Genomic DNA, 54,464 nt, shown 5'->3' on the forward strand with positions numbered 1-54,464 from the left:
CGGATAGCGCAGCAGCCACATCAGCGCCTGCCGCGCGAGCTCATGGTGCCAGCGGCCCGAAAAGAGCCAGGGCGCCCGCTCGTGTATCAGCGGATCAAGACGGTTCTTCATGTCCTCGCGGGCATCCATGAGTCCGTAATGCCGTGCCCGCAAGGCCGCCGCAAGGGCGGTTCTTGCGGGCCTAGCCGGCACCGGCAAGGATGCGCGTAACCATCTCGGATGTGTTGCGCGAAAGCCCCGGCAGGGCAGCCAGCCGTTCCAGCGCGGCGCGCGCCCGGGCGCGGCGGTCCGCGTCATAGCGCGAGATCGTCTCGAAGGCCGAACACATCCGGGCCGCGGTCTGCGGGTTGACCGGGTCGAGGCGCATCAGCCACTCGGCCACGAAGTCGTAGCCCGAACCGTCGGCCGCGTGGAAGCCCGCATGGTTCGCGGTCAGCCCGCCGATCAGGGCGCGGAACCGGTTGGGGTTCTTCCAGTCGAAATCGGGGCGGGCCGCCAGGGCGCGGGCGCGGGCCACCGCCTGACGGGGCGGGCTGCGCAGCGGCTGGACCATGAACCACTTGTCCATGACCAGCCGGTTGTCCGAGAAGTCGCGGGCGAAATCGGCCAGCGCCTCGGCGTCGCGGCCCAGCGTCACCAACTGTTCCAGCGCCCCCTGGCGTTCGGTCATGTTGGTGGCATCGGCAAACAGCGCCTTGGCCCGGGCGCCCCCATCCAGCCGCGACAGCGGCCCCAGGCAGGCCAGCCACAGGCTGCGCCGGCCCGCGCCCTCGGCATCGGGGCGATAGGGGCCAAAGGATGCCATGGCGTCGTAAAGCCGGGCCAGGGCGCGCTGATGCGCCTGGGCAAGCGCCGCCGCCAAGGCCTCGCGCGCGGCGTGGATCGCGTCGGGGTCGGGGGTCGCACCGCGCGCGGCCAGTGTTGTCGCGACCTCCTCCTCGCCGGGCAGGGACAGGCACAGCGCGGCGAAGGCGGGATCGGCCTCGGCCTGGTCCAGAACGCCGCCGAGCGCCTGGACGAACTCGGCCCCGCCTGCGGTCCCGGTGGCTCCGGCCAGCAGCGCGTCCAGCGCCAGATCGTGGCCCGCCTGCCAGCGCGCATAGGGGTCGGTGTCATGCGCAAGCAGCAGCGCCTGTTCGGCGGCCGCCATGTCGCGCGAAACCGTCACCGGCGCGGAAAATCCCCGCAGCAGCGACACGACCGGGCGCGCGCCCAGGCCCTCGAAGGCAAAGCTCTGCTGCGCCTCGGTCATCTCCAGCACCGTGGTCGGCAGCACCTCGTCTCCGTTCGGGCCGATCAGACCCAGGGCGATGGGGATGACGCGCGGCGGCTTTTCCGCCTGACCGGGCGTCGGGGCGGTTTCCTGGCGGAAGTGCAGGGTCAGCGTGCCCGCGTCCCATTCCTCGACCAGGGACAGGCGCGGGGTGCCGGCGTCCGTATACCAGCGCTTGAACTGCGTCAGGTCGCGGCCTGTGGCGTCCTGGAACACGGCGATCCAGTCCTCGATGGTGCAGGCCTGGCCGTCGTGTCGCTTGAAATAGAGGTCCAACGCCGAGGCATAGCCCTCGTCTCCCACCAGCCGCTTGAGCATGCCGATGACCTCGGCGCCCTTTTCGTAGACGGTGGCGGTGTAGAAGTTGTTGATTTCCTGATAGTGATCGGGGCGCGGCGGATGCGCCAGCGGCCCGGCATCCTCGCGGAACTGACGGGCGCGCAGGGTCTGGACGTCATGGATGCGCTTGACCGCGGGGCTGCGCATGTCGGCGGTGAACTGCTGGTCGCGGAACACCGTCAGTCCCTCTTTCAGGCACAGCTGGAACCAGTCGCGGCAGGTGATGCGGTTGCCGGTCCAGTTGTGGAAGTACTCGTGCGCGATCACGCCCTCGATACGCTCGTAATCGCCATCGGTCGCAGTGTCCGCCGTCGCCAGCACCAGCTTGGAGTTGAAGATGTTCAGCCCCTTGTTCTCCATCGCGCCCATGTTGAAATCGTCGACGGCGACGATGTTGAACACGTCCAGATCGTATTCGCGGCCATAGACCTGTTCGTCCCAGCGCATCGAGCGGATCAGGCTTTCCAGCGCATAGCCGGCGCGCCCCTCGTCCCCGGGACGGACCCAGACGTTCAGCGCGACATCGCGACCCGAAGCGGTCGTGAAGCGGTCGGACACCGCGCGCAGATCGCCCGCCACCAGCGCGAACAGATAGGCCGGCTTGGGCCAGGGATCGTGCCAGACGGCGCGGCCGGGGGCGCTTTCCCCGGGGTTGCCGTTCGACAAGAGCACCGGCTGATCGGAATTGATCGTGACGTGAAAGGATGCCATCACGTCGGGCCGGACGGGATACCAGGTGATGTGGCGGAACCCCTCGGCCTCGCACTGGGTGCAGAACATGCCGCCGGACAGATACAGCCCCTCCAGCGCGGTGTTGGTCTCGGGGTCGATCTCGACCTCGGCCTGAAAGGTGAAGGCGTCGGGCAGGTCGGGCACGACCAGCCGTTCGTTCGCCGCGTCGATCAGCGCGGGATCAAGCGGTTTGCCATCCACCGACAGCGCCAGCGTGCGCAGCCCGGCGCCGTCCAGCACCAGGTCGCCCGGGCCCTGGCGGCGAAACGCGATGCGCGAGCGCACCCGCGTGCCGCGTGGCGCCAGGTCGAACTCCAGCCGGGTTTCGGTGATCTGGAACGGATAGAGACGCCAGTCGGCGAGGGATCGGGTGGCGGTCATGGGGCACCTCGGCCTGCGGGAATAAAAACGACAACGCACGGAACTTGTGCGGAAACTCAACAGTTAGACGCCAGATAGCCGGGTCGCAAGCCGGGTGGATCGCCGCGGCGGGATGCGGCCGCCCGCTTCGCCTTACCGCCCAGGATCCGGGGGACATACAGAGGAGAGCGAGATGTCAAATATCGACCCGAACGATCCCAACCGCGTGGATCCGGTGGACCCCGCCCGTCCGGGGCAGGTCAACCAGACCTATGTCGCGCCCGTCGAAAAGCGCGCGTCGCCCCTGCCGCTGATCATCGGTATTCTGCTTGCGCTGGCGATTGCCTATTTCGTTCTGCAATACTTCATGAACCGCAATGAGGTGACGACCGGCGACGAACCCGCCGCGACCACCACCACTGCGCCCGCCACGGACACGACGGCGGCGCCTGCGGGCACCACGACCGCGCCTGCCGCGGACGCCGCCGCCGATGCGGCCAATGACGCGGCCGAATCCGCCGACGCCGCCGCGAATGACGCGGCCAGCGCCGCCAGCAACGCGGCCGATGCCGCAAGCAGCGCGGCCAGCAGCGCCGGCACTGCCGCGAGCAACGCCGCCGAGGATGCCAACGCCGCTGCCGGAAATGCCGCCGATGCGGCCCGCGATGCCGCCGAGGACGCGGCGACTGCCACCGGCAACGCTGTCGATGCGGCAGGGACCTCCGCCGGCAATGCCGCGAACAACGCGGCCGAGGCGGCCAGCGACGCGGCCAGTCAGGCGCGTGATGCCGCGACCGACGCCGCCAATGCGGCAGGCGAAGCCGCGCGCGACGCGGGCGATGCCGTGGGTGATGCGATCAGCGTCGAACCCGCAACGCCGACGACGCCGGCCCCCGGCACGACCACCACGCCCCCTGCCAGCAACTGACGGCGCGGGACATGCATCGGCCGCCGCCCATCCCGGGCGGCGGTTCTTTTATTTTTCGAAAAATCAGATTATACGCCCGATATAAAGTGGCCGGAGTTGTCAATCACCGAGGTTTGGCATACCACCGTGCACCGAACTGCCGACAGAGAACTAAGGAAGGGGATCGCGATGGGTCGCGTGGAAAAGGCCGGATTGCGGGTCGATGAAGTGCTTGCGGATTTCATCAATCAAAGGGCGCTTCCCGCCAGCGGGGTCGAGCCCCGGCGCTTCTGGGAGGGTCTCTCGACGCTGATCCACGACTTCGGCCCCCGCAACCGCGCGCTGCTGGAAAAGCGCGACGCGCTGCAGGCCGCGATCGACGGCTGGCACATCACCCGCCGCGGCGAGCCGGCGGATGCGGGCGCCTATCGCGATTTCCTGACCGAGATCGGCTATCTGGTGCCCGAGGGCGAGGACTTCACCGTCGAGACGCCCGAAACCGATCCCGAATTCGCCAGCATCGCGGGGCCGCAGCTGGTTGTGCCGATCACCAATGCCCGCTACGCGATCAATGCGGCGAACGCCCGCTGGGGCAGCCTTTACGACGCGCTTTACGGCACCGACGCCATGGGCGACCTGCCGCAGGCCAAGGGCTATGACCCCGAACGCGGTGCGCGCGTCATCGCCTGGGCGCGCGACTTCCTGGACGGGGCCGTGCCGCTGGCCGAAGGGTCCTGGGCCGGAATCGACGGGCTTTCGGTTGCGGACGGCGCGCTGGTCCCGGCGCTGCGCGATCCGGCGAAATTTGCCGGCCACATCGGGGAGGCCGGCAAGCCCAGCGACATCTTCCTGCGCAACAACGGGCTGCTGATCCGCGTGGTCATCGACCCCTCGAAACCCGTCGCCCAGCAGGACAAGGCCGGGATCGCCGACCTGGTGATCGAATCCGCCCTGTCCGCGATCATGGATTGCGAGGATTCCGTCGCCTGCGTCGATGGTGCCGACAAGACGCTCGCCTATGGCAACTGGCTGGGCCTGATGGACGGCACCCTGGCCGAAGAGGTCGAGAAGAACGGCAAGACCTTCACCCGCCGCCTGAACCCGGACGTGACCTTCACCGCGCCCGATGGCGCCACGGCGACGGCCAAGGGACGGGCCCTGATGCTGGTGCGCAACGTGGGCCACCTGATGACCACGCCCGCCGTCCTGGACCGCGAGGGCAACGAGGCGTTCGAAGGGCTTCTGGACGCCATGGTCACGACGCTCTGCGCCATGCCCGACCTGAAGAAGGACGGGCCGCGCAATTCGGTCACCGGCTCGATCTATGTGGTCAAGCCCAAGATGCACGGTCCCGAGGAAGTGGCCTTCGCCGTCGAGATCTTCGATTTTGTCGAGGATGTGCTGGGCCTGCCCCGCAACACCGTCAAGCTGGGCATCATGGACGAGGAGCGCCGCACCAGCGCCAACCTCAAGGAATGCATCCGCGCCGCGAAACACCGCGTGGCCTTCATCAACACGGGCTTCCTGGACCGCACCGGCGACGAATACCACACCTCGATGGAGGCGGGCGCGATGCTCGCCAAGGGCGAGATGCGGGGCCAGCCCTGGATTTCCGCCTATGAGGACCGCAACGTCGACATCGGCCTGCGCTGCGGCCTGGCCGGCAAGGCCCAGATCGGCAAGGGCATGTGGGCGATTCCCGACAAGATGGCCAACATGCTGGCGCAAAAGATCGCCCATCCGATGGCCGGCGCGAACACTGCCTGGGTGCCCAGCCCCACGGCCGCCACGCTGCACGCCACGCATTACCACAAGGTCGACGTCCACGCCCGCCAGGCCGAGATCGAGGCGCTGAAGCGTCCGGCGCGACTGGAGGACCTGCTGACCATCCCGCTGGCCCAGGGCCGCAACTACAGCGACGAGGAAATCGCCCGCGAACTGGAAAACAACTGCCAGGGCATCCTGGGCTATGTCGTACGCTGGGTGGACCAGGGGGTCGGCTGCTCGAAGGTGCCGGACATCCACGATGTGGGCCTGATGGAGGACCGTGCGACACTGCGCATCTCGGCCCAGTCGCTGGCGAACTGGCTGCACCACGGCGTGGTGACGCAAAGCCAGGTCATGGACGCCATGCGCAAGATGGCCGAGGTCGTGGACCGCCAGAACGCCGGGGATCCCGCCTATCGCCCGATGGCGCCGGGCTATGACGGGGTTGCGTTCCAGGCCGCCTGCGACCTGGTGTTCCTGGGCCGGATGCAGCCCTCGGGCTATACCGAACCCGTTCTGCACGCCCGCCGCCTGCAGGCTAAGGCCGAGGCGCGGGGCTGAACCCGGCGCGCCCCGCCCGCGCCATGCCGCGGGGCGCGATACCGTTCCGGCTTGCGGGTTGCCGGCTTCGCGGCTAATTCCCACCCATGCTTCCCGCCGAACGCCTGTCCCAGATCACCCAGCGCTTCGAGTTTCTCGAAGCGCGCCTGAACGCCGGTCCCTCGGCCGACGAAATCGCCCGGATCAGCCGCGAATATGCCGAACTGAAGCCCGTCGTCGCCCAGATCGCCGAGTGGCGCGCGGCGCAGGACGGCATCCGCGAGGCGCAGGCCATGCTGGCCGATGCCGAGATGCGCGAGCTGGCCGAGGACGAGTTGTCGCGCCTGCGCGGCCTGCTGCCCGACCTGGAGCAGCGGCTGCGCATTGCCCTGCTGCCGCGCGACGCGGCCGACGCCCGGCCCGCGATCCTGGAGATCCGCCCCGGCACCGGCGGGGGCGAGGCCGCGCTGTTCGCGGGCGATCTGCTGACCATGTATCGCCGCTATGCGGAATCGCAGGGCTGGACCTTTCAGCTGCTGGAGCTGTCAGAATCCGAACTGGGCGGCGTGCGCGAGGCCGTCGCGCGGATCGAGGGCGAGGGCGTCTTTGCCCGGCTGAAATACGAATCCGGCGTGCACCGGGTCCAGCGCGTGCCGGAGACCGAATCCGGCGGCCGCATCCACACCAGCGCCGCGACCGTCGCCGTCCTGCCCGAGGCGGCCGAGGTCGATATCCACATCCCCGCAGGCGACATCCGCATCGACACCATGCGCGCCAGCGGCGCGGGCGGGCAGCATGTCAACACGACAGATTCGGCGGTGCGCATCACCCACCTGCCGACCGGGATCGTCGTGACCAGCAGCGAAAAGTCCCAGCACCAGAACCGCGCCAACGCCATGGCCGTGTTGCGCGCTCGGCTTTACGATCAGGAGCGGAGCCGCGCCGATGCCGAACGCGCTGCCGACCGCAAGTCCCAGGTCGGCTCGGGCGACCGATCGGAACGCATCCGCACCTACAACTTTCCGCAGGGCCGGATGACCGATCACCGCATCGGGTTGACGCTTTATGCGCTGGACCGGATCATGGCGGGCGACCTGACCGAAATCACGGACGCGCTGATCGCCCATGACCAGGCCGCCCGGCTGGCCATGCAGGAGGGCTGATGCCCACCGGGCACGAGATGCTGCGCGCCGCCGTTCCGGTGTTGCAGGCCGCCGGCGTACCGGAGCCGGAACGCGACGCCCGGCTGTTGCTGCAACACGCCCTTGCCGTGCCCCGGCATCGCCTGCGCGAGGCGCTTGACCTGCCGCTGCCCGATGCGGCGGAGGCCGTCTTTCGCGCGGCCATCGCGGCTCGGGCCGCGCGCCAGCCCGTCAGCCAGATCATCGGCCGCCGCGCCTTCTGGAAACACGAATTCCGCGTGACCCGGGACACCCTGGACCCGCGACCTGAAACCGAAACCCTGGTCGCCGCCGCCATAGAGGAGCCCTTCGGCACGGTGCTGGATCTGGGCACCGGGACGGGGGCGATCCTGATCTCGGTCCTGGCCGAGCGGCCGGGCGCCAGGGGAACGGGCGCCGACATTTCGGTCGCGGCGCTTGAAGTGGCGCGTGAAAATGCTGAAATGTCAGGCGTCTGCGCGGATTTCCTCCGGTCAGACTGGTTCTCGGCCGTCGTCGGTCGGTATGATCTGATCGTGTCGAATCCCCCCTATATCGCGCAGGCCGAGATGGCCGATCTGTCGCCCGAGGTGCGCGACTGGGAACCGGCGGGCGCGCTGACCGATGGGGCGGACGGGCTTTCGGCCTATCGTGCCATCGTGGCGGGCGCCCCGGCCCATATGACCCCCGGCGCCCGGCTGATGGTCGAGATCGGCCCGACCCAGGGTGCCGCCGTATCCGCGCTGATGCAGGCGGCCGGGCTCGTGCAGGTGACGCTGCGTCAGGACCTGGATGGCCGCGACCGCGTGGTTTCGGGCCGCAAACCGCGCTGATCCGCCGACCGGGGGCAGATTCCGGGGAAAAATCGAAAAAAGCGCTTGTCAGCCCGGTCTGGGGATGCTTAGTGAACGGTGTGACGGGGGCGTAGCCGCCCACGCACGGGTCAGTTGCCCTCAGCCTTCATCGGTCAAATGGGATATCGGGCTTAGCTCCGCTTCTGAACTGGCACCTGCTGCACGATATGACCCCAACCAGAGCCGGCCTGTAGCCGTGCCACCAATTGACAATAAGCTGATGAGATCATCCAAATCCCGTTCGCGTAACAAGTCGAACCGCCAACGCACGCTTGGGAACGTGGTCAACCGCGTTTTCGACTCTTCGGGTCCCGAGGGCAAGGTTCGCGGCACGCCCCAGCAGATCATTGAAAAGTACCTGACGCTGGCGCGCGATGCCCAGCTGTCGAACGACCGGGTTGCCGAGCAGAGCTTCCTTCAGCACGCCGAACACTATACCCGGATGCTGGGCGAGGCGCAGCGCGAGCAGGCCGAGCGCCAAGGCCACCAGAACGGCCAGCCGCGCGACGAGGATCGCGACGACGGCCATCAGGGTGAGTCCGGCCAGTCGTGGAGCGGCCAGAACGGCCACCGTGCCGAACGCGCCGACGACAATCGCGGCGACCGGGGCGAAAACCGCCAGGAGGGCCGGGGCGAAAACCGCCGCGAGCAGCGCCGCGACGACCGCCGGGACGATCGGCGCGACAGCAATCGCGAGGCGCGGGAACAGCGTGAGCCGCGCGAGGACCGCCAGCCCGCCCGCGCCGAGCGCCAACCCGAGCCGCAGCCGGAACTGGGCCTGCCTCCGGTGATCGCCACCGAAGAGGCGGCCGGTCCGGTCGATACGCCGGAATCCACCGCGCGTCCCGAACCGGCCCCCGAAGCCGCACCCGCGCCCGTCGAGCCGCAACCGGCCGAGCCGCAGCCTGCTGCACCCGCCGCCAAGGAGACGGCCGAGGCTGCCCCGGCCGAGGAAGCGCCCGCCCCGCGTCGCCGCACGCGCAGCACCACGGCGGCAGCGCCCGGCGCGGCGCCCCGCACGCGGCGCAAGCCTGCTGCCTCGGCCGAAAAGCCTGCGGCGGAAAAAGCCTCGGGCGAATAAGGATCAGCGCGGCGCGGCGGCCAACAGCCGCGCCAGCGCGCAGAACTGTTCCAGCCCGATCTCCTCGGCCCGCGCGGTGGGGGCAATCCCCGCCTCGACCAGCAAGTCCTCGATCGCCGGATGCAGCCCTTTCAGCGAGGCGCGCAGCATCTTGCGCCGCTGGTTGAAGCCCGCCGCCACCACCCGGTTCAGCACCGCCGCATCGGCGGGATAGCGCGGCTCGGGCAGCGCGGTCAGATGCACGACCGAGGAATGGATCTTGGGCGCGGGCACGAAGGCCTCGGGTGGCAGGGTCATCACGATTTTCGCGTCGCTGCGCCATTGCGCCAGGACCGCCAGCCGGCCATAGGCCTTGCCGCCGGGCCGGGCCACGATGCGCTCGGCCACTTCCTTCTGGAACATCAGCGTCAGAGATTCCCAGAACGGCGGCCATTGCGGCGGCGTCAGCCAGCGGATCAGCAACTCGGTGCCGACATTGTAGGGCAGGTTGGCGCAAATGCGGATCGGCGGCGTCAGATGCGCCAGCGGGTCGATTTCCAGCGCGTCGCCGTGGATCACCTCCAGCCGGCCCGGATAGGCTTCGGCGATCTCGGCCAGTGCGGGCAGGGCGCGGTCGTCCTTTTCGATGGCGAGCACCCGGCGCGCGCCCTCGGCCAGCAACCCCCGGGTCAGGCCGCCGGGGCCGGGGCCGACCTCGATCACATCGCAGCCGGTCAGGTCGCCGGCGGCGCGGGCGATCTTGGCGGTCAGGTTCAGGTCCAGCAGGAAATTCTGGCCCAACTGCTTTTTCGCCCGCAAGTCGTGGCGCGCGATGACCTCGCGCAGCGGCGGCAGCCCGTCGATCGCGCTCATGCCTGCCGCCGCCCGGCCATGTCCCAGGCCATGCGCAGCGCGGCGATGACGCTGCCGGCCTCGGCCAGGCCTTTTCCTGCGATGTCAAAGGCGGTGCCGTGATCGGGCGATGTGCGCACGAACGGCAGGCCCAGCGTCACGTTCACCCCGCCGGCGAAATCCAGCGTCTTGATCGGAATCAGCGCCTGGTCGTGATAGGCGCAAAGCGCCGCGTCGTAGCGCGCCCGTGCCGGGGCATGGAACATCGTGTCGGCCGGCAGCGGCCCGGCCAGGTCAAGCCCTTCGGCGCGCAGGCGCGCGATCAGGGGGGCGATCCAGGCCATCTCCTCGGTCCCCATGACCCCGTTTTCGCCCGCATGGGGGTTCAGCCCGGCCACTGCCAGGCGGGGCATGTCGATGCCGAAGTCCCGGCGTAAGGCAGCGTCGGTAATGCGCACCGCCTGTTCCAGCACCTCGGGGGTCAGGGCGCGTGGCACCTCGGACAGGGGAATGTGGATCGTCACCGGCACCACCCGGCAGGGCGGCTCGACGGCGGTCGAGGCCAGCATCATGACCACGGGCACATCCCCAGCCAGATGGGCCAGATATTCGGTATGGCCGGGAAAGGCGAATGCCGCCCCGTGCTTCAGCGCCTCCTTGCTGATCGGCAGGGTGCAGATGCCGCCCGCCTCGCCCCGCATCGCCAGATCGACGGCGCGGGCGATGACCGCGACGACGCCCGCCGCATTGGCCGGCTCGGGGCGACCCGGCACGGCCGGCCCGGCGAAATCATGGCGCAGGACGGGCAGGACACCCGCCGCGACCGGCTCGCGCAGATCGTGGACCTCGGCCCAGGCGGTTCCGGCGGGCAGATGGCGCGGATCGCCCAGAAAGACAAAGGGCACGCCGGCGGCAAGGGCCTTGGGCGCAAGCTCGGGTCCGACGCCGGCCGGTTCGCCGCAGGTCAGGATGATGGGGCGCGGCTTTTGCATGGGTTCCTGTCCAGATGTCCCGGGTCGTCCATGGGCGCTGCCATCGGTCCAGAGGCCAATCGACAACGGGAAAGGCTTCGGTCCGGCCTTGCCTCAGGGCCGGCGGATGATCGCATTGGCGCGCAGTTCCGCCAGATGGCTTTCCGCGGCCTGCCCGACCTTGCGGTTGAAGATCTGGTTGCGCACCTCTTCCCGCGCGGGCAGGGCCGCCGGGTCGGGCTGGGCCGGTTCCTCGCCCGGCGCGGTCGCGACCGGACGGGGCGGGGCATTGGCCAGCAGGGCCGGCGTGCGCTTGCACAGCATCAGCAGGGTGACGGCGGCTCCGCCCTCGGTGATGAGGGTGGATTCGTTGTCGTCCAGCACCGCCAGCCGGATCGCGTCGCCGGTCGGGATCTGGCCCTGCGGCAGGCTCTGGCGCTGGATCTGTTCCGGCGGCAGGCCGCGGGCGTGGACGAACAGGTCCGCGCAGGTATCCGACAGAGCGGCGATGCGCGCGGCATCCTGCCGGTTGGCAAGGCGGAAACGGACATAGTCCAGAATCTGCTCCTCGGCCCCCGGACGCAGGGTGCCCTGGGTGCCGCGCAGATAGAACAGGACGACCGCGCCCGGAACCTGCAGGGGCTGGCTGACCTGGCCGGGCTGCATCTGCAGCAGGATCGGGCGCAGCGCTGGGGGCAGGTTTGCCAAGGGCGTCGTGGGCAGGCGGCCGCCGCGCTCGGCCGAAGGGGTTGCCGAATACTGCTGCGCGAAGCGGGCGAAATCCGCCTCGCTGCGGGTCTGGGCCACGATGCGTTCGGCCAGCGCGTTGGCCTGCGCCTCTTGTCCCGCGGGGGCGGGGATGATCAGTTCCGACAGCGACACGCCGGTGACCTGGGGCGTGGCGATGATGCGGCCCATTTCGCGGTCGACCTCGGCGTCGGTGACGCGCACCAGGCCGATCAGGTGCTGGCGCACGAATTCCCGCCACAGGATCCCCGAGACGATGAAATCGTGGAACGTCTGCCGGTCGATCCCGTTCTGCGCCAGCACCTGCACGAACTGGTCGGTGCTCAGGTTGCCGCGCGCCGCGAATTCCTCGAGCCCGGCGTTGATCTGGTCGTCCGACACGTCGATGCCGGCCTGTTTGGCGGCGAATGTCCGCAGCCGGTCATCGATCAGCGCCTTTTCCGCGGCCGCCGCGTCGACGTCGGGCGCGCGCAGGAACTGCATGAAGCGGACGCGCTGGTCCACCTCGTACCGGGTCACGGCCGAATCGTTCACAAAGACCACCGGCCGGAACAGATCGGCCTGCGCCAGCGCCGGAAGCGTGCCCGGACCCGGCACGAACCCCGTGCCCGCCAGAATCGCGGCCATGGCCGCCCCCAGGAAAATTCGCCGCATCAGCTCCCTCGCCGCTTGTTTGGCCGGACCTTAGCGCAGGCAGGCGCGGCGCGCCACCGTTCCCGGACCTGCCGTGCCCTGGCCGAAGCCGCCCAGCCGGATGCCAAGGTCGAAACTCGTGTCCGCCGACAGCGTCTCGGTCGAGGTGAAGCGCCGCTCGACGGACATTTCGACGGTAATGCATTCGTTGCGGTATTCGATGCCCAGTTCGGCCTTCTGGGCGCGGTCCGCGGTGAAATCATAGCGCGCCTCGGCATTGGCCCACCAACCCTGCGCGATCTGCCAGCCCGCCGTCGCGGTCAGTTCCGACACATCCTGGAAACGCTCCTCGCGCGGGTTCGAATCCAGCCACAGATAGCCCGCCGACAGCTGAAGTCCGGGCTTCAGCCAGCCCAGCCGCAATTCGTTCCGGCTGATCGAGAAACTGTCGTCGAACAGCGCCCGGTTGACCAGCGCCAGCCCGTTCGAGCCCTGGTAGTTGGCCGAGAGGAGCCAGTCCGAGCTTTTCGACCCCAGGGGCCCGGTCCCGTCGAAGGACAGGTCGGGCTGGCTGCGAAGCACCCGCCCCGCCGTCAGCCCCAGCGACCAGCCCGCCGGGTCGATCCGGGTCCAGCCCAGGCCGACATTCGCCCGCAGGCCCGATTCCCGCGCGTCCCAGCCCGGAAAGCGGTTCAGCGAGAACAGGTTGCCTTCGTCGAACTCGATCAGGCGGCTGTCCTCGTTCGGCACCTCGTCCTCGGAATCGCGTTCGGGCGACCAGACGACTTGCACGATCGGCTCGATGATCTGGGTGACGCCGTCCTGATGGCGGGCAAAGGGCCAGGCCAGTTGCGCGGCCAGCGTCGGGTCGGCGCGCGCAACCCAGTCCTCGTACCGGCTGTCCTGATTGATGCGATAGAAATCCGCGTCCAGTCGCGTCTCGATGGTGCCGACGACGCCCATCGGCAGGATCTCGGTCCGCTGCCAGTCCATCGCGACCGAGCCGCGCGCCATGTCGCGGCCGACGATGTCCTGCTGGGACGAGCGGCGGTGCGCGTGCAGCGACCATTCCATGCTGGCCAGCCCGCCGATCCGGCCCGGCTGCCAGCGCCGCTGCCACAGGGCGTCGGCCACGATCGAGGGCGTGATGTCGTCGGGTTCGTCGTCGCGCAGCGATTCGTAATTGCCGATCCGCGCCGTCACCATCCGGTCGCGCACCACCCGGTCCAGGGTGATCCCGCTCCACAGCCGGTCGGCGTCGGTGATGTCGTAGTCCAGCAGATAGGCGCGGTCCTTGGCCATCTGCAGCTGGACGCCCAGCTGATAGCCGCGCGGCAGTTCGAAGCGCGCCGCGCCGAACAGATAGCCGCGCGTCTCGCCGGGTTCGATGTCGTCGCGGGTCAGCGCGCCGTTCAGCTCCAGCGCGCCGTTGCTGAACGCCTGGCGATAGCGCATCTCCAGCGTCGAGGTGCGGCTCGCGGCGACATAGGGCGTCAGCGTCACGTCGGCATGATCGCCCAGCGTGACGAAATAAGGCAGCTTGATGCCCGGCCCCAGGCTTGATGTGGTGCGAAAGCGCGGCTGCAGAAAGCCGGTCATCCGTTCGACCGTGGGATCGGGCGCGGTCAGGCTGGGCAGGCTGACGATGGGCAGGCCAAAGGCGCGCAGCTGCGGCTGGTCGAAGCGCAGCGTGCGGGTCTGTGCGTCATGGGTGATGGCGTGGGCGCGGATTTCCCACAGCGGAATCGGATTTTCGGCGCAGACCTGGCAGCTTGAGGCGACGACGTTCTGCATCACGGTCAGCCGGCCGTTGTCCTTGCGCTGCATCTGGCGCGCGGCCAGTTGCATCTCGCGCGCCAGCACCAGGCGCGCACCGCGCAGGATGCCGTCCTGAAGGTTCGGGTCAAGCTGGGCGCTGTCGGCGACGACGATGGTTTCGTCGGGCGTGCCCCGGCGGGCGGGCTGGGTCAGGTGGATCGGCCCCTCGATCACCGCGCCGCCGTTCTGGCTGTCATAGATCACGCGCGATGCGATCAGCCGCGTGCCCCGGTACCAGATCACCACCCCGCCCGATGCCGTCAGCCGCCGGTCCCCGTCCAGCGTCACGCTGTCGGCCAGCACCGTCGCGGGCGCGCCTTCGGCCGGCTCGGCAGAGGGCGCGATGCGCACGCGGGCCGGGCTCGGGGCGATGCGGGGGGTCTGGCTCGCCTCGGTCCCGTCGGCAAAGCGCTGGTCGCCGTCGGGCGATTCCGTGGGGGCAAGCGCGGGCCCGCTGTCCGAACCGCGCAGGAAATCGCCCGAGTCGTCATAGACGGGCAGGGTCTGGCCTTCGGGCGCAAGGCTTTGCCCCCAGGCCGGCACCCAGGCGGCCGAGGCCCCCAGCATCCAGGCTGCGCCCATCGCCGCGGCGGCGCCCTGCCGAAACCGTTGCGGTCCTGCCGTCATCAACCGTCCTCCAGCCGCAGAAGCGCGCCAAGCGCAAAAAGCAGCGCCACGATGGGCGGCGCCCAGCCGGCAAGCGCCGGAGGGATGCCGCCGTTGTCGCCCAGCACCTGCGCCAGATTGCGCAGGAAGAACAGCCCGATGCCGCAGCCAAAGGCGCCCAGCACCAAAAGCCCCATCTTGCGCCCGCGCATGTGGCGCATGGCGAAGACGGCCGAGATCGCCACCATGGCCGCCATCAGCAGGGGCAGGGCCAGTTCCATCTGGAACCAGACCTTGTGGCGCTGCGCCGAAAAGCCCGCGCGCTCCAGCCCGCCGATGAAATCGGGCAACTGCCAGATCGGGATCGCCTCGGGGCGGCCGAAGCTGTCGCGGATGCGCGCGGCGGTCAGTTCGGTCGGCAGTTCCAGCCGGGCGGTGCTGCGGGCCATCGCCTCGGGGTTCGATTCCGTCAGCGGCCATTCCTTGATGTTGCTCAACTGCCAGGCGCCGTCCGCCAGCCGCGCCTCGGCCGCGTCGATGCGGCGGGTGGGGCCCTGGTCGGGGGCAAAGACCATGAAGGTTGCGTCGTAAAGCGTTGTCGCGTCCGGGCTGGCGCGGCTGGCGCGGATCACCACCTGGCCGCGGGGCGCGTCGTTCCCCGCGCCGGGGGTCAGCAGCGACTGGCGCAGCCAGACCGCGCTGTTGCCCAGGCTGACGGTCTGGCCGTGGTCGCTGCGGATGGCCGAGACGGCGTCGTCGTAGCGCTTCGTCGTGGCCGCCGCCATCGGGTTCAGGACCGCGACCGCAAGCGCGCCCAGCAGCGCCGCGGTGACGGCAGGCGCCGCCAGCACCCGCAGCCCCGACCGCCCCGAGGCGCGGATCGCCACCAGTTCGGAACTGCGCGACAGGCCAAGGAACAGGGCGATGCCCGCCAGCACGGTGATCAGCGGCAGGATGGAATAGAAGCTTGCGGTGATGTTCAGCGCCGACAGGCCGGCCGCGCCGATCAGCCCCATGTCCTGGTCCGAAAAGCGGCGGATCTGTTCGACCACGTCGATCAGGAACAGGATCGCGGCAAAGATCGCGGCGATCATGACGAACATGCGCAGGAAGCGGCGCGCGACATAGGCGGACAGGATCATGGCGCGGCCCCGCCGGTCTGGCTGGCTCCGCGCCGCAGCCGCCGGGGCCGGACGGCCAGCCACAGGACGGCGGCGCAGATCAGCGCCCCCACCACCGGCGGCAGATAGATCAGCGGCCAACGCGAGGCATCCTGCGCCACCTGGCTTTCCGCCGCCGTGCCCAGGAACTGCACGAAGATCAGCGCGAGCACCGCCCAGACCACCTGGCGCCAGACGCCAAAGCGGCTGAACCCCCCAAGCAGCAGCATGGCAAAGCCCAGCATGGCCGCCACCGGCGCCTGCAGGGGCTTGGCCAGCCGGTCGTGTGCCTCGGCCGCGGCGCGGTCGGCGGTCGATCCGGTCGCCTCGAGCAGCGCCGCGTCGCCCCGCAGAAGCTGGGGCGTCGAATAGGCGCGCAGGTCGCGCCGCCGCGTCTCTCCGGGCTGGACCAGGATGCCCAGGTCATAGGCCAGCTCGTCGAAGCGCGTCACCGACAGGCGCTGCTGCCCGCCTTCCAGCCGCAGGTTCTGCGCCATGCCCTGCATCAGGACCAGCCGGGGGCCGTCCTCGGTCCTGACCAGCAGGGCCTGGGTGGCGGTGTAGGTCGTCTGGTTCCGGGGGTTGCGCGCATCCTCGAGGAAGAAGTCCAGCAGACGGCCGTCGGCCGCGATGTCCCTGATGTAAAGCGTCACCCCGTCGACCGGGTACTGAAAGGCGCCGGCGCGCAGGAACTGCGCGGTGACGTTCTGGGCGATCTCGGTCTGGCGGTCGGCCAGGCGGCCGCGCGCCAAGGGCACCAGCGCATGGACCAGAAACGCCACCATCAGCGCGACCAGCACGCCAAAGACCAGCACCGGGCGCGCCAGCCGCCAAGGCGACATGCCCGCCGCCTGCATCGCCACCAGTTCGGATTCCGACGACAGCCGGTTGGTGCCATAGGCGGTGGCGGCAAAGGCCGCGATGGGCAGGACGACGGAAATCACCAGCGGCAGCGTCAGGGCCGTGAACTCCAGCACGACCAGCGCGGTCTGCCCGTCCGAGATCAGCTGCTCGAACAGCGACACGGCCCGGTTGATCCAGTAGACCGACACCAGCACCAGCGCAAAGAACCCGAACAACGTCAGGAACTGCGACAGAAGATAGCGGTCGATCCGGGGCATGATGGCTTTCGCGCGGGGTCTGTCCGGCCTGCTTAGCCGCTGTGCCGGCTTTGGAAAAGCCCCGCCTCTGGTCAACCGCTCGCCGCGGCACTAGTTTTCGCCGACAGAGCCTTTCAGGGAGCAACGAACATGAGCCGTCCGGTCGAAATATCCTTTACCGCCATCGCAAACGAGGGGCTTGCCGAGCGCGCGGGGCGGATCGCCATCCTGGTTCCCGAAAACGGTCGCCTGCCTTCGGGCCTGCCGCGCGCCGCGCGCGAGGCGGCGTCGCGGGCGCTGGCCTCGGAGGCGTGGAAGGGCACGAAGCCCGGCCAGGCGCTGGAACTGGCCTTTCCCGCCGGCATGGCGGCCGAGGCGCTGCAACTGATCGCCCTGCCGCGCCGCGCCGATGCGCTGACCGCGCGCAAGGCCGGCGCCGCCATCGGCGCGCGCCACGGCAAGGCCGAGCTGACCGTGCTGGCGGGCGATCACCCCCATGCGGCCGAGGTCGCGCTGGGGCTGGCCCTGCGGGCCTATGATTTCTCGGCCTACAAGACCGCCAGGACCGAGCCGGCCGCCGGCGGCGACCTGCCGGCCGAACCGCCGGTGTCGCTGTCGCGCACCGGCGCGGCCGAGGATGCGCGGCTGTCCGACGCCGCCACCCCGGACGAACCCGAAACCGGCGCCGCGCCCGGCGTGACGCCGCGTGGCAAGGTTTGCTTCATGCACAAGGACCCCGAGGAACTGGCCCGCAAGGCCAGGGCCGGCGCGGCGCGCGCCGAGGGCGTGTTCTTTACCCGCGACCTGGTGAACGAGCCGGCGAACGTCCTGACCACCAGCGATTTCGCCGACCGGCTGCTGGCGATGCGCGAGCTGGGCCTGGAGGTCGAGGTGCTGGACGAGGACGAACTGGCCCGGCTGGGCCTGCGCGCCCTGCTGGCGGTCGGGCAGGGTTCGGAAACCCCCTCCAAGGTCGTGGTGATGCGCTGGCAGGGCGGCGGGGACGAGCCGCCGCTGGCGCTGGTCGGCAAGGGCGTGGTGTTCGACACGGGCGGCATTTCCATCAAGCCTGCCGCCGGCATGGAGGAGATGACCATGGACATGGGCGGCGCGGGCGTCGTCGCGGGCGTCATGCGCACCCTGGCGCTGCGCCGGGCGCGCGCCAATGTCGTGGGCCTGGTCGGGCTGGTCGAGAACATGCCCGACGGCCGCGCCCAGCGTCCGGGCGACATCGTGCGTTCGATGAAGGGCGACACGATCGAGGTCATCAACACCGATGCCGAGGGCCGGCTCGTGCTGGCGGACGTGCTGTGGTATGCGCAGGACCGCTTCAAGCCCAGGGCCATTGTCGATCTGGCGACCCTGACCGGCGCGGTCATCATCGCGCTGGGGCACGACAACGCCGGGGTGTTTTCCAACGACGACGCCTTTGCCGACCGCTTCCTGGCCGCCGCGCGGGCCGAGGGCGAAGGCGCCTGGCGGCTGCCGCTGGGCCCGTCCTACGACAAGCTGATCGATTCGCGGCTGGCCGACATCAAGAACACCGGCGGCCGGCCGGCAGGCTCGATCACCGCGGCGCAGTTCCTGCAACGCTTCGTGCGCGAAGGCACGCCCTGGATCCATCTCGACATCGCCGGCGTGGCGCTGCCGCCGGGCGAGACGCCGATGGCGCCCAAGGGCGCGACGGGCTGGGGGGTGATGGCACTGGATCGCCTGGTGCGCGACGATTTCGAGGCAGCGGGCCCCGCCGATCAGGCGCAGGGCTGATGGGCTCGGCCCTGTTCTATCACCTTACCCGTTCGGGGCCCGAGCGGCTGTTGCCGATGCTGATCGGCAAGAGCCTGCAGGCCGGCTGGCGGATCGAGTTGCGGGGCAGGGACCGCGCGCGCCAGGTCGCGCTGGACGAAGTCCTTTGGCTGGGCGAGGGGTTTCTGCCCCACGGTCTGGCCGGCGGGCCGCATGATGCGCGCCAGCCCGTCCTGCTGACCGTCGAGGGCCAGCCCGCCGCCAATGCGGCACGCTGCCTGATCGCGGTGGACGGGGCCCAGGTGTCGGGTGCCGAGGTCGCGGCGCTGGAGCGCGCCTGCATCCTGTTCGACGGCAACGACCCGGAAGCGCTAGAGCGCGCCCGCGCGCAATGGCGCGTGCTGAAGGCCGAGGGGGCGGACGCGGAATACTGGTCCGAGGCCGGCGGGCGCTGGGAACGCAAGCAGTAGGGCCGCATGGGGGGCTTTGCCCCCCGCGTCTTGCGCAGGCGCAAGCCGCTCCCCCCAGGATATTTGGGCAAGAAAGAAGCCTGTCAGCGTTCCAGGATCAGACGATTGCCTTCAATGCTGACGCGGGCAAAGCGCGAGAGATAGGACATGCCCATCAGCGACAGGTCGAGATCCGAGCGCAGGACCACGGCCGGCACGTCGCGTTCGGCGATCTCGCCGATGGTCAGCGAATCGAGCATGACGGTGGCGGTCTGGACCATGCCGTTCGCGGTGCGCGCCTGTCCGACAAAAGCCAGGCTGTCGGGGTCGATGCCGGCGCGTCGGGCGTCGTCCTCGGCCAAGGCGATGGTGGTGGCGCCGGTGTCGATGACAAAGCGCACGGGCTGCCCGTTCACCCGCGCGGTCAGGTGGAAATGGCCGTCGCCGCCCATGGGGACCTCGATGCGGCCCCCTTCGAGCATCCGGGCCTGCGGGGCGACGGCCTGCCGGATGTCGCCCCAGAGCCCGGCGAGCGCGATCACGCCCAGAAAGATCATGGCCCAGGCTGCCGCCAGCCGCAGCGTCTTGCCGGGGCGGGCGCGCAGTTCGAACAGCAGAAAGCCCCCGACGGCGACCAGCAGCAGCACCAGATAGGCCATGCGGCCCAGTTCGTCGCCCATCAGAACAGCCCCGATCCCTTAAGCCCGTCGATCACGAACTGGATCGAAAGTGCGGCCAGCAACATTCCGAACAGCCGCGTGACCACCATGGTTCCCGTCCGGCCCAGCAGATGCGCCAGGGGGCCGGCCAGCGCGAAAAGCATCGCCGCGATGCCCAGCACCGCCAGCATCACCAGGTGCACCATCAGCGTGTGGCCAAGGCCCGGGTCCTCGTTCACCAGCAGGATCATCGTCGCCAGCGCCCCCGGGCCGGCCAGCAGAGGCGTCGCCAGCGGAAAGACCGACGGATCGTCGTGGGTGTCGTGGCCGGGGTCGTCCCGGGTCTGGCCTTCGCGCCGCTCGGTCCGGCGTTCGAACAGCATGTCGAGCGCGGTCAGGAACAGCAGGATCCCTCCCGCGATGCGAAAGGCCGGCAGCGAGATGCCGATGCCCGACAGGATCGCTTCTCCGGCCAGGCCGAACATCGTCAGCAGCCCGGCGGCGATGGCGATGGCGCGCCAGCCCACGCGCCGGCGGCGGGCAGGGTCCATGCCGCGGGTCAGCGCGATGAACAGGGGCGCCAGCCCGACCGGGTCGATGACGACGAAAAGCGTGACGAAGGCGCTGATGATCTGGGTGCTGTCCATGGTGGGCGCAGTATGGACCGGCGGATCGTCCTGCGGTAGACCGATCACGCGTTTGGGGGTTTCCCGCGGGGCCGGCGGCGCCTATATCGGAACAATCTATGCTATGCGCGGCGAAATGCCGTGCCACGGAGGTATCACGATGCACGCACCTTCCCCCATGGCGCTTTTGCTGATCGCAATCGTCGTCCTGGTCCTGTTCGGCCGGGGCAAGGTCTCGTCCCTGATGGGCGAGGTCGGCAAGGGAATCACCGCCTTCAAGAAAGGCGTCAAGGATGGCGCGGAAGAGGACAAGGCCGAGACGCCCGCCCTTGACACGCCCGAAGACATCGCCCGCGCCCGCGCGGAACTGGCGGCCGAGCGCGCCAAGCTGGATGCCGAACGCGCCCGCACCACGGCCGACGGCACGCTGCGCGACGTGACGCCGAACGATCAGACCAAGCTCTGATCGGCCAACCGCACCATGTTTGACGTCGGCTGGAGCGAGCTTCTGCTGATCGGCGTCGTTGCGCTGATCGTCATCGGTCCCGAGGACCTGCCCAAGCTGTTCCACACCATGGGCCGCATCACCGCGCGCGCGCGCAGCATGGCGCGCGAATTCACCAGCGCCATGGAGGATGCGGCGAAATCCTCGGGCCTGGACGAGGCGGCGAAGTCGTTGAAGGAAGTGAACTCGCTAACCTCCAAGCGGAGCCTGGGTCTGGACGCGCTTGAACGCGCCACCGAGCGGTTCGAGAAATGGGACCCGCTGAACCCGCGCGAGGAGGCAAAGCGTGATGCCCCGGTGCCGGATCCGTCCGCGCCGGTCCCGCCCCAGCCCGCGGCGCCCGGCATTGCGGCCCCGGTCGAGGATCCGGGCGACACCGCGGGGGGCAAGCGCCGCCTGCATGCCGTGCGGCGGTCGGACCGCGAATCCTAAGCCCTGACAGGAAAGCATCCCCGTGGTGACGAACTCTGCCAAGTCGGACGACATCGACGATTCCTCGGCTCCGCTGGTCGAGCATCTCAAGGAATTGCGCAGCCGGTTGATCTGGTCGGTGCTGGCCTTTGTCGTGGCCATGGTGCTGTGCTATTTCGTCTGGAACCCGATCTTCGACTTCCTGACCCAGCCGGTCTGCATGGCGCTGGAAAAACGCGGCCAGACCTGTGGGCTGATCCTGCTGAAGATGCAGGAGGGGTTCTTCGTCGCCATGCGGATCGCCTTCTTCGGCGGCTTCGTGCTGGCCTTTCCGGTCGTCGGATACCAGCTGTGGCGTTTCGTCGCGCCGGGGCTTTACCGCACCGAGAAAAACGCGCTGCTGCCGTTCCTGATCGCCTCGCCGGTGATGTTCCTGCTGGGCGCGGCCTTTGCCTACTACATCATCCTGCCCTGGGCTTTCGATTTCTTCCTGGGCTTCCAGCAGGGGCCGCTGGCGCTGCCCGACGATCCCGCGACCGCGGCGGCGCAAGGGGCGGCTGCCGCCGGTGCCGCCAAGGAACCTTGGGCCGGCATCGTCTTTCAGGGCTCGGTCGAGGAATATCTGGCGTTGACCACGAAGTTCATCCTGGCCTTCGGCCTGTCGTTCCAGCTGCCGGTGGCGCTGACGCTGATGGGCAAGGCGGGTCTGGTCAGTTCCGAAGGGTTGGCGAGCGTGCGCCGCTATGCGATCATCGTGATCCTTGTCCTGGCCGCGATGGTGACGCCGCCCGACGTGATCAGCCAGATCGTGCTGTTCAGCGTGATCTATGGGCTTTACGAAGTGTCCATCATTCTGGTCCGCCGGATCGAACGCAAGCGTGCCCTGGAAGAAGAAGCCGATGTCTAGGAAACTGATGACCCGCGTGGCCGAGGCGCTTGAGCGCATCGCGCCTCCGCCCGCGCCCGAACCCAGCTTTACCGAGGCGACTGCCTTTGTCTGGCACCCCGACCCCGACCGGCTGGAGCCGGTGCCCGATGTGGCCCGCGTCGATCTGGTCCAGCTGATCGGCATTGACCGCGCCCGCGACACGCTGCTGGCCAACACGCTGCAATTCGCCCGCGGCCATGCGGCGAACAATGCCCTGCTTTGGGGGTCGCGGGGGATGGGCAAGTCCTCTCTGGTCAAGGCTGTCCATGCCGAGGCCGTGCGTCAGGGCCTGCCCCTGGTGCTGGTCGAGATCGCGCGCGAGGACCTGGGCTCCGTCGGGCGCCTGCTGACGATCCTGGGCAGGGCCAAGGATCGCCGGTTTCTGCTGTTCTCGGACGACCTCTCCTTCAGCCATGACGATACGCAGTACAAGTCGCTGAAGGCGGTGCTGGACGGCGGGATCGCCGGGCGCCCGTCGAACGTGGTGCTTTATGCGACCTCGAACCGGCGTCACCTGATGCCGCGCGACATGATCGACAACGAACGCTCCACCGCGATCCATCCCGGCGAGGCTGTCGAGGAAAAGGTCTCGCTCTCGGATCGGTTCGGGCTGTGGCTGGGCTTTCATCCCTGTTCCCAGGACGAATACCTGGCGATGGTGCGCGGCTATTGCGACGCCTATGGCCTGGACGTCGCCGAGGACGCGCTGCGCGCCGAGGCCATCGAATGGCAGGCGACGCGCGGCGGCCGCTCCGGCCGCGTGGCATGGCAGTTCTTCACCGACCTGGCCGGCCGCAACGGCATCGCCGTCTAAGGCTTTCCTTTGCCGCAGCGCGGCAAGCGAAGGTGGGGGTGCGCTTGCAGGAAAGCCGCCCGTGCCATCGCTGCAAGCAAATCTTGCCAACCGTCGGGTAAGACACGGCTTGCGCTGGTCATAGTTTGCGATTGCTGCAAGAGCAAGTTGCCCGCACAGGCGCAAAATTCCGACAATTTTAGTGAACCAGACAGGTTGCGCCGGAATTCTGATAGGCTAGAAAATTAATAACCGGGTGAGAACAGTGCCCAGCCTCACCCGGTTTCGCCTGAACCTAAGAAGAGAAAATCGTTAACGGCGTAGAAGCAAAATTGCACAGAAAGGCGGGGGGGTGAAACCTGCCTTTTTAGTGAGGTTTTGCTGGTTTTACTCTGCCTTCGGGTGAAAAGCCCGGCATTTCTTCACCCAAACGGGTCAACCTTAAATTGTATAAGGCGCCAGGTGCATTGTATGCAGTTGTGCGCAACATGGCTCTGGCCAGAATCGGCGCAGGCAGCCATATTCTGCACCTGCAAAAACCCCAAAGGGGCATGTCGTGACCAGTATTTCACCCAAGGCGGGTGACGAATCGCACCGTCTGGACCGCGTGGCGCGCCGTGCCGCCCGGCAGGCCGCGAACCAAGCCGCGCGCGAGGAGCGCCGGCTGGCCCGCCAGGCCGAGCGTCGGAGCCGCACTGCGCCCTTCAACATCCTGATCGTGGCCCAGGCCGGGCGCATCGCCCGGCAGGCGGTGCTGTTCGCTGCCAGTCTGCGGCGCAGCGCGCCGGGGTTTCGCGGCCGCCTGATCGTGGCCGAGCCGCGTGCGGAGGCGGCCTGGGCCGGCGCCGAGGTCGCCCTGGACGACGCGACGCGCGCCCTGCTGACCGCCCTTGGCGCCGAGGTGCTGCCCTTTACCGCCCGGCACTTCGGCCGGTCCTATCCCTATGGCAACAAGATCGAGGCGCTGGCCCTGCTGCCCCCGGCCGAGCCCTTCGCCTTTTTCGACAGCGACACGCTGGTGACGGGGCCGTTGGAGCGGCTGGCCGATTTTTCCCGTCCCAGCGCCTCGATGCGCCGGGGCGGCACCTGGCCGCAGCCGCCGCTTTACGGGCCGGACTACGCGGGTATCTGGCGCTCGCTTTACGACCGCTTCGGGCTGGACTTCGAAAGCTCTCTGGACCCCAGCCAATACGACGACCATTGGGAGCGGTATCTGTATTTCAACGCCGGCTGGTTCCTGGGCCCTGATCCGCAGGAATTCGGGCGGCGCTTTCTGGACTGGGCCATTGCCGTGCGCGACGACCCGGGCGAGGCGCTGGCCTGCCAAAGCCTCGACCCCTGGCTGGATCAGATCGTCCTGCCGCTGGTCGTCCATTCCCTGGGCGGCGGGCGCCCGGGCCCTGCGCTTGCGGGCCTTGATGGCGCGCTGACCTGCCATTACCGCGACCTGTCGCTGCTTTATGCGCGCGAGCCGGAGCCCGCGCTGGATCTGCTTGAATCGCTTCTGCAGGACCGCGACATCGCCGCCCTGTTCGCTGAGGATCCGGCCGTCCAGCGCCTGGTGCTGGCGGGCGAGGGGCGGTCGGTCGTCCGTCCCCTGTTCGGCCCCGAGGCGGCGAGCCTGCCCGAACAGCCGATCCGCCAGCGCCTCAAGCGCGCGGGGCTGTGGTTCCGCTAGACGGCCGCAGCCCCGCCCGGGCCGGCCTCAGCCCAGCACGGCGTCGCAGCGCGCGCAGGTGCCGGGATGGGCGTGGGTGCCGACGTCGGGCAGGATCTTCCAGCAGCGCTGGCATTTCTCGCCCTCGGCCGGCTCGAAGACCACGCCGACGCCCGGCACGTCGGGCAGGCGGAACGCCTCGCCCGGGGCGGGGTCGGCGGTCAGCCCCAGATCCGAGGTGATGCAGACATCCGCGAAATCGACCGATTTCAGCGCGGCCAGCGTCTCGGCGTCCTCGACATGGACGACCGGGGCAGCCTCGAGGCTGGCGCCGATCACCTTGTCGCTGCGCTTGACCTCCAGCGCCGCGGTCACCACGCGGCGGGCGCGGCGGATCGCGTCCCATTTCTGGGCCAGAGGCTCGTTCAGCCAGTCCGCCGGCGTTACCGGGAAATCGTGCAGATGCACGCTGTCGTCCTCGGACGGGAAGCGGGCCAGCCAGACGTCCTCCATGGTAAAGGGCAGGATCGGGGCCAGCCAGGTCACCAGCCGGTGGAACAGGATGTCCAGCACCGTGCGCGCCGCCCGCCTGCGCAGCGCATCCGGCGCGTCGCAGTAAAGCGCGTCCTTGCGGATGTCGAAATAGAAGGACGACAGGTCCACGGTCGCGAACTGGAACACGGTCTGGAACACGCCCTGGAAATCATAGGCGTCATAGCCCCGGCGCAATTGGTGGTCGATTTGCGCCAGCCGGTGCAGCACCCATTGCTCCAGTTCGGGCATCGCCTCGGGGGCGACCGCCTCGGCCTCGGCAAAGCCGTCGAGGTTCCCCAAGACAAAGCGCAGCGTGTTGCGCAGGCGGCGATAGCTGTCGGCGGTGCCCTTCAGGATCTCCTTCCCGATGCGCAGGTCGGCGGTGTAATCCGACTGCGCCACCCAAAGCCGCAGGATATCGGCGCCGTAGTCCTTGATCACATCCGCCGGCGCCACGGTGTTGCCCAGAGACTTGGACATCTTCATGCCCTTTTCGTCCAGGGTAAAGCCATGGGTCAGCACGCCCTTGTAGGGCGCCCGGCCCTTGGTCGCGCAGGCCTGCAGCAGGGACGAATGGAACCAGCCGCGATGCTGGTCGGTGCCTTCCAGGTACAGATCCGCAATCCCGTCGGGCGAGCCGTCGGCGCGGTCGCGGATCACGAAGGCATGGGTCGAGCCGCTGTCGAACCAGACGTCCAGCACGTCCATGACCTGCTCGTAATCGTCGGGGTTTGCCACGCCGTCCAGGGCCCGCGCCTTGAAGTCCTCGCGGTACCAGACGTCCGCGCCTTCCTTCTCGAAGGCCTCGATGATGCGGTCGTTCACGCGTTGGTCGCGCAGCAGAAAATCGGCATCCGTCGGCCGCGCGCCCTTCCTGACGAAGCAGGTCAGCGGCACGCCCCAGGCGCGTTGGCGCGACAGCACCCAGTCCGGGCGATTCTCGATCATCGAATAAAGGCGATTGCGCCCGGTCCGCGGCGTCCAGCGCACCAGCCTGTCGATGCTGGCCAGGGCACGGGCACGGATGGTGTCGCCGTATTCCCCCATGCCGTCGTCCAGCACCTTGTCGATGGCGGCGAACCACTGCGGCGTGTTGCGATAGATCAGCGGCGCCTTGGACCGCCAGCTGTGCGGATAGCTGTGCTTGACCTTTCCCTTGGCCAGCAGTGCGCCGCTATAGGCCAGCTGCTTGATGACGCCGACATTGGCCGGCCCCTCCTTGCCCTCGGGGGTCAGGATGGCCTGGCCGCCGAACAGCGGCAGGTCGGTGCGATAGCTGCCATCGGCCTCGACGTTGTAGGTCATCGGCAGGCCGAACTTCAGCCCCAGCTGATAGTCGTCGTCGCCGTGGCTGGGCGCGGTGTGCACGAACCCGGTGCCTGCGTCATCGGTGACGTGATCGCCCGGCAGCAGGGGAACGTCATAGTCCCATTCACCCGCCGCACCCTCGACGCCGCGGAAGGGATGGGAAAGCACGACCCCCTCCATGTCGGCGGCGGCGACATCGCCGACCCGCGTCAGCGCCTCGATCCTCGCGGCCTGCTTCACGCTCTCGGCCAGGGCATCGGCCAGCACCAGCAACTCGCCGGGCTTCGCCGTCGCGTTCTCGGCCACCGCGCCCACTTGGTAAAGCCCATAGGCGATGGCCGGGTTATAGGCCACGGCGCGATTCTGCGGGATGGTCCAGGGGGTGGTGGTCCAGATCACCACGCTGGCAGACTTCCTTGTTGCCCAAATACCCTGCGACGTCGCCACCGGGAACCGCACCCAGATCGTATGGCTGGTGTGGTCGTGATACTCCACCTCGGCCTCGGCCAGCGCGGTCTTTTCGACCGGAGACCACATCACCGGCTTCGAGCCTTGGTACAGGCTGCCGTTCATCAGAAGCTTCATGAACTCGGCCGCGATCACCGCCTCGGCGTGATAGTCCATCGTCAGATAGGGGTCGTCCCATTTGCCGGTGACGCCCAGCCGCTTGAACTGCTCGCGCTGGACCTCGACCCAGCCCTTGGCAAAGGCGCGGCATTCCTGGCGGAACTCGACCACGTCCACGTCGTCCTTGCGCTGCTGGCGCTCGCGATACTGCTCCTCGATCTTCCATTCGATGGGCAGGCCATGGCAGTCCCAGCCCGGCACATAGCGCGCATCGCGGCCCATCATCTGCTGGCTGCGGGTGATGAAGTCCTTGAGCACCTTGTTCAGCGCGTGCCCGATGTGCAGATTGCCGTTCGCATAGGGCGGGCCGTCGTGCAGGATAAAGGGCGTGCGGTCGCTTTTCTGCCGCAGCCGGTCATAGATGCCCAGCCGTTCCCACCGGGCCAGCCATTCGGGTTCGCGCTGGGGCAGGCCGGCGCGCATCGGAAAATCGGTCTGGGGCAGGAAAACGGTATCGCGGTAGTCGGGCGCGGTCGTGGTCGTATCGCTCATCGGGCGGGAATCCTTGGCTGGCAGGGCAGGCATGCGTGACCCGACGGCGCGGAACCCCTACGCCGCCGGGCGAATAATTCGGATGATCCGGCCCACGCTGAACATGGCGGCGGTTATAGGAAACGGGCGCGGGCGCTGCAAGCGCGGCTTGTGCCCCCTGGGACAACGCGCCGCCTTGCGCGGAACGGGCAAGCGGCCCATATCGCGGCCATGATCCCGCCGCGCATCCCCGTCACCCCCGCACAGATCGACCAGGTGGTAGCCACCTTCTATGCCGCCGTGCGCCGGCACGAGGTGCTGGGTCCGGTCTTTGCCGCCCATGTCACCGACTGGCCCGCGCATGAAGCCAGGATCGCCGCCTTCTGGCGCAATGCCATCCTTTACGAGCGCAGCTATGACGGCAGCCCGATGCGGGCGCACATGCGCGCGGGCAATGTCCACGCGGCGCATTTCCTGGTCTGGCTGATGCTGTTCGACGAAACCCTGCGGCGCACCCTGCCGCCCAACACCGCGCGCGGCTGGTCGGCGCTGGCGCACCGGATCGGGGCGGGCCTGCGCATGGGGGTGGAAAACATGCAGCCCGCCGCGGGCCCGCCCATCCTGCGCTAGCGCCGGGGCGGGCGCGCCCGATAGGTCGGCAGCCGCCAGCCCAGGACCATGCTGCCCGCGCGCAGCGCCAGAACGACCATGGCGCAGGCAATCAGCGCCAGCGGCCGCGCGCAACCCAGGGCCTCCAGCAGCACTGCCGCCAGCGCGCCCCCAAAGGCCGCGGTGACGTATAGCTCGCCCTGCTTCAGGATCAGCGGCAGCTCGTTGCCGACCACGTCCCGGATCAGCCCGCCGAAGCTGCCCGTCACCACGCCCATGGCGACGACGACCACGGGGCTGACGCCTGCCCCCATCGCGACGCCGACGCCCGCGGGCACGGCGACGGCCAGGGCCAGGGCATCCAGCCACAAAAGCAGGCGATAGCGGCTTTCGAACAGATGCGCGGTAAAGAACACCAGCACCGCCGCGCCCGAGGTCACCAGCAAAAGCCCCGGCCGCTCGATCCAGAAGACCGGCACCCGCCCCAGCAGCAGGTCGCGCAACGTGCCGCCGCCGATCCCGGTCAGCGCGGCGAAAAAGATGAATCCGACCAGGTCGAGCTGCGCCCGGCTGGCGACCAGCGCGCCGGTCAGGGCAAAGACCAGCACGCTGGCGTGATCCAGCAGCGGAACCAGCGCCTGCATCCTAGACCCGCGCGGGCTTGAAGGGCGCCATGCCGGCGCGGGCCAATTCGTCGGCGCGCTCGTTCTCGGGATGGCCGGCATGGCCCTTGATCCATTTCCAGTGCACCCGGTGGCTGTGCTGGGCGGCATCCAGCCTTTGCCACAGTTCGGCGTTCTTCACCGGCTTGCGGTCGGCGGTGCGCCAGCCGTTCCGCTTCCAGCCGTGGATCCATTGGGTGACGCCGTTCTTCACATAGGCGCTGTCGGTGGTGATGGTGATCTCGCTCGGCCGGGTCAGCGCCTCGAGCGCGGCGATGGCGGCCATCAACTCCATGCGGTTGTTGGTGGTCTGCGCCTCGCCCCCCGAAAGCTCGCGTTCCTTCAGGACGGCGTCGCCGTCGATGGCGCGCATCAGGACGCCCCAACCGCCGGGACCGGGATTGCCGCTGCACGCGCCGTCGGTCCAGGCGTAAAGCGCGCTCAAGCCTCCAGCCCCACATAGCCGGGCAGGCCGGCGACGCGGTCCAGCCAGCGGTTCAGGGCGGGAAAGCGCGCCATGTCGAAGCCGCTGCGGCTGCCAGCCGTATGGGTGTAGCCGTAAAGGCAAAGATCGGCCAGCGTCGGACCGTCGCCCACAAGCCAGTCCCGCCCGTCCAGCCGGTCCTCCATGATCTGCAGCAGCGCGTGGCCGCGCTCCAGCAGTTCGGCCATGCGCTCGGGCGTGGCGAGGGCGCGACGATGAGGGTAATAGGCCAGCGCGCCGCGCACGGCGATTACCGCCTCGTGCTGGTTCTGTTCCCAGAACATCCAGGACGCCATCTCGGCGCGCGCGAAGGCATCGGCAGGCACGAAGCGCGTGCCCTCGCCCAGCCACCAAAGGATCGCGTTCGATTCCGGCAGTAGCCGGCCGTCGTCCAGTTCCAGCACCGGCGCCTTGCCGAAGGGCAGGCGGCCCTGGGCCCTGGCCTGGTCCAGCGCCTCGGTCTGGTACTCCACGTCGACGATCTCGCAGTCGCGGCCAAGAAGCGCCAGCAGCAGCCGCACCTTGTAGCTGTTTCCCGACGAGGGCATTGAATATAGTTGCATTTCATCCGGCCTTGCTAAGTCCCGCGCCACCTGAGGGCGCGCGGGCACTATAGGCCGGATCGCCGGGCCCGGCCAGCGCCCCCGGGCCTCAGCCGGGCTTGCCCAGATAGGGAATCGCGCCCGCGATGTCGGTGTCGTCGATCAGGCGGAAATGGCTGACCGAGCCCGCCTGCCGCGCCTTGCCGAAGGGGGCATATTCGGGATCCTCGGCAAAGGCATGGGCCGAGGCGCGGTCGGGAAACTGGATCAGCGCGATCAGAGTCTCGTCAGTCCGTGTGCCCTCGAGCGTCTCGATATTGCCGCTGCGCGACAGGTAGCGGCCATTATGCCTGGCCGCGATCTCGTGCACGCGGGCGGCATAGTCGGGCACCCAGGCATCGTCGGTGACCTTCACCTCGGCGATCAGATAGACGGTCATTGGTTTTCCCCTCCCTTGATGACGGCGGCAGGGGACCACCCCATGCGCGCGGCCAGCTTAAGCGGGCGCCCTGTCCCGCGGCAACAGCGACAAGGGGGGGGATAGGGCCCCCGCGCGCCACCTGTGGGAGAGGTCGCGAACGGGTATTTGGGAAACAGTGAAAGCCAGGGAAGGGGATGCGCCGGAGCCCGTGGTTTTCACCGTTTCTGAAATACCCAAGACCGACGCCGATCGCGGACGATGCGCTCAGGCCTCGCGCAGCACGCGGGGCACCTTGAACTCGACATTCTCGCGGGCGGTCTCGACCAGTTCGACGGTAACGTCGTAGCGGTCTCGAAAGGCGTCGATGACCTCGTTGACCAGGACTTCGGGGGCCGAGGCGCCCGCCGTCACGCCGACCGAGGCGATGCCCTGCATGGCGCGCCAGTCGATCTGGTCGGCGCGCATCACCAGTTGCGAATAGGCGCAGCCCGCGGCGCGGCCCACCTCGACCAGCCGGCGCGAATTCGAGCTGTTCGGCGCCCCGATCACCAGAAGCGCGTCGATCCGGCCGGCGATGGCCTTGACCGAGGCCTGGCGGTTGGTGGTGGCGTAGCAGATGTCTTCCTTGGCTGGGCCGATGATCATCGGGAAGCGCGCCTGCAGGGCCGCGACGATGGCCGCGGTGTCGTCGACCGACAGCGTGGTCTGGGTGATGAAGGCCAGCCGTTCGGGGTCGCGGGGCGCGATCTCCGCCACGTCCTCGACCGTCTCGACCAGCAGCACCTCGCCCTCGGGCAGCTGACCCATGGTGCCCAGCACTTCGGGGTGGCCGGCATGGCCGATCATCACCATCTGCAGGCCGGCGGCATGGTGGCGCTCGGCCTCGACATGGACCTTGCTGACCAGGGGGCAGGTGGCATCGACAAAGACCATCTCGCGCCGGCGCGCCTCGGCCGGGACGGATTTCGGCACGCCATGGGCCGAGAAGATCACCGGCCGGTCGTCGGGGCATTCGTCCAGTTCCTCGACGAAGACCGCGCCCTTGTCGCGCAGGCTGTCGACGACGAACTTGTTGTGCACGATCTCGTGCCGGACATAGACCGGGGCGCCCCATTTCTGCAGCGCCATTTCCACGATCTTGATGGCGCGGTCCACGCCCGCGCAAAAGCCGCGCGGGGCGGCAAGGTAAAGGGTCAGGGGCGGTTTGGGGTCCATGCGCCTTCACCTAGCGATCCGGGGGGCGGGCTGCAAGAACCTCAGGCCCCCTCGAAGGTGGTCAGGGCGTGCACCTCGTGGCCCAGTTCCTCGAGCAGGGCGCGCCCGCCGAGGTCCGGCAGTTCGATGACAAAGGCGCAGCCGATCACCTGCGCACCCAGGCGTTCGCACAGCCGGATGCCCGCCGCCGCCGTTCCGCCCGTTGCCAGCAGGTCGTCGACCACCAGCACCCGGTCGCCGGGCTTCAGCGCGTCCTGGTGGATCTCGACCACGGCTTCGCCGTATTCCAGCACATAGGCTTCGGACAGGACCGCGCCCGGCAGCTTGCCTTTCTTGCGGATCGGCACGAAGCCCACCGACAGCTGATGCGCCACCGCCCCGCCCAGGATGAAGCCCCGCGCCTCGAGCCCCACGACCTTGTCGATCCGCTCGCCCGCATAGGGGTTCAGCAGTTGGTCCACCGCCATGCGAAAGCCGCGCGCATCGGCAAACAGCGTCGTCACGTCGCGAAACAGGATGCCTTCGTGCGGGAAGTTCACGATGGTGCGGATATAGTCGCGCACGGTGCGGGTGTCGCGGACACGCTTTTCGCCGCTCATGCGGGGCGTTCCATCTGGAAGGTCTGGGTGGTGGCGGCGTAATCCTTGTGGCCCAGGCGCGACAGCCAGCCCGAAGGCGGGCGGAACACGCCGCTTTCCACGCAGTCGGGGCGCAGGTGGATGCCGGTCACGACGCCCAGGACCATCACGTTCGCCTCGCCGGCCAGGCGGATCACCCGGGTCATGCGGCATTCCAGAGAGGCGGCGGCGCCCGCCACGCGGGGGCAGTCGATGGTCTCGCACTCGGCGGCCTCGATCCCGGCGTGCTGGAATTCGCTGACGCCGGCGGGCAGGGGGGCAGAGCTTGCGTTCACCTGCTCGCGCAGGGCGGCATCGGCGATATTGACGCAGAAGACCCGGCTTTCGGCGATCTGGGCCACGCTGTCCTTGGTCCCCGGCCGGTCCGGCTTGGCGCTGGTCGAGGCGAACATGACCTGCGGCGGCACATAGGCGGTCAGGTTGAAGAAGGAATAGGGCGCCAGGTTGTCGCCCAGGGTCCCGCGCGTCGAAATCCAGCCGATGGGCCGCGGCGCGACGATGGCGTTCAACGGGTTGTGGGGCAGGCCGTGGCCGGCCTCGGGTCGATAGAACATGGCGTCAGCCTCCGGTCGCATGGCCCGAAAGGTCTGCCTGCCCCCGCGCCGAAGGTCAAGCGCCGGGACGCGGGGCCGGGGGCCCGCCGACCTCGGGACGAAAATCCGCCGCCCGGGTGGTTGCGATGTTTTCCCTGCCCGGCATGCGTGCTAGGGGATCGGCGCCCGCGTCCGACGCGGGTCAAAGCGCTGAACCTGGGATGGCCGGATGTACGCACTTCGCCTGGAACGCCCTGCCGATCATGCCGAGGTCGAGGCCCTTCTGGACCTGTGTTTCGCACCGGGGCGCACGGCGCTCAGCTCATACCGGCTGCGTGACGGGGTGCCGCCGATTCCCGGCCTGTGCCTGGTGCTGCGCGACCGGGCCGATGTCATGGTGGGCGCAATCCGGTTCTGGCCGGTTCGGGTCGGCGACCATCCGGTCCTGCTGCTGGGTCCGGTCGCCGTCCACCCGACCGCCCAGGGCGAGGGGTTGGGCGGGCTTTTGATCCGCGAGGGATTGTGGCGCGCCGAATCGCAGGGCTGGGTGCGGGTGATGCTGGTGGGCGACGAGCCTTATTACCGCCGCTTCGGATTTCGCAAGCTGGACCATGTCCAGATGCCCCCGCCCACCAACCCCGACCGCGTGCTGGGGCTGGCGCTTGCGCCCGACGCCTGGCAGGGGGTCGCGGGGCTGGTTCAGCGCGACACCGCCGATCACGAGGATGCGGGCCGCGCCTGGACCGCGCTTGGCGGCGCTAGTCGTAGTTGAACGCCTGCGGGTGGTTGTCCAGGCTGCCGGTCAGGGCGGCGTAAAGGATCGTGCGTCCGTCGATCGATTCCGCGCCGCCGCCGATACCCAGCCAGGTCAGCCGCTCGACCGTGTCGTCGGTTTCGGACAGCACCCCGTGCATGGCCCCGTCCTTGGGATCGTAAAGGACGGCGATGCGGTGGGCCGCGCAGTCATGCGCCTTGCAGGCGGACATCACCAGCCACTCCTTGCCGTCGAAGGCCGCCGTGCGAGTCGCGCTTTCGACCAGCGACCCGTCCAGCCAGTCGGGCAGGGACTGGCGCGCCGTGATCGCATCGAAGGCCGCGGCCAGGCCTGGGTCCTTCAGCGCGGCGGACAGGCGGGGCAATTCGGGCGGTGCGTCCTGCGCCAGTGCCGTCCCGGCCAGCGCCAGGGCTGCAAGCGGGGCAAGAAGGGTCCTGTACATCATCAATCCTTTCAAGGCAGAGTCATGCCATCATGGCCGCCGACCCCGTGACAAGGAACCCCCCGCTTCCTATCTGGGTTTGATCACCAGGGCCCGATCGGCCCGCATCAGGAAAGGCCCCGTGTCCAGCACGATGACCGACCAAAGCCCAGTCCCCGCCCGCACGGCGATCCTGCCGCCGATCACCGACCCTACGGTTCACACCGAAATCGACCGGCTGGCCCGGCGCTATCTAAACGCGGGCGGCGTCGCGATGGAGTTGCTGAACGCCGTGGGGGGCAAGGCCGAGGGCCTGATCGAGCGGCTGCCTAAGCCCGTCCGCTCGCGCATGGATCGCATCACGCTTGCCGCGCTGAACCGCGCCTTCTCGGCGGCCTCGCGCTCGCGCGGGCTGCTCAGCGACCGGGGGGACTGGTTCAACCGGGCGCTCTCGACCGCCTCGGGCGCGGCCGGCGGGCTTGCGGGCTTTGCCGGGGCGACGGTCGAACTGCCGGTGACGATCACGCTGTTGCTGCGCGCGATCATGGATATCGCGGCCGAACACGGCTTCGATCCCGACAGCGACGAGGCCCGGCAGGAGGCGCTGCACATCTTCGCCTCGGCCGGTCCCCTGGCCGAGGACGAGGGGGCGGACCTTGGCCTGATCGCGGCGCGCATGACGATCACCGGCCAGACGGTGCAGACGCTGGTGGCCAAGGTCGCGCCCAAGCTTTCCGCCTCGCTGGCGCAGAAGCTCGCGGCGCAGGCGGTGCCGATCTTCGGCGCTCTGGCAGGGGCGACGATCAACTACAGCTTCACCCGCTATTACCAGGAAATCGCCCGGGTGCAGTTCGGGCTGATGCGGCTGTCCCACGAAACCGGAGTCCCGCGCGAGGCGCTGGCCGAGGCGCTGATCCTGCGGCTGGAACAGCTGCGCCCCGGGTCGAGCCGGCGCAGCCCGCGCGGCGGCAAGCGCTAGCCGTCCTCGGCCTCGGGGGTCAGTTCCAGCGGGGCCGCGGGAATGTCCAGGTAGTCGATCCCCAGGGGCGCGGCGGGACGCGCCAGCCGCGCGCGGACGACCCAGAACAGCCGCTCCTGCGCCCGCGTGATCGCCACATAGGTCAGGCGCTTCCACAGCGGCACCCCCGCCTCGGTCCGGTTCGACCAGGCGGCGGCGCTGATGTCGGGGCCAAAGACCTGCACGTCGGGCCATTGGCTGCCCTGCGCCTTGTGGATGGTGACGGCGGCCCCATGCAGGAAGGTCGCGCCCATGCGCGCGGCAAAGGGGATGAAGGGCTCGTCGGCGTCCGGCATCTCGATCTTGACGATGCTGGCGGCGGACAGGCGCGGGTCCTCGGCGCCCACGACATGCAGCCGGGAAAAGCCGGGCTTGCGGCCGGGACCCAGATAGATCACCTGCGCCCCCTTGATCAGGCCCCGCGCTTCAAGGTCGATGCGCTTCTTGCGGTGCTTCAGCGGCAGTTCGATCCCGTCGCAGATCAGCGGCTCGCCCGGCAGCAGCGCGTCGCCGGGCGCGCCATAGACGGTGCGGAAGGCCTGGATCAGCTTGATCCGGGTGATGTTGCGCCAGACCAGCACCGGGCTTTGCGCCATCAGGTCGGACTCGACGCGCTCGGCCCAGACGACGCGCTCGTCGCGGCGCGCGGCCTCGGCCACCATGCGCTCGAAGGCCGGGAAATCCAGCGCCGGGTCGGCCAGCGCATGGGCCAGGTCCAGGATCGGGCTGTCGGTCGTCTGGCGATGGATGCGGTTCAGGACCAGCTTTTGCGGCGCGGCCAGCCGGTCAAAGACCATCTCGCCGGACTGGCCCACGGGGGCAAGCTGGGCGGGATCGCCGAACAGGATCAGCGTCGGAAAGATCTCGCGCAGGTCGTCAAACTGCTTTTCGTCCAGCATCGAGGCCTCGTCGATCAGGCCGATGTCCAGCCCGTCCTCGCGCCGCTTCCAGCCCCGGATGAAATCCGAACCGCGCAAGCCCGCCGCCGCCAGCGCGCCGGGGATCGAGGCGTGCTGATCGTAGAAGGCCTTTGCGCGGTCCAGCGCGGCATCGGTCAGCCCCTCGATCACCCCCTCGACCGCGGGCCGGTCGCCGGCCCCGGTCAGCCAGTCGGCGATGCGCTCATAGTCGGGGTCGTAGACCGGGGTATAAAGGATGCGGTGGATCGTGGTTGCGGCCACCCCCCGCATCCGCAGCACGAAGGCCGCCTTGTTCGTCGGCGCAAGGATCGCGACCGTCCGCCGGTCCTTGCGCTTCTTGCCCTCGTAATCGCCCGAGACGAGATCGACCCCCGCGGCCTTCAGCGCCTTCGTCAGCTCGGCCAGCAGCAGCGTCTTGCCCGAGCCGGCCTTGCCGATCACCGCCATGACCCGGCCTTTGCCGTCCTTGGCAGGCGCGACCTCCTCCGAGGCCAGGTCGATTCCGGTCTGGGCCAGGGCCTCGGCAATGGCGTCCCAGGCTTCGGCCTGGTCGGGGGAAAGGGCGGGCAGGGTCATGGCGCCTTGTTAGCCCGCCACGCGCAGCACCGAAAGTCCGTTCCGTTGGCTCGGCCGGATTCGGGTATTTGAAAAACGGTGAAAACCGGCCCTGGCTTTCACCGTTTTCCAAATACCCATGCCAGGCGCGCGGCGGGACGGGGCGTCCGGGGTCAGGCGCGCTCATCCTTGGGCGAGCTCATCACCACATGCGTCGTGATGGTGGCGATCTGCGGAAAGGCGCCCAGGACTTCGGTGTGGAAGCGGCGATAGGATTCCAGGTCGCGCACCTCGACCCGCAGCAGATATTCGACCGAGCCGGTGATGTTGTGGCATTCCCGGACCTGAGGGGCGGCCAGGCAGGCGCGCTCGAAATCGGTCTGCGCCTCGTTCGAGTGGCGCGACAGGCCGACCGTGACATAGGCGGTAAAGCCCGCATCCCGCGTCGCCGGATGGATGACGGCCCGGTAGCCCACGATCGCACCGCGGCGTTCCAGATCCTGCACCCGGCGCAGGCAGGCCGAGGGGGACAGGCCGATCTGGGCCGCAAGCTGCTGATTCGGAATGCGTCCCTCACGCGACAGGATCTGCAATATCCGCGCAGAGATCGGGTCTTTCTCGGGACCTGGTTGCGACATTTCCTGCCTCGGGGCCAAGATGGATCGGAAATTGCTTGCGAGTTCGCATATCATTGCACGCGCATGTGACATCAAGGGACTGACATGACGCAACACGTTCTTTGGGCCTTGGCGGCCTTTGCCTTCGTGACCTCGATCACGCCCGGGCCGAACAACCTGATGCTGATGGCGTCGGGCGCGAACTTCGGGCTGCGGCGCACCCTGCCGCACATGTTCGGCGTCGCGCTTGGGTTCGGGGCGATGGTCGTGGTCCTGGGGCTGGGGCTCGATCGGATCATCGCCCAGAGCCCGCTGCTCGCGCAAGCGTTGAAATGGGTGTCGCTGGCCTATGTGATCTGGCTCGCCGCCAGGATCGCGCGCTCGGGCGCACCCGAGGCGGGCGGCCCGGCCAGGCGGCCCATGGGATTCCTGGCGGCCTGCGCCTTTCAATGGGTCAATCCGAAGGCCTGGATGATGGCGCTGGGGGCGCTGTCGGCCTATTCTGCGGGCGCCGGCGGGGTGGCGGGCGTCGCGCTGGTCTTTGTCCTGGTGAACCTGCCCTCGGTCGCGGTCTGGGCCGCGATGGGGCAGGGGCTGCAAGGCTTTCTGCAAAGCCCCGTGCGGCTGCGGGTGTTCAATCTGACGATGGCCGGGCTGCTGGTCCTGTCGATGCTGCCCGTCATCACCCACTGACGTCGTCACCCACTGACGGCGATCAGCAGCGCCACACCCGCCACGATCAGGCCCATGCCCAGGATCTGGCGCGGCGCCGCGCCCTCGCGGAAGACCCGGCCCGAGACCAGCTGCGCCATCACCACCTCGACCAGTGCCAGCGTGCGGACGTTGGCCGCCGCCGTCAGCGCAAATCCCATGAACCAGAAAAGCGAGGCGAAGGCCCCGAGCGCCCCCGCCCACAGCGAGGCGCGCCAGTGCCGGACAATGCCGCGCAGCGCCGCCCGGTCGGCAAGGCCAAGCCAGGCCAGCATCGCCACGCTCTGGATCGTCAGGCCGACCAGCAGCACCGTGGCCGCGCGGGTGACGAAGCCGCCCTGCGGCAGGGCCAGGATCGCCCCGCGAAAGCCGATGGCCGACAGGCCGAACAGCGCCCCCGCCGCGATGCCCAGCGCCGCGGGCCGCCAGCCGCCGTCGCGCCAGCTTGCCCCCGACATCAGGATCACGCCCGCCGTGGCCGTGGCGATGGCGGTCAGCCGGGCCGGGCCCAGCGGCTCGGCCAGAAGCAGCGCGCCGATCACCGCCAGCGTCACCGGCTCGGACTTGAGAAGCGCGGTGGTCACGCCAAAGGCGCGGCTCCGCATCGTCACCAGCATCAGCGCGGTCGCCGCGATCTGCGCCAGGCTGCCCAAGGCGGCCCAGCCCAGCACACGGGCATCCGGCATCGGCAGGGCAGCGGCCTGCGACCAGATCAGCAGGAACCCCGCCGCGAAGGGCAGGCCGAACAGAAAGCGCACGGCGGTGGCGCCCATGGTGCCGATCTCGGCCGTCAGCCCGCGCTGCGCCGCGTTCCGCGCGGTCTGGGCGGCCGCGGCGATCAGCGTGGCCAGGATCCACATGGCTCTAGCCGCGCACGGCCGCGATCATGCGGGCGACATTGTCGGGGTCCGCGTCGGGCGTGATGCCATGGCCCAGGTTGAAGATATGCGGTCCCCCCGAAAAGGCGCGGACGATGCGCCGGGTCTCTTCCTCAAGCCGCGGGCCGCCCTGGACCAGCAGGGCGGGGTCCAGGTTGCCCTGCACGCAGCCGTCGCGCTGCACCTCGGCCGCCGCCCAGTCGGCGCTGACGGAATTGTCCAGCGCCACGCAATCGGCCCCGGTCGCGCGCGCAAAGCCCGCGTATCGCGCGCCCGCCTCGCGGGGGAAGGCGATGACGGGGATGCCCGGATGGCGGGACTTGAGCGCGGCGATGATCGTCCGGGCCGGGGCCACGGCGAAATCGTCGAAATCCGCGCCCTTGAGCGAGCCGGCCCAGCTGTCGAACAGCTTGATGACCTCGGCCCCCGCATCCACCTGGGCCGAGAGATATTCGATGGTCGCCTCGGTGATCCGTCCGATCAGGTCGCAGAATGCGGCGCGGTCCTCGGCCTTGAAGGCATGGGCCGGGCCCTGGTCGGGCGTGCCGCGACCGGCGATCATATAGGTCGCGACGGTCCAGGGCGCGCCGGCAAAGCCGATCAGCGTCGTTTCGCGCGGCAGGTCGCGCGCCAGGATGCGCAGGGTTTCATAGACCGGGGCCAGGGTGTCGTGGACCGCCCCGGCCGGCTTCAGCGCTGCGACCTCGGCCGCACGGGTCACGGTGGACAGGCGCGGCCCCTCTCCGGTGGCGAACCACAGGTCCAGCCCCAGCGCCTGCGGCACCAGCAGGATGTCGGCAAACAGGATCGCCGCGTCGAAGCCATAGCGGCGGATCGGCTGCAGCGTCACCTCGGCCGCCAGGTCCGGGGTATAGCACAGCGACAGGAAGTCGCCGGCCTGGGCGCGGGTCGCGCGATATTCGGGCAGATAGCGCCCCGCTTGCCGCATCATCCAGATCGGAGGCACGGGCAGCCGCTCGCCCTTCAGCGCGCGCAGGATGGTTTTCTGGGTCATGGTCACCTCTGGCCCCTTCATGGCGGGCGGGGGACCGTTGTCAAGGGCGCGGCCGGGCGTTAAGCGATGGTCATGACCCAGTTGCCCACCCCCACGAACCCCCTTCGCATCGGCACCCGCGGCTCGGCCCTGGCGCTGGCCCAGGCGCATGAGACGCGCGACCGGCTGATGGCGGCGCATGGGCTGCCGGCCGAGGCGTTCCAGGTCGTGGTCATCAAGACGACCGGCGACCGCGTGCTGGACCGCCCGCTGAAGGAAATCGGCGGCAAGGGCCTGTTCACGCGTGAAATCGAGGAGGCGCTGGCCCAGGGCGCCATCGACATCGCCGTTCATTCCATGAAGGACATGCCGACCCTGCAACCCGAAGGGCTGTTGATCGACTGCTACCTGCCGCGCGAGGATGTGCGGGACGCCTTCGTGTCGCCGGGTCACGACAGCATTTCCCATCTGCCCCAGGGCGCTGTCGTCGGTTCTTCCAGCCTGCGCCGGCGCGCGCAACTGGCCGCGCGCCGGCCCGATCTGCGGCTGGTGGAATTTCGCGGCAACGTCCAGACCCGGCTGAAAAAGCTGCAGGACGGCGTGGCCCAGGCGACCTTCCTGGCGATGGCGGGCCTGTCGCGGCTGGGCATGATCCATGTCGCGCGCGGTCCGATTTCCCCCGACGAGATGCTGCCCGCCGTGGCGCAGGGCTGCATCGGGGTCGAACGCCGCGCCGCCGATCTGGGCGTGGCCGAGATGCTGGCCGCCATCGCCGACCGCGATGCCGGCCTGCGCGTCACCGCCGAGCGCGCCTTCCTGACCCGGCTGGACGGGTCCTGCCAGACCCCCATCGCCGGCCTGGCCGAGATCCAGGGCGACCGGCTGCGCCTGCGCGGCGAAATCCTGCGCCCCGACGGCAGCCAGGTGATCGCGGGCGAGCGCGTCGGCGCCCTGGCCGAAGGCGCGGCCATGGGCACCGACCTGGCCGCCGCGCTTCTGGGCCGCGCGCCTGCCGATTTCTTCGTCTAGGCCAGCAGGGCCGCGGCCAGGGCCAGGCCCAGCAGGACGATCGCCCGCCGGTAAAGCCGCAGCCCCGCCAGCAGGTCGCGCGGGCCCGGGTCGCGGGCGGCGCCGTTCAGCCAGGGCTCGGCCGTCTCGACGCCGTGATAGCTGCGCGGACCCGACAGGCGGACGTTCAGCGCGCCCGCCATGGCCGCCTCGGGCCAGCCGGCATTGGGCGAACGGTGCCGGCCCGCGTCGCGCCAGACGATCCGCGCCGCCCGACCGCCCGCCGGGGCCGAGGCCAGAAGCAACAGCAACGCCGTCAGCCGCGAGGCCGGCAGGTTCACCAGATCGTCCAGCCGCGCCGCGACCCGCCCGAACAGCAGGTGGCGCGGGCTGCGATGGCCGATCATGGAATCCAGCGTGTTGATCGCCTTGTAGGCGGCGATCCCCGGCAGGCCCGCGACCGCCGCCCAGACAAGCGGCGCCACCACGCCGTCCGAACTGTTCTCGGCCAGGCTTTCCAGCGCGGCGCGGGCGATGGGGGCGGGGCGCTCGGGCAGGTCGCGGCCGACGATCATCCCCGCGGCCGCGCGGGCCCCGGCCACGTCGCCTGCGGCCAGCGGACGCGCCACCGCCGCGACATGATCGTAAAGCGAGCGCGTCGCGACCAGCGGCCAGGCCAGCACGCCCAGGACCACCGGACCCAGCGGCCGCTCGATCAGGGCCGCCGTCAGCAGCAGCGCCGGCGCCACGGCCGCGGCCAGCACCACCGCGACCGCCAGCGCGCCGCGCAGGACGCGGTGCCCGCCCCGGTTCCAGCGCCGGTCCAGCGCCGCGATCAGCCGGCCCAGCCAGGTCACGGGATGGCCGATGCGGCGAAACAGCGCCTCGGGCCAGCCGATCAGCGCATCCACCGCCAGCGCGACCAGCGCCACCGTCAGCGTCGCGGACGAGATCATGGCGCGACGCGGTTGACCGCCTCGACCGCCCATCCCCCGGCCGAGCGGCTCAGGATGGTCAGCGACAGCGGCGCGACGGCAAATGACAGCGCGGCGGGTCCCACGGCCAGCGCCAGCGCCGCCCGGACCGTGCCCGCATGGGCGACGATCCCGACGGTGCCCAGGATCTCGGCCAGCACGGGCTGCACCCGGGCGGCCATGTCCAGAAAGCTTTCGCCCCCGGGCGGGCGGTGGCGCGCCAGATCGGCGGGCGAAAGGGGCCCCAGGTCGGGCAGGCCCTCCGTCTCCCAGGCGCCCAGGTCCTGCTCCCACAGGGCGGGCACGGCGCGCGCCTCCAGCCCCATCGCCTCGCAGGTCTGGCGGCAGCGCAGCGCGGGACTGGACAGCATCGGCATCCCCCGCAACTGGCCAGCCAGCCAGCCCAGCGCGGCGCGGTCGCTGCAATCGGCCGGCACGTCGCGGCGCCCGGCCAGCCCCGGCCTGGCCAGCGGCGCGTGCCGCGCGATCAGCAGTCGGGCCTCTTCCATGTCCGTCCCCCGGGCTTGCGCGCCTGCATGGCCCGCCGCCGCGGCCCTGTCAACGCGCCGGCGGGACGCGCCACGGCAAAAGGGGCGCCCCTTGCGGGACGCCCCGTCCGGGTCGTGGTGGAAACCCGGACAGACCTAGAACTTCATCACATAACTGATCCCGACGACGACGGGATCCACCTCGACCTTGCCGATGTTGGTGCCGTTCAGCAGCACGTCGGCGTCGATGTCGATCCAGCGCACATCGGCGCGCACCGCGGCGCGATCGTTGATCCACCAGTCGGCGCCCAGATGCGCGGCAAGCCCCCAGCTGTTCTTGACCCGCAGATCCGCCCCCTCCAAATCCCCCCGGGCGTCCGCGTCGTAGAACCCGGTGAAGTTCACGCCGACGCCGACAAAGGGTTTGAACTGCTCGGTCGCGTCAAAGTGGTACTGCAGCGAGACGACGGGCGGCAGATGCTTGACCGTGCCGATCTCGCTCCCCTCCGAGCGGATCGAATGCTTGAAGGGGAGGGCGCCCAGCACCTCGATGCCCAGGTTGTCACGGATGAAATACTCGAACGTGACGCTGGGCCGGGTGCTGTCGCCGATCTCGGTCGGAACGGTGCCGCCGGCCAGCGTACCGTTGTCGGACTTGGGGTTCACATTGGCCAGCCCCAGGCCCAGCGTCCATTCGCCCTGCGATTGGGCCAGCGCGGGCGAGGCCAGCAGCGCCAGCGCGGCGACGGTCAGAAGATGGTGTTTCATGACTTCCCTCGTATCATTCTTGTGCCACGACCCAGACCGCTTTTGCCGCCCTTCGACCTTGATCTGCGTCAATAATCCCGCGCCGACCCGCGTGCTGCGTCAATCTGGCGCAGCTTTACGCCGGGGCCGCGCCGTGAAAGGATGGGCTCCCGCCCCCAGTGCTTCTTTCTTGCCGAAATATCCCGCGGGGGTTCGGGGGCGCGAAGCCCCCGATGCCGACCGCCGCCCCCATCGCTGCCCGAGGATCCCATGACCGACGCCCCCGACCTGACGCTGTGGCACGCGCCGCTGTCGCGCTCGATGCGCATCCTGTGGCTGCTCGAGGAGATCGGCTGCCCCTACCGGCTCGAACTTATTGACCTGACCGACGGCTCGACCCGGCGCCCGCCCTATGATGCGATCCATCCGGTCGGCCGCGCGCCCGCGCTGCGCGACGGCGACACCACCATCCACGAATCGGGCGCCATGACCGAATGGCTGTGCGAAACCCGCGCCCCCCACCTGTGGCGCGTGCCGGGCGAGGCGGGGCGCCTGGGCTGGCTCGACTGGCTGCATTTCGGCGAAACCCTGTGCCAGCACGTGGCGAACCTGACCCAGCAGCACGTCTTCCTGCGCGAGCCCTCGCAGCGCTCGCCCGTGCTGATCCGGCTGGAGACGGCGCGCCTGTCGCGCGCCCTGGGCCTGGTCGAACGCACCGTGGCCGAGTCGGAATGGCTGCTCAGCGAGTTTTCGGGCGTGGATTGCCAGGTCGGCTATTCGGTCTGGATCGCCGGGCGCTTCGTCGATCTGGCGCAGCGCCCCGCGCTTGCCGCCTATCGCGACCGTTGCGCCGCCCGGCCAGCCTTTCAGCGCAGCCTGCCGGGACCCGAGATGCGCGCGATCTATGACCGCGACTTCTACGACCCGCCCGAGGGTTGACGGACCAGGCTTGCATCCGACGCATGGCTGAACTTCGGAAAGCCCGCCTAGGCGACCGATGGTCGCATCTGATAGCGATAACCTGATTCCATCCCCCCAGATTCCCCCTGCCCGGAAGGTGACGCATGCCGCCCCAGCCGAATCTCAGACTGGCCATCCTTGCCCTTGGCTTGGGCGCCTTCGCCATCGGCACCTCGGAATTCGCCGCCATGGGCCTGCTGCCCTGGTATGCGGCGGACCTCGGCATCACCGACCCGCAGGCGGGCCATGTCGTCAGCGCCTATGCGCTGGGGGTCGTGGTCGGCGCGCCGATCACCTCGATCCTCGGCGCCCGGCTGCCGCGCCGGCGCTATCTGGCGGCGCTGATCGCCGCCTACGGGCTGATCAACCTGCTGGCGGCGCTGCTGCCGGGCTATGGCACGCTGGTCGGCATGCGCTTCCTGGCCGGCCTGCCGCATGGCGGCTTTCTGGGCGTGGCGATGCTGTTCGCCGCCGACGCCCTGCCGCGCGAACAGCGGGCGCGGGGGGTCACGCAGGTCCTGCTGGGCCTGACCATCGCCAATATCGCCGGCGTGCCCCTGGCGGGCGCCTTGGGCCAGGGCCTGGGCTGGCGCTGGGGCTTTGCCTTGCCGGGGGTGCTGGCGCTGATCTCGGCCGTGCTGATCCTGCGGCTCGCGCCCCGCGTCGGCGCCGACCCCCACGCCCGCCCCCTGGCCGAGCTGCGGGCGCTGCGGAACCCGGCCGTCATCCTGACGCTGCTGGTCGGCGCCATCGGCTTCGGCGGGCTCTTCGCGGTCTATTCCTACCTCTCCGCCGCCATGCTCGCGACCACCCAGCCGCCGGTCTGGGCAGTCGCGGTCATGCTGTCGGCCTTCGGCGTCGGCGGCACGCTGGGCAGCATCATGGCCGCGCGGCTGACGATCCGGCTGGGCACCTTCGGCGCGGCGCTGGTCCTGATGCTGTTCATGGCGCTGACCCAGGCGCTGGCCGCGGCCGCCATCGGGGACTGGGCGCTGATGATCGGCTCGGCCTTCCTGCTGGGGCTGGGCTCGGGCATGGTGGTGCCCTTGCAGACCCGGCTGATGGATGTCGCGGGCGACGCGCAAAGCATGGCCGCCGCCATGAACCACGCTGCCTTCAACGCCGCCAACGCGCTGGGTCCGCTGCTGGCCGGGATGGCGCTGACCGCCGGATGGGGCTGGCGCTCGCTGGGCTATGTCGGCGTGGCCCTGTCGGCGGCGGGCATCCTGGCCCTGGGCGCCGCCTGGTGGCAGTCGCGCGCCTCAGGGCAGGCGCTGGAGAATTGCGCGACGCGAGCCTGAGGTGAACTCGCGCCGCAGCGTCACCGCAAGCACCGCCGTGGTCGAGGCCGCCAGCCACAGCGGCCCGGCCAGCCAGCCGATGGCCCCCAGCGCGAAATAGACGCAGCGCAGCCCTGAATTGAAGCTTTTCGCGGCGGTGATGTTGACCTCGGCCGCCTGGGCGGCGCGGGGCAGGGCATGCGGGTCCGTCACGTCGTTCGGGACCGCCCCCATCAGGATCGCGCAATAGCCGAACAGCCGGTGCGACCAGATGAAGCGCAGCAGCGCATTGGCGACAAAGAACAGCACCACCACGATCTTGATTTCCCACATCAGCACGGGAACGTGATCCAGGTCGAACTGCCGCGCGACGCCGGCCAGCTGGTCGGTCTTGCCGATCAGCGCCAGCCCGCCGCCGATGGCGATCAGGCAGGCCGAGGCGAAGAACGCCGTCCCCTCGCGCAGCGTGGTCAGGATGTTGGCGTCAAAGATCCGGGGCGAGCGGGTGACGAACTGCCGCATCCATTCGCGGCGGTATTCCTTCATCAGGACCGAGACCGAGGGCCGGCCCCTGGGCGGATGCTCGACCAGCCAGCCCGAGCCCAGCCAGGCCACGAAAAGCCAGGCGACCGCCGCGATGTCCAGCGTCGAAAAGCCCTGCGGAATGATGGCCGGATTGTCCATGCCCCGGTTCTAGCCCGCGCCTTCGACGGTTGCCAGAGGGTCGCGGCGGGTCTATCCAAGGGGTGGCCCCCTCGGTCCAAGCAAGGAACGCACCATGGCAGCACCGCATGCAATCCACGAGGAATTCCCGAACGACGCCGCGCGCATCCACGCGCTGAAGCTGGGGGACGCGCATTTCGCGTGGCTGCTGGACGAATATGATGCCGTCAACGACCAGGTGGCCGGCGCCGAAAGCCGCCAGACCCCGATGTCCGCCGAGGCCGAGACCGCCCTGCGCAAGCAGCGCGCCGCGCTCAAGGACGATATTGCCCGGCTGCTGGCCAAGGTCGATCCCTGATGCAGATGCCCGCGCCCGATCCGCATGTCCTGGCCCGCCGCGACGCCATCACCGCGCGCCTGCGCCAGGCCGTTCCGGGCGCGGTGATCGACGACCCCGCCGAAACCCGGGCCTATGAATGCGACGCGCTCTCGGCCTATCGCTGCCCGCCGCTGGCGGTGGTCCTGCCCGCGACCACGGCCGAGGTCGCGGCCGTTCTACGCATCTGCCACGAGGAACGCGTGCCGGTGGTGCCGCGCGGGGCGGGGACAAGCCTCGCCGGCGGCTCGATGCCGACGGCGGATGCGGTCGTGGTCGGGCTCGCGCGCATGAATGCCGTGCTGGAAACCGACCTGGAAGACCGCTTCATCCGGGTGCAGGCGGGGCGCACGAATCTCTCCGTCTCGGGCGCGGTCGACGGGGCGGGATTCTTCTATGCGCCCGACCCCTCCAGCCAGCTCGCCTGCGCCATCGGCGGCAACATCGGCATGAACTCGGGCGGGGCGCATTGCCTGAAATACGGCGTCACCACCAACAACCTGCTGGGCGTCACGCTGGTCACCATGCAGGGCGAGGTGGTCGAGCTGGGCGGCCCGATGGGCGAGGCGCCGGGCCTCGACCTCCTCGGCGTCGTCTGCGGCTCGGAAGGCCAGCTCGGCATCGTGACCGAGGCCGTGCTGCGCATCCTGCCCAAGCCCGCCGGCGCGCGGCCGGTGCTGGTGGGCTTCGACGCCTCCGAAACCGCCGGGGCCTGCGTCGCCGCCATCATCCGCGCCGGCATCCTGCCCGTCGCCATCGAGTTCATGGACCGCCCCTGCATCCGCGCGACCGAGGCATTCGCCCACGCCGGATACCCCGATTGCGAGGCGCTGCTGATCGTCGAGGTCGAGGGCACGCCCCCGGAAATCGACGAACAGCTGCGCCTGATCCGCGACATCGCCGAAGGCTTCGATCCCGTCGAGTTCCGCGAAAGCCGGTCCGAGGACGAATCGCGCCGCATCTGGCTGGGCCGCAAGTCGGCCTTCGGCGCGATGGGCCAGATCAACGACTACATGTGCCTGGACGGGACGATCCCGGTTTCCACCCTGCCGCAGGTGCTGGGCGGCATTGCCCGGCTCTCGGGCGAATACGGCCTGGACGTGGCGAACGTCTTTCACGCCGGCGACGGCAACATGCACCCGCTGATCCTCTACAACGCTAACACGCCGGGCGACCTCGAACGCTGCGAGGCGCTGGGGGCCGAGATCCTGAAGCTCTGCGTCGAGGTCGGCGGCTGCCTGACCGGCGAACACGGCGTCGGCGTCGAAAAGCGCGAGCTGATGACGACCCAGTTCAACGCCGGGGACATGGAGGCGCAGATGCGCGTCAAGGACGTGTTCGACCCGCACTGGCTGCTGAACGCGGCCAAGGTGTTCCCGCTGGCCGTCTCGGCCCCCCGGCGCGAGGCGATCCGCAATGCGGCCTGAAACCGAGGCCGAGCTGGCCGACCTGATCCGCGCCGCCCGCGCGCCGCTCTCGCCCCTGGGCGGCGGCACCCGCCTGCGCCCGGGCGAAGGGGCGGGCACGCGGCTCGACCTCTCGGCGCTGTCGGGCGTGGTGCTTTACGAACCCGCCGCCCTGACCCTGGTGGTCCGGGCCGGAACGCCCCTGGCCGAGGTGCAGGCGGTGCTGGCCGAGGAACGCCAGATGCTGGCCTTCGAACCCGATGCGCGCGACGGCTCGACCATCGGCGGGGTGGCTGCGGCCAATGCCTCGGGGCCGCGCCGGGTGCAGGCCGGGGCCTGCCGCGACGCCATGCTGGGCCTGCGCTTCGTCGACGGCACGGCCGAGATCGTCCGCAACGGCGGCCGGGTGATGAAGAACGTGACCGGCTATGACCTGGTCAAGCTGATGGCCGGGTCGCGCGGGCAACTGGGCGTGCTGACCGAGATCGCCTTCAAGACCGCGCCCATGCCGCCCTGCGCCCTGACGCTGGCGCTCCCCGACCTCGACGCGGCCGGGGCCGTGCCGGCGCTGACCGCCGCCCTGACCGGGCCCTATGACATCTCGGGCGCGGCCTGGCTGCCGGGGCAGGGCGCGCTGATCCGGCTGGAGGGGCTGGCCGGGTCCGTCGCGATCCGCCGCCAGGCGCTGGAACGGCGCCTGGCCCCCTTCGGCGCAGTAGCCGAGGGCGATCCGGACCTGTGGTCCCGCATGGTGCCGCGCGCGGCCCAAGGCGACCTGTGGCGCATCCTGTGCCGCCCGTCCGAGGCGCCGGCCCTGCTGGCCGCCCTGCCGCAACCTCTGGCGGTGGACTGGGGCGGCGCGCTGATCTGGGCCGCGCTTCCGGCGGGCCAGGCCCCGGTCCTGCCCGCCTGGTCCGGTCATGCCACCCGCGTGACCGGCTCCGCCCCCCTGACCCTGCCCGCGGCGAACCCGGTCGTCGCGCGGCTCAACGCCAGCCTCCGCGAGCGGTTCGATCCGCGCGGGATCCTTGCCAGCGACGGACCATGCAAACCCATTTTACAGATGAGCAGCTAAGGGATCCGCTGGTCGCACGGTCGAACAAGATCCTGCGCGCCTGCCTCCATTGCGGTTTCTGCACCGCGACCTGTCCGACCTATCAGGTCCTGGGCGATGAACTCGACAGCCCGCGCGGGCGGATCTACCTGATCAAGGACATGCTGGAAAACGGCCGGGCGGCGGATGAAAAGACCGTCAAGCACCTGGACCGCTGCCTGTCCTGCCTGTCGTGCATGACGACCTGCCCCTCGGGCGTCGATTACATGCACCTGATCGACCATGCCCGCATCCATGTCGAACGGACCTATCGCCGCCCCTGGCGCGACCGCGCGCTGCGCTGGATGCTGGCGCGCGTGCTGCCCCATCAGGGCCGCTTCCGGCTGGCGCTGTGGGGGGCGCGGATCGCGCGGCCCTTCGCGCGGCTGATGCCCGACGCCCGGCTTCGGGCGATGCTGGACATGGCGCCCGCGCGCATCCCGCCCGCCAGCCCCAATGACCGCGGGCAGGTCCTTGCCCCGACCGGCCCGCGCCGGGCCCGGATCGCGCTGATGCCGGGCTGCGCGCAACGGGCGCTGAACACGGACATCAACGACGCGACCATCCGCCTGCTGCGCCGCGCAGGCTGCGAGGTGGTGATCCCCCGGAACTTCGGCTGCTGCGGCGCGCTGACCCACCACATGGGCCGCGAAGAGGACGCGCTCCACGCCGCCCGCGCCACGATCCGCGGCTTTCTGGACGCCGATGCCCAAGCGCCGCTCGACGCCATTGTCATCAACACCTCGGGCTGCGGCACCACGATCAAGGATTACGGCAAGATCTTCGCGGGCGACCCGATGCAGGCCCAGGCCGAACGCGTGGCGCGCCTGGCCCGCGACGTGACCGAGTTCCTCGAGGCGCATGGCCTGCCGCAGGCCCGCGACCCCGGCCCCCTGGGCGACGAGGAGCCGCATTTCCCCGACCGCGATCCCGCCGCCGCGCCCGCCGACGCCGCGGCCCCCGGCCTGCCGCACCTGACCCGGCGCGGCCAGGGCATGCGCGTCGCCTATCACTCCGCCTGTTCGCTGCAGCATGGGCAACAGATCCGCTCCGCCCCCAAGACGCTGCTCGCGGCGGCCGGCTTCCAGGTCGTCGAACCGGAAAACCCGCATCTCTGCTGCGGCTCGGCCGGAACCTACAACCTGCTTCAGCCGGACCTGTCGGGCGAACTCAAGCGCCGCAAGGTCGCCACGCTCGAGGCGACAGGGCCGCAGGTGATCGCGGCGGGCAACATCGGCTGCATGATGCAGATCGGCTCGGGCACCGGGGTGCCGGTGGTCCATACGGCCGAACTGCTGGACTGGGCGACGGGCGGCCCGTGCCCGCGCGCCCTGGCTTCGGCGGGGCGCTGAGCCTTCGGGCTTTCACCGTTTTCCAAATACCCATGCGGCCTCGGCCACAGGCGGGGCGGCGGGATCTTGACAGGCAGCGCCGCCATTCCCATCTGGTTTTTCGTCGGAAGGCCCAAGGGCGCCGACGACCTGCCCGCCCGCATCAATGGGGGGCAAGCCTTTGTATCGCTTGGAAGAGGATGCGAACATGCGTAATTTCGACCTGACCCCGCTCTACCGTGCCTCGATCGGCTTCGACCGCATGGCCGATGTGATGGACCGCGCGCTTTCCGCCGACGTGGCCAGCTACCCGCCCTACAACATCGAAAAGACCGGCGAGGATGCCTATCGCATCTCGATCGCCGTGGCCGGCTTCGGTGGCGAGGACCTGTCCGTCGAAGTCAAGGACGGCGCGGTGATCGTCTCGGGCAAGAAGACGGCCGAGGACGAGGGCCGGACCTTCCTGCACCGCGGTATCGCGACCCGCGCCTTCGAGCGCCGCTTCACCCTGGCCGATCACGTCCGCGTCCAAGGCGCGAGCCATGAAGACGGGATGCTGAACATCGACCTGGTGCGCGAGATCCCCGAGGCGCTGAAGCCCCGCCGGATCGAGATCGCCAAGCAGGTGAAGGCCGTCGAAAAGCTGGACGCCTGACGGCGGCGCAGGACCGGGGCTCTGCCCCGGACCCCGGGATATTTCGGCAAGAAAGAACCAGGGGCGTGGCCGACCGGCCGCGCCTTTGTTCGCATCAGAACCGGCGACGCGCGCGCAGGGCGGCGGTGATGGTGCCGTCGTCGAGATAGTCGAGTTCGCCCCCGATGGGCACGCCCTGGGCCAGGCCGGTGACGGCGACGCCGCTGGGCTCGAGCGCCTCGGCGATGTAATGCGCGGTCGTCTGCCCCTCGACCGTGGCCGAAAGGGCAAGGATCACCTCGGTGATGTTTTCCTCGGCGATGCGCTCGATCAGTTGCGGGATGCGCAGGTCCTCGGGGCCGACCTCGTCGAGGGCCGAGAGGCTGCCCCCCAGGACGTGGTAGCGGCCGCGAAAGGCGCGGCCCCGCTCCATCGCCCAGAGGTCGGCCACATCCGTCACGACGCAGATCTCGCCGGTGGCGCGGCCTGGGTCCTCGCAGATCGGGCAGATGTCGGATTGCGTGACATTGCCGCAGACCAGGCATTCGCGGGCGTTTTCGGCGACGCTGGCCATCAGGCTGGCCAGTTGCGCCATCTGGCCCGCGCGCTTGCGGACCAGCTGCAGGACGATCCGGCGCGCCGAACGGGGCCCGAGGCCCGGCAGGCGCGCCATAGCGGCGATCAGGGTCGCGATCTCGTCGCCGCCCGAGCTCATTCAGAACGGCATCTTCATGTCGGCGGGAAGGCCCAGTTCGCGGGTCAGGCGGGCCATTTCCTCGGCCGCCTTACCTTCGGCGCGGCGCTGCGCATCCTTGATCGCGGCCAGGATCAGGTCCTCGACCACCTCCTTGTCCTGCTCGCGAAAGATTGACGGGTCGATGTCCAGCGCGGTCAATTCGCCCTTGGCCGTGGCCGTGGCCTTGACCAGGCCCGCGCCGGCCTCGCCGGTGACGGTCAGGCGCGTCAGCCCCTCCTGCATCTCGGCCATCCTGGTCTGCATCTGCTGGGCGGCCTCCATCATCTTCGACAGATCGCCCATGTCGCCCAATCCCTTGAACATCGCCTATTCCTCGTCCTCGAAGGGGTCCCATTCCTCGACCTCGGCCACCGGGCCTTCGGTCAGCTCATGGGGGGATGTATCCTCGCCCACGGGCTTTTCAACCGCGACCGGGACCGGAGCCGGGCGGATTTTCGTGATCCTGGCGCCCGGGAAGGCGGCAAAGATCGCCTGCACGGTCGGGTTCTCCATCGCCCGCGCCCGCGCCTCGGCCTCGCGCGCGGCGCGCTGCTCGCTGATCGTGGGCGCGCCCGGCTCCGAGACGACGACCACGGCCCAGCGCTGCCCGCCGGTCCAGCCGCGCAGCCGTTCGGCCAGCCGCTGGGCAAAGTCGCGCGGCGCGGTCTCGGTCGGGTTGAACTCGATCCGGCCGGGGGCATAGCGCACAAGCCGCAGGTGATCCTCGACATCCAGCAGCAGCTTCATGTCGCGCATGCGGCGGATCAGGGCGATCACCGCCTCGAAGTCGGGAGAATCCGCCAGCGCATCGGGCGAGACCGCGATGGCCGCAGCAGCGCCGTCGGGCCGGACCGCCACGGGGGCGCGGGGCGCCGCGGCGCGCGGGGCATCGCTGCGGGTCGCAGGCGCGGCCGAGCGGTTGAACTCGCCCGCCGCCGCGCTGGCCTGGACCTTGCGGATCAGCGCCTCGGGGTCGGGCAGGTCGGCCACATGCGTCAGCCGGATGATCGCCATCTCGGCGGCCATCATCGCATTCGGGGCCTGGCCCACCTCCTCCAGCGCCTTCAGCAGCATCTGCCACAGCCGGGTCAGGGCGCGCATCGGCAGCTTCTCGGCCATCGCCGCGCCCCGCGCGCGTTCGTCGGGGCCGACGGTCGGGTCCTCGATCGCCTCGGGGGTGATCTTGACGATGGAAACCCAATGCGTGATCTCGGCCAGGTCGCGCAGCACCGCCATCGGGTCGGCCCCGTCGGCATATTGCGCCTGGAGTTCCGCCAGCGCCTCGGCCGCCGCGCCGCGCAGGATCATGTCGAACAGATCCAGCACCCGGCCGCGATCCGCCAGCCCCAGCATGGCGCGGACCTGGGGCGCCGTCGTCTCGCCCGCGCCGTGGCTGATCGCCTGGTCCAAGAGGCTGGTCGCGTCGCGCGCGCTGCCCTCGGCCGCGCGGGTGATCAGCGCCAGCGCATCGTCGGTGATCTGGGCGCTTTCGCGGCTGGCGATGCGGCGCAGCAGGTCGATCATCACCTCGGGCTCGATCCGGCGCAGGTCGAAGCGCTGGCAGCGCGACAGCACCGTGACCGGCACCTTGCGGATTTCCGTGGTGGCAAAGATGAACTTCACATGCGGCGGCGGCTCCTCCAGCGTCTTCAGCAGCGCGTTGAAGGCGCTGGTCGACAGCATGTGGACTTCGTCGATGATATAGATCTTGTAGCGCGCCGAGGCCGCCCGATAGTGAACCGATTCAATGATCTCGCGGATGTCGTTCACGCCGGTGCGCGATGCGGCGTCCATCTCCATCACGTCGACGTGGCGGCCTTCGCTGATCGCCACGCAATGCTCGCAGACCCCGCAGGGCTCGGTCGTGGGGCCGCCCTGGCCGTCGGGGCCGACGCAGTTCAGGCCCTTGGCGATGATGCGCGCCGTGGTGGTCTTTCCGGTGCCCCGGATGCCGGTCATGATGAAGGCCTGCGCGATCCGGTCGGCCGCGAAGGCGTTCTTCAGCGTGCGCACCATCGCGTCCTGGCCGACCAGGTCGGCAAAGGTCTCGGGCCGGTATTTCCGCGCCAGGACTTGATAGGTGTGTTCTTCGCTCATCCGTCGGCCTTTCGTGACGGCGCAGCTTAGCCGGGCGGCGCGGGGGCGGCAACCGGGCCCGCGCGGTCACGAAAGGGTGAACGGTGCGGCACCGGGGCCCGCGCGGCCCCATATCCCGTCGATGAAACGCCGATCCCTGATCCTTGCGGCGCTGCCGCTGCTCGCCACCCCGCGCCTGGCCCGGTCCGGCCCGCCGGTCCTGCCGGACGCGGCCGAGTTTCCGCAACTCCGCGCCATCGCCCTGTGGCGGGACGGGCGCGAGATCGCGGCCCGGGGCTATGGCGGCTTCGACCCGGACCGGCCCACGAACATCAAGTCGGCGTCGAAATCCATCGTCTCGGCCCTGGCCGGCATCGCCATCGCCAGGGGAGTCTTCAGCGGCCCGGATCAAGGCGTCGCCGCGCTGCTGCGCGCGGACCTGCCGCCCGATCCCGACCCGCGCATGGCGCGGCTGACGCTGGGCCACCTGCTGTCCATGCAGGCGGGGCTGGAACGCCAGTCGGGCCCGAACTATGGCGCCTGGGTCGCCAGCCGCAACTGGGTCCGGGCGGCGCTGGCCGCGCCCTTCGTCGCCGATCCGGGGGCGGGGATGCTCTATTCCACCGCCTCGACGCATCTGGTCTCGGCCATGCTGACGCGGGCCTCGGGGCGCTCGACGCTGCAACTGGCGCGGGACTGGCTGGACATTCCCGGCTTTCGCATCACCGCCTGGGACCGCGACCCGCAGGGCATCTATCTGGGCGGCAACCAGATGGCCATGTCGACGCGCAGCCTGCTGGCCTTCGGCGCGGCCTATGCGGCGGGCGGGCAGGGCGTCATCCCCCCCGACTGGATCGCGCAAAGCTGGCAGCCGCGCACGCGGTCCATCTTCAATGGCGAGCAATACGGCTATGGCTGGTTCATCAGCCGCATCGGCGGGCGGCCGGTGCGCTATGGCTGGGGCTATGGCGGGCAGATGATCTATGTCTTTCCGGGGTCTGCGCCAGTCGCCATCGCCATGACCTCGGACCCCGACCAGCCCTCGGCGCGCACGGGCTATCGCACGCAGCTGCATGCGCTGGCGGGGCGGCTGGTCGCGGCGCTGT

At 69.6% G+C, this 54,464-nt stretch carries 54 protein-coding genes and 1 pseudogene (2 of these 55 only partly in view); 25 read left to right on the forward strand and 30 right to left on the reverse strand.

Annotation, left to right across the window (positions count from 1 at the left end; translation table 11 throughout):
- On the reverse strand, positions 1–111 hold the beginning of the coding sequence (locus BU28_RS0120400; protein ID WP_374384834.1) for a 1-acyl-sn-glycerol-3-phosphate acyltransferase. It extends 777 nt beyond the left edge of the window; the window shows 111 of its 888 coding nt (coding positions 1–111); the start codon lies at positions 109–111; its stop codon lies beyond the left edge, outside the window.
- Between the two features lie 70 nt (positions 112–181).
- Positions 182–2,725, reverse strand: a complete 2,544-nt coding sequence (pepN, locus tag BU28_RS0120405) for an aminopeptidase N (RefSeq protein WP_028721070.1) — start codon at positions 2,723–2,725, stop codon at positions 182–184.
- A gap of 172 nt (positions 2,726–2,897) precedes the next feature.
- Between pepN and BU28_RS23995 the strand changes: the two genes are divergently transcribed.
- The 5 genes from BU28_RS23995 to BU28_RS24000 all read left to right on the forward strand — a co-directional run bounded on the left by BU28_RS23995 (position 2,898) and on the right by BU28_RS24000 (position 9,013).
- Positions 2,898–3,632 carry a hypothetical protein gene (locus tag BU28_RS23995; protein WP_036763844.1) on the forward strand — a complete coding sequence of 245 codons (735 nt, stop codon included), beginning with the start codon at positions 2,898–2,900 and terminating at the stop codon, positions 3,630–3,632.
- A 168-nt stretch (positions 3,633–3,800) separates the two neighbouring features.
- Entirely contained in the window at positions 3,801–5,939 is a 2,139-nt protein-coding gene (locus BU28_RS0120415; RefSeq protein WP_028721071.1) for a malate synthase G, read from the forward strand.
- Positions 5,940–6,025: 86 nt separating this feature from the next.
- Positions 6,026–7,081, forward strand: a complete 1,056-nt coding sequence (gene prfA, locus BU28_RS0120420) for a peptide chain release factor 1 (protein ID WP_028721072.1) — start codon at positions 6,026–6,028, stop codon at positions 7,079–7,081.
- Positions 7,081–7,911 (forward strand): peptide chain release factor N(5)-glutamine methyltransferase, encoded by an 831-nt coding sequence (gene prmC / locus BU28_RS0120425; RefSeq protein WP_028721073.1) that lies wholly within the window; start codon positions 7,081–7,083, stop codon positions 7,909–7,911. Before prfA ends, prmC begins: the two co-directional genes overlap by 1 nt.
- Before the next feature lie 241 nt (positions 7,912–8,152).
- On the forward strand, positions 8,153–9,013 hold the full coding sequence (locus BU28_RS24000) for a DUF4167 domain-containing protein (RefSeq protein WP_036763847.1): 861 nt from the start codon (positions 8,153–8,155) through the stop codon (positions 9,011–9,013).
- A gap of 3 nt (positions 9,014–9,016) precedes the next feature.
- Here the strand turns inward: BU28_RS24000 and rsmA are convergent, their stop codons facing one another.
- From rsmA to lptF, 6 genes are all read right to left on the reverse strand, one after another.
- The gene (rsmA, locus tag BU28_RS0120435) at positions 9,017–9,865 is read right to left on the reverse strand and encodes a 16S rRNA (adenine(1518)-N(6)/adenine(1519)-N(6))-dimethyltransferase RsmA (RefSeq protein WP_028721074.1); all 849 of its coding nucleotides are present in this window, start codon (positions 9,863–9,865) and stop codon (positions 9,017–9,019) included.
- Positions 9,862–10,836 carry a 4-hydroxythreonine-4-phosphate dehydrogenase PdxA gene (pdxA, locus tag BU28_RS0120440; RefSeq protein ID WP_028721075.1) on the reverse strand — a complete coding sequence of 325 codons (975 nt, stop codon included), beginning with the start codon at positions 10,834–10,836 and terminating at the stop codon, positions 9,862–9,864. The genes rsmA and pdxA overlap by 4 nt, the downstream gene beginning before the upstream one ends.
- A 93-nt stretch (positions 10,837–10,929) precedes the next feature.
- On the reverse strand, positions 10,930–12,216 hold the full coding sequence (locus BU28_RS0120445) for a peptidylprolyl isomerase (RefSeq protein ID WP_028721076.1): 1,287 nt from the start codon (positions 12,214–12,216) through the stop codon (positions 10,930–10,932).
- Between the two features lie 30 nt (positions 12,217–12,246).
- The gene (locus BU28_RS0120450) at positions 12,247–14,640 is read right to left on the reverse strand and encodes an LPS-assembly protein LptD (RefSeq protein ID WP_028721077.1); all 2,394 of its coding nucleotides are present in this window, start codon (positions 14,638–14,640) and stop codon (positions 12,247–12,249) included.
- A complete protein-coding gene (gene lptG, locus BU28_RS0120455; RefSeq protein ID WP_028721078.1) occupies positions 14,640–15,761 on the reverse strand; it encodes an LPS export ABC transporter permease LptG in 1,122 nt (373 codons plus the stop codon). The genes BU28_RS0120450 and lptG overlap by 1 nt, the downstream gene beginning before the upstream one ends.
- On the reverse strand, positions 15,758–16,900 hold the full coding sequence (lptF, locus tag BU28_RS0120460) for an LPS export ABC transporter permease LptF (RefSeq protein ID WP_028721079.1): 1,143 nt from the start codon (positions 16,898–16,900) through the stop codon (positions 15,758–15,760). Before lptF ends, lptG begins: the two co-directional genes overlap by 4 nt.
- A 129-nt stretch (positions 16,901–17,029) precedes the next feature.
- Between lptF and BU28_RS0120465 the strand changes: the two genes are divergently transcribed.
- Both BU28_RS0120465 and BU28_RS0120470 read left to right on the forward strand, forming a co-directional pair.
- Positions 17,030–18,646 carry a leucyl aminopeptidase gene (locus BU28_RS0120465; protein WP_028721080.1) on the forward strand — a complete coding sequence of 539 codons (1,617 nt, stop codon included), beginning with the start codon at positions 17,030–17,032 and terminating at the stop codon, positions 18,644–18,646.
- On the forward strand, positions 18,646–19,095 hold the full coding sequence (locus tag BU28_RS0120470) for a DNA polymerase III subunit chi (RefSeq protein WP_028721081.1): 450 nt from the start codon (positions 18,646–18,648) through the stop codon (positions 19,093–19,095). The genes BU28_RS0120465 and BU28_RS0120470 overlap by 1 nt, the downstream gene beginning before the upstream one ends.
- Positions 19,096–19,178: 83 nt before the next feature.
- Here BU28_RS0120470 and BU28_RS0120475 read toward each other — a convergent pair whose 3' ends face one another.
- Positions 19,179–19,754 carry a retropepsin-like aspartic protease family protein gene (locus BU28_RS0120475; RefSeq protein WP_028721082.1) on the reverse strand — a complete coding sequence of 192 codons (576 nt, stop codon included), beginning with the start codon at positions 19,752–19,754 and terminating at the stop codon, positions 19,179–19,181.
- Entirely contained in the window at positions 19,754–20,380 is a 627-nt protein-coding gene (locus BU28_RS0120480) for a MarC family protein (protein ID WP_028721083.1), read from the reverse strand. Before BU28_RS0120480 ends, BU28_RS0120475 begins: the two co-directional genes overlap by 1 nt.
- Positions 20,381–20,519: 139 nt before the next feature.
- On the opposite strand from BU28_RS0120480, the pseudogene BU28_RS26900 reads away from it, so the two are divergent.
- The 5 genes and pseudogenes from BU28_RS26900 to BU28_RS0120505 all read left to right on the forward strand — a co-directional run.
- Positions 20,520–20,702: pseudogene (locus BU28_RS26900) on the forward strand (twin-arginine translocase TatA/TatE family subunit); the annotation flags it as partial.
- Positions 20,703–20,840: 138 nt separating this feature from the next.
- Positions 20,841–21,296, forward strand: coding sequence for a Sec-independent protein translocase protein TatB (gene tatB, locus BU28_RS0120490; RefSeq protein WP_028721085.1), 456 nt, complete (start codon positions 20,841–20,843; stop codon positions 21,294–21,296).
- Between the two features lie 22 nt (positions 21,297–21,318).
- On the forward strand, positions 21,319–22,182 hold the full coding sequence (gene tatC, locus BU28_RS0120495; protein WP_028721086.1) for a twin-arginine translocase subunit TatC: 864 nt from the start codon (positions 21,319–21,321) through the stop codon (positions 22,180–22,182).
- On the forward strand, positions 22,175–23,017 hold the full coding sequence (locus BU28_RS0120500) for an ATP-binding protein (protein WP_028721087.1): 843 nt from the start codon (positions 22,175–22,177) through the stop codon (positions 23,015–23,017). Before tatC ends, BU28_RS0120500 begins: the two co-directional genes overlap by 8 nt.
- 535 nt (positions 23,018–23,552) lie before the next feature.
- Positions 23,553–24,674, forward strand: a complete 1,122-nt coding sequence (locus tag BU28_RS0120505; RefSeq protein WP_233145028.1) for a hypothetical protein — start codon at positions 23,553–23,555, stop codon at positions 24,672–24,674.
- 27 nt (positions 24,675–24,701) lie between these two features.
- Here BU28_RS0120505 and ileS read toward each other — a convergent pair whose 3' ends face one another.
- Positions 24,702–27,614 (reverse strand): isoleucine--tRNA ligase, encoded by a 2,913-nt coding sequence (gene ileS / locus BU28_RS0120510; protein WP_028721089.1) that lies wholly within the window; start codon positions 27,612–27,614, stop codon positions 24,702–24,704.
- 210 nt (positions 27,615–27,824) lie between these two features.
- On the opposite strand from ileS, the gene BU28_RS0120515 reads away from it, so the two are divergent.
- Positions 27,825–28,223 carry a group III truncated hemoglobin gene (locus BU28_RS0120515; RefSeq protein WP_036763858.1) on the forward strand — a complete coding sequence of 133 codons (399 nt, stop codon included), beginning with the start codon at positions 27,825–27,827 and terminating at the stop codon, positions 28,221–28,223.
- On the opposite strand, the gene BU28_RS0120520 is transcribed toward BU28_RS0120515, so the two are convergent.
- The 7 genes from BU28_RS0120520 to BU28_RS0120550 all read right to left on the reverse strand — a co-directional run bounded on the left by BU28_RS0120520 (position 28,220) and on the right by BU28_RS0120550 (position 32,718).
- Positions 28,220–28,846 carry a trimeric intracellular cation channel family protein gene (locus tag BU28_RS0120520; RefSeq protein ID WP_028721091.1) on the reverse strand — a complete coding sequence of 209 codons (627 nt, stop codon included), beginning with the start codon at positions 28,844–28,846 and terminating at the stop codon, positions 28,220–28,222. The two genes, BU28_RS0120515 and BU28_RS0120520, sit on opposite strands and share 4 nt — an antisense overlap.
- Before the next feature lies 1 nt (position 28,847).
- On the reverse strand, positions 28,848–29,309 hold the full coding sequence (gene rnhA, locus BU28_RS0120525) for a ribonuclease HI (protein WP_028721092.1): 462 nt from the start codon (positions 29,307–29,309) through the stop codon (positions 28,848–28,850).
- On the reverse strand, positions 29,306–29,911 hold the full coding sequence (locus BU28_RS0120530; RefSeq protein WP_028721093.1) for a glutathione S-transferase family protein: 606 nt from the start codon (positions 29,909–29,911) through the stop codon (positions 29,306–29,308). The genes rnhA and BU28_RS0120530 overlap by 4 nt, the downstream gene beginning before the upstream one ends.
- A gap of 88 nt (positions 29,912–29,999) precedes the next feature.
- Positions 30,000–30,329, reverse strand: coding sequence for a DUF1330 domain-containing protein (locus BU28_RS0120535; RefSeq protein WP_028721094.1), 330 nt, complete (start codon positions 30,327–30,329; stop codon positions 30,000–30,002).
- Between the two features lie 246 nt (positions 30,330–30,575).
- Positions 30,576–31,526: a 4-hydroxy-3-methylbut-2-enyl diphosphate reductase gene (gene ispH / locus BU28_RS0120540; RefSeq protein ID WP_028721095.1), complete on the reverse strand. Its 951-nt coding sequence runs from the start codon at positions 31,524–31,526 to the stop codon at positions 30,576–30,578.
- A gap of 41 nt (positions 31,527–31,567) precedes the next feature.
- Positions 31,568–32,125: an adenine phosphoribosyltransferase gene (locus BU28_RS0120545; protein ID WP_028721096.1), complete on the reverse strand. Its 558-nt coding sequence runs from the start codon at positions 32,123–32,125 to the stop codon at positions 31,568–31,570.
- On the reverse strand, positions 32,122–32,718 hold the full coding sequence (locus tag BU28_RS0120550; protein ID WP_028721097.1) for a flavin reductase family protein: 597 nt from the start codon (positions 32,716–32,718) through the stop codon (positions 32,122–32,124). The genes BU28_RS0120545 and BU28_RS0120550 overlap by 4 nt, the downstream gene beginning before the upstream one ends.
- Before the next feature lie 208 nt (positions 32,719–32,926).
- Between BU28_RS0120550 and BU28_RS24005 the strand changes: the two genes are divergently transcribed.
- Positions 32,927–33,469, forward strand: a complete 543-nt coding sequence (locus BU28_RS24005) for a GNAT family N-acetyltransferase (RefSeq protein WP_036763862.1) — start codon at positions 32,927–32,929, stop codon at positions 33,467–33,469.
- On the opposite strand, the gene BU28_RS0120560 is transcribed toward BU28_RS24005, so the two are convergent.
- On the reverse strand, positions 33,456–33,914 hold the full coding sequence (locus BU28_RS0120560) for an Ivy family c-type lysozyme inhibitor (RefSeq protein WP_028721098.1): 459 nt from the start codon (positions 33,912–33,914) through the stop codon (positions 33,456–33,458). The genes BU28_RS24005 and BU28_RS0120560 overlap by 14 nt on opposite strands.
- Positions 33,915–34,047: 133 nt before the next feature.
- Here BU28_RS0120560 and BU28_RS0120565 point away from each other — a divergent pair, with 133 nt between their 5' ends.
- Positions 34,048–34,872 (forward strand): EcsC family protein, encoded by an 825-nt coding sequence (locus BU28_RS0120565; RefSeq protein WP_028721099.1) that lies wholly within the window; start codon positions 34,048–34,050, stop codon positions 34,870–34,872.
- Here the strand turns inward: BU28_RS0120565 and BU28_RS0120570 are convergent.
- The gene (locus BU28_RS0120570) at positions 34,869–36,407 is read right to left on the reverse strand and encodes an ATP-dependent DNA helicase (RefSeq protein ID WP_028721100.1); all 1,539 of its coding nucleotides are present in this window, start codon (positions 36,405–36,407) and stop codon (positions 34,869–34,871) included. The two genes, BU28_RS0120565 and BU28_RS0120570, sit on opposite strands and share 4 nt — an antisense overlap.
- Positions 36,408–36,559: 152 nt before the next feature.
- Positions 36,560–37,024: an Lrp/AsnC family transcriptional regulator gene (locus BU28_RS0120575; RefSeq protein WP_051578354.1), complete on the reverse strand. Its 465-nt coding sequence runs from the start codon at positions 37,022–37,024 to the stop codon at positions 36,560–36,562.
- Positions 37,025–37,108: 84 nt separating this feature from the next.
- On the opposite strand from BU28_RS0120575, the gene BU28_RS0120580 reads away from it, so the two are divergent.
- Positions 37,109–37,696 (forward strand): LysE family translocator, encoded by a 588-nt coding sequence (locus tag BU28_RS0120580; RefSeq protein ID WP_028721102.1) that lies wholly within the window; start codon positions 37,109–37,111, stop codon positions 37,694–37,696.
- Positions 37,697–37,701: 5 nt separating this feature from the next.
- Here the strand turns inward: BU28_RS0120580 and BU28_RS0120585 are convergent, their stop codons facing one another.
- Both BU28_RS0120585 and hemE read right to left on the reverse strand, forming a co-directional pair.
- Positions 37,702–38,574 carry a DMT family transporter gene (locus tag BU28_RS0120585; protein ID WP_028721103.1) on the reverse strand — a complete coding sequence of 291 codons (873 nt, stop codon included), beginning with the start codon at positions 38,572–38,574 and terminating at the stop codon, positions 37,702–37,704.
- 4 nt (positions 38,575–38,578) lie between these two features.
- The gene (gene hemE / locus BU28_RS0120590; RefSeq protein ID WP_028721104.1) at positions 38,579–39,607 is read right to left on the reverse strand and encodes a uroporphyrinogen decarboxylase; all 1,029 of its coding nucleotides are present in this window, start codon (positions 39,605–39,607) and stop codon (positions 38,579–38,581) included.
- A 72-nt stretch (positions 39,608–39,679) separates the two neighbouring features.
- On the opposite strand from hemE, the gene hemC reads away from it, so the two are divergent.
- Positions 39,680–40,615 carry a hydroxymethylbilane synthase gene (hemC, locus tag BU28_RS0120595; RefSeq protein ID WP_028721105.1) on the forward strand — a complete coding sequence of 312 codons (936 nt, stop codon included), beginning with the start codon at positions 39,680–39,682 and terminating at the stop codon, positions 40,613–40,615.
- On the opposite strand, the gene cbiB is transcribed toward hemC, so the two are convergent.
- From cbiB to BU28_RS0120610, 3 genes are all read right to left on the reverse strand, one after another.
- Positions 40,612–41,550 (reverse strand): adenosylcobinamide-phosphate synthase CbiB, encoded by a 939-nt coding sequence (gene cbiB, locus BU28_RS0120600; RefSeq protein WP_028721106.1) that lies wholly within the window; start codon positions 41,548–41,550, stop codon positions 40,612–40,614. The two genes, hemC and cbiB, sit on opposite strands and share 4 nt — an antisense overlap.
- On the reverse strand, positions 41,547–42,077 hold the full coding sequence (locus BU28_RS0120605) for a histidine phosphatase family protein (RefSeq protein WP_028721107.1): 531 nt from the start codon (positions 42,075–42,077) through the stop codon (positions 41,547–41,549). Before BU28_RS0120605 ends, cbiB begins: the two co-directional genes overlap by 4 nt.
- Before the next feature lie 135 nt (positions 42,078–42,212).
- Positions 42,213–42,824, reverse strand: coding sequence for an OmpW/AlkL family protein (locus tag BU28_RS0120610; RefSeq protein ID WP_028721108.1), 612 nt, complete (start codon positions 42,822–42,824; stop codon positions 42,213–42,215).
- Positions 42,825–43,073: 249 nt separating this feature from the next.
- On the opposite strand from BU28_RS0120610, the gene BU28_RS0120615 reads away from it, so the two are divergent.
- Together BU28_RS0120615 and BU28_RS0120620 are read left to right on the forward strand one after the other, a co-directional pair.
- Positions 43,074–43,742, forward strand: a complete 669-nt coding sequence (locus BU28_RS0120615; protein WP_036763869.1) for a glutathione S-transferase family protein — start codon at positions 43,074–43,076, stop codon at positions 43,740–43,742.
- A gap of 125 nt (positions 43,743–43,867) precedes the next feature.
- On the forward strand, positions 43,868–45,064 hold the full coding sequence (locus BU28_RS0120620) for an MFS transporter (RefSeq protein WP_028721110.1): 1,197 nt from the start codon (positions 43,868–43,870) through the stop codon (positions 45,062–45,064).
- Here the strand turns inward: BU28_RS0120620 and BU28_RS0120625 are convergent.
- Complete coding sequence (locus tag BU28_RS0120625) at positions 45,026–45,727, reverse strand: DUF599 domain-containing protein (RefSeq protein ID WP_028721111.1); 702 nt, start codon at positions 45,725–45,727, stop codon at positions 45,026–45,028. The two genes, BU28_RS0120620 and BU28_RS0120625, sit on opposite strands and share 39 nt — an antisense overlap.
- Positions 45,728–45,821: 94 nt before the next feature.
- On the opposite strand from BU28_RS0120625, the gene BU28_RS0120630 reads away from it, so the two are divergent.
- The 5 genes from BU28_RS0120630 to BU28_RS0120650 all read left to right on the forward strand — a co-directional run bounded on the left by BU28_RS0120630 (position 45,822) and on the right by BU28_RS0120650 (position 50,567).
- Complete coding sequence (locus BU28_RS0120630; RefSeq protein ID WP_028721112.1) at positions 45,822–46,064, forward strand: HP1242/YdcH family protein; 243 nt, start codon at positions 45,822–45,824, stop codon at positions 46,062–46,064.
- Positions 46,064–47,509: an FAD-linked oxidase C-terminal domain-containing protein gene (locus BU28_RS0120635; protein ID WP_028721113.1), complete on the forward strand. Its 1,446-nt coding sequence runs from the start codon at positions 46,064–46,066 to the stop codon at positions 47,507–47,509. The genes BU28_RS0120630 and BU28_RS0120635 overlap by 1 nt, the downstream gene beginning before the upstream one ends.
- Positions 47,499–48,563 carry an FAD-binding protein gene (locus tag BU28_RS0120640; protein ID WP_028721114.1) on the forward strand — a complete coding sequence of 355 codons (1,065 nt, stop codon included), beginning with the start codon at positions 47,499–47,501 and terminating at the stop codon, positions 48,561–48,563. Before BU28_RS0120635 ends, BU28_RS0120640 begins: the two co-directional genes overlap by 11 nt.
- Complete coding sequence (locus BU28_RS0120645) at positions 48,533–49,933, forward strand: heterodisulfide reductase-related iron-sulfur binding cluster (RefSeq protein ID WP_028721115.1); 1,401 nt, start codon at positions 48,533–48,535, stop codon at positions 49,931–49,933. Before BU28_RS0120640 ends, BU28_RS0120645 begins: the two co-directional genes overlap by 31 nt.
- A gap of 187 nt (positions 49,934–50,120) precedes the next feature.
- On the forward strand, positions 50,121–50,567 hold the full coding sequence (locus BU28_RS0120650; protein ID WP_028721116.1) for an Hsp20 family protein: 447 nt from the start codon (positions 50,121–50,123) through the stop codon (positions 50,565–50,567).
- A 94-nt stretch (positions 50,568–50,661) separates the two neighbouring features.
- On the opposite strand, the gene recR is transcribed toward BU28_RS0120650, so the two are convergent.
- From recR to BU28_RS0120665, 3 genes are read right to left on the reverse strand one after another with little or no spacing between them, the layout of a single operon-like run.
- A complete protein-coding gene (gene recR, locus BU28_RS0120655) occupies positions 50,662–51,261 on the reverse strand; it encodes a recombination mediator RecR (RefSeq protein WP_028721117.1) in 600 nt (199 codons plus the stop codon).
- The gene (locus BU28_RS0120660; protein WP_028721118.1) at positions 51,262–51,606 is read right to left on the reverse strand and encodes a YbaB/EbfC family nucleoid-associated protein; all 345 of its coding nucleotides are present in this window, start codon (positions 51,604–51,606) and stop codon (positions 51,262–51,264) included. It abuts the gene before it with no gap.
- A 3-nt stretch (positions 51,607–51,609) separates the two neighbouring features.
- Positions 51,610–53,379 (reverse strand): DNA polymerase III subunit gamma/tau, encoded by a 1,770-nt coding sequence (locus tag BU28_RS0120665; RefSeq protein WP_028721119.1) that lies wholly within the window; start codon positions 53,377–53,379, stop codon positions 51,610–51,612.
- A gap of 121 nt (positions 53,380–53,500) precedes the next feature.
- Here BU28_RS0120665 and BU28_RS0120670 point away from each other — a divergent pair, with 121 nt between their 5' ends.
- Positions 53,501–54,464, forward strand: partial view of a serine hydrolase domain-containing protein gene (locus tag BU28_RS0120670; RefSeq protein WP_028721120.1) — the 5' portion only. 2 nt of this gene lie beyond the right edge of the window; the window shows 964 of its 966 coding nt (coding positions 1–964); it begins with the start codon at positions 53,501–53,503; the stop codon is cut by the window's right edge — 1 of its three bases falls inside, at position 54,464.

This window comes from Paracoccus yeei ATCC BAA-599, assembly GCF_000622145.1.
In the GTDB taxonomy this organism is placed as follows: Bacteria; Pseudomonadota; Alphaproteobacteria; order Rhodobacterales; family Rhodobacteraceae; genus Paracoccus; species Paracoccus yeei.

Excerpts from the sequence above, each read along its gene's own strand:
- pepN (WP_028721070.1), bottom strand. The coding sequence starts at position 2,725 with ATGACCGCCACCCGATCCCTCGCCGACTGGCGTCTCTATCCGTTCCAG.
- BU28_RS23995 (WP_036763844.1), top strand. The coding sequence starts at position 2,898 with ATGTCAAATATCGACCCGAACGATCCCAACCGCGTGGATCCGGTGGAC.
- BU28_RS0120415 (WP_028721071.1), top strand. The coding sequence starts at position 3,801 with ATGGGTCGCGTGGAAAAGGCCGGATTGCGGGTCGATGAAGTGCTTGCG.
- prfA (WP_028721072.1), top strand. The coding sequence starts at position 6,026 with ATGCTTCCCGCCGAACGCCTGTCCCAGATCACCCAGCGCTTCGAGTTT.
- prmC (WP_028721073.1), top strand. The coding sequence starts at position 7,081 with ATGCCCACCGGGCACGAGATGCTGCGCGCCGCCGTTCCGGTGTTGCAG.
- BU28_RS24000 (WP_036763847.1), top strand. The coding sequence starts at position 8,153 with ATGAGATCATCCAAATCCCGTTCGCGTAACAAGTCGAACCGCCAACGC.
- rsmA (WP_028721074.1), bottom strand. The coding sequence starts at position 9,865 with ATGAGCGCGATCGACGGGCTGCCGCCGCTGCGCGAGGTCATCGCGCGC.
- pdxA (WP_028721075.1), bottom strand. The coding sequence starts at position 10,836 with ATGCAAAAGCCGCGCCCCATCATCCTGACCTGCGGCGAACCGGCCGGC.
- BU28_RS0120445 (WP_028721076.1), bottom strand. The coding sequence starts at position 12,216 with ATGCGGCGAATTTTCCTGGGGGCGGCCATGGCCGCGATTCTGGCGGGC.
- BU28_RS0120450 (WP_028721077.1), bottom strand. The coding sequence starts at position 14,640 with ATGACGGCAGGACCGCAACGGTTTCGGCAGGGCGCCGCCGCGGCGATG.
- lptG (WP_028721078.1), bottom strand. The coding sequence starts at position 15,761 with ATGATCCTGTCCGCCTATGTCGCGCGCCGCTTCCTGCGCATGTTCGTC.
- lptF (WP_028721079.1), bottom strand. The coding sequence starts at position 16,900 with ATGCCCCGGATCGACCGCTATCTTCTGTCGCAGTTCCTGACGTTGTTC.
- BU28_RS0120465 (WP_028721080.1), top strand. The coding sequence starts at position 17,030 with ATGAGCCGTCCGGTCGAAATATCCTTTACCGCCATCGCAAACGAGGGG.
- BU28_RS0120470 (WP_028721081.1), top strand. The coding sequence starts at position 18,646 with ATGGGCTCGGCCCTGTTCTATCACCTTACCCGTTCGGGGCCCGAGCGG.
- BU28_RS0120475 (WP_028721082.1), bottom strand. The coding sequence starts at position 19,754 with ATGGGCGACGAACTGGGCCGCATGGCCTATCTGGTGCTGCTGCTGGTC.
- BU28_RS0120480 (WP_028721083.1), bottom strand. The coding sequence starts at position 20,380 with ATGGACAGCACCCAGATCATCAGCGCCTTCGTCACGCTTTTCGTCGTC.
- tatB (WP_028721085.1), top strand. The coding sequence starts at position 20,841 with ATGTTTGACGTCGGCTGGAGCGAGCTTCTGCTGATCGGCGTCGTTGCG.
- BU28_RS0120500 (WP_028721087.1), top strand. The coding sequence starts at position 22,175 with ATGTCTAGGAAACTGATGACCCGCGTGGCCGAGGCGCTTGAGCGCATC.
- ileS (WP_028721089.1), bottom strand. The coding sequence starts at position 27,614 with ATGAGCGATACGACCACGACCGCGCCCGACTACCGCGATACCGTTTTC.
- BU28_RS0120515 (WP_036763858.1), top strand. The coding sequence starts at position 27,825 with ATGATCCCGCCGCGCATCCCCGTCACCCCCGCACAGATCGACCAGGTG.
- BU28_RS0120520 (WP_028721091.1), bottom strand. The coding sequence starts at position 28,846 with ATGCAGGCGCTGGTTCCGCTGCTGGATCACGCCAGCGTGCTGGTCTTT.
- BU28_RS0120530 (WP_028721093.1), bottom strand. The coding sequence starts at position 29,911 with ATGCAACTATATTCAATGCCCTCGTCGGGAAACAGCTACAAGGTGCGG.
- BU28_RS0120535 (WP_028721094.1), bottom strand. The coding sequence starts at position 30,329 with ATGACCGTCTATCTGATCGCCGAGGTGAAGGTCACCGACGATGCCTGG.
- ispH (WP_028721095.1), bottom strand. The coding sequence starts at position 31,526 with ATGGACCCCAAACCGCCCCTGACCCTTTACCTTGCCGCCCCGCGCGGC.
- BU28_RS0120545 (WP_028721096.1), bottom strand. The coding sequence starts at position 32,125 with ATGAGCGGCGAAAAGCGTGTCCGCGACACCCGCACCGTGCGCGACTAT.
- BU28_RS0120550 (WP_028721097.1), bottom strand. The coding sequence starts at position 32,718 with ATGTTCTATCGACCCGAGGCCGGCCACGGCCTGCCCCACAACCCGTTG.
- BU28_RS24005 (WP_036763862.1), top strand. The coding sequence starts at position 32,927 with ATGTACGCACTTCGCCTGGAACGCCCTGCCGATCATGCCGAGGTCGAG.
- BU28_RS0120560 (WP_028721098.1), bottom strand. The coding sequence starts at position 33,914 with ATGTACAGGACCCTTCTTGCCCCGCTTGCAGCCCTGGCGCTGGCCGGG.
- BU28_RS0120565 (WP_028721099.1), top strand. The coding sequence starts at position 34,048 with ATGACCGACCAAAGCCCAGTCCCCGCCCGCACGGCGATCCTGCCGCCG.
- BU28_RS0120570 (WP_028721100.1), bottom strand. The coding sequence starts at position 36,407 with ATGACCCTGCCCGCCCTTTCCCCCGACCAGGCCGAAGCCTGGGACGCC.
- BU28_RS0120575 (WP_051578354.1), bottom strand. The coding sequence starts at position 37,024 with ATGTCGCAACCAGGTCCCGAGAAAGACCCGATCTCTGCGCGGATATTG.
- BU28_RS0120580 (WP_028721102.1), top strand. The coding sequence starts at position 37,109 with ATGACGCAACACGTTCTTTGGGCCTTGGCGGCCTTTGCCTTCGTGACC.
- BU28_RS0120585 (WP_028721103.1), bottom strand. The coding sequence starts at position 38,574 with ATGTGGATCCTGGCCACGCTGATCGCCGCGGCCGCCCAGACCGCGCGG.
- hemE (WP_028721104.1), bottom strand. The coding sequence starts at position 39,607 with ATGACCCAGAAAACCATCCTGCGCGCGCTGAAGGGCGAGCGGCTGCCC.
- hemC (WP_028721105.1), top strand. The coding sequence starts at position 39,680 with ATGACCCAGTTGCCCACCCCCACGAACCCCCTTCGCATCGGCACCCGC.
- cbiB (WP_028721106.1), bottom strand. The coding sequence starts at position 41,550 with ATGATCTCGTCCGCGACGCTGACGGTGGCGCTGGTCGCGCTGGCGGTG.
- BU28_RS0120605 (WP_028721107.1), bottom strand. The coding sequence starts at position 42,077 with ATGGAAGAGGCCCGACTGCTGATCGCGCGGCACGCGCCGCTGGCCAGG.
- BU28_RS0120610 (WP_028721108.1), bottom strand. The coding sequence starts at position 42,824 with ATGAAACACCATCTTCTGACCGTCGCCGCGCTGGCGCTGCTGGCCTCG.
- BU28_RS0120615 (WP_036763869.1), top strand. The coding sequence starts at position 43,074 with ATGACCGACGCCCCCGACCTGACGCTGTGGCACGCGCCGCTGTCGCGC.
- BU28_RS0120620 (WP_028721110.1), top strand. The coding sequence starts at position 43,868 with ATGCCGCCCCAGCCGAATCTCAGACTGGCCATCCTTGCCCTTGGCTTG.
- BU28_RS0120625 (WP_028721111.1), bottom strand. The coding sequence starts at position 45,727 with ATGGACAATCCGGCCATCATTCCGCAGGGCTTTTCGACGCTGGACATC.
- BU28_RS0120630 (WP_028721112.1), top strand. The coding sequence starts at position 45,822 with ATGGCAGCACCGCATGCAATCCACGAGGAATTCCCGAACGACGCCGCG.
- BU28_RS0120635 (WP_028721113.1), top strand. The coding sequence starts at position 46,064 with ATGCAGATGCCCGCGCCCGATCCGCATGTCCTGGCCCGCCGCGACGCC.
- BU28_RS0120640 (WP_028721114.1), top strand. The coding sequence starts at position 47,499 with ATGCGGCCTGAAACCGAGGCCGAGCTGGCCGACCTGATCCGCGCCGCC.
- BU28_RS0120645 (WP_028721115.1), top strand. The coding sequence starts at position 48,533 with ATGCAAACCCATTTTACAGATGAGCAGCTAAGGGATCCGCTGGTCGCA.
- BU28_RS0120650 (WP_028721116.1), top strand. The coding sequence starts at position 50,121 with ATGCGTAATTTCGACCTGACCCCGCTCTACCGTGCCTCGATCGGCTTC.
- recR (WP_028721117.1), bottom strand. The coding sequence starts at position 51,261 with ATGAGCTCGGGCGGCGACGAGATCGCGACCCTGATCGCCGCTATGGCG.
- BU28_RS0120660 (WP_028721118.1), bottom strand. The coding sequence starts at position 51,606 with ATGTTCAAGGGATTGGGCGACATGGGCGATCTGTCGAAGATGATGGAG.
- BU28_RS0120665 (WP_028721119.1), bottom strand. The coding sequence starts at position 53,379 with ATGAGCGAAGAACACACCTATCAAGTCCTGGCGCGGAAATACCGGCCC.